This window comes from Kitasatospora sp. NPDC127035 (genome assembly GCF_042726075.1).
GTDB lineage: Bacteria > Actinomycetota > Actinomycetes > Streptomycetales > Streptomycetaceae > Kitasatospora.
In genome coordinates this window covers 4214-61884 of sequence record NZ_JBHXDN010000032.1, presented here as the reverse complement: position 1 = coordinate 61884, position 57671 = coordinate 4214, and the positions used below count along the sequence as shown (strand labels likewise).

At 74.4% G+C, this 57671-nt stretch carries 46 protein-coding genes and 1 riboswitch (1 of these 47 cut by a window edge); of the genes, 22 read left to right on the top strand and 24 right to left on the bottom strand.

Annotated elements, in window-relative coordinates; genetic code table 11:
• From ACFWIC_RS22170 to ACFWIC_RS22160, 3 genes are all read right to left on the bottom strand, one after another.
• Positions 1–198: the 5' portion of a helix-turn-helix domain-containing protein gene (locus ACFWIC_RS22170; RefSeq protein WP_030059940.1), read on the bottom strand. It extends 36 nt beyond the left edge of the window; only the first 198 of its 234 coding nucleotides appear in the window; it begins with the start codon at positions 196–198; its stop codon lies off the left edge, out of view.
• A 391-nt stretch (positions 199–589) separates the two neighbouring features.
• Positions 590–2188 (bottom strand): ribosomal protection-like ABC-F family protein, encoded by a 1599-nt coding sequence (abc-f, locus tag ACFWIC_RS22165; RefSeq protein ID WP_380353836.1) that lies wholly within the window; start codon positions 2186–2188, stop codon positions 590–592.
• A 211-nt stretch (positions 2189–2399) separates the two neighbouring features.
• Positions 2400–3329: a hypothetical protein gene (locus tag ACFWIC_RS22160; protein ID WP_329883421.1), complete on the bottom strand. Its 930-nt coding sequence runs from the start codon at positions 3327–3329 to the stop codon at positions 2400–2402.
• 360 nt (positions 3330–3689) lie between these two features.
• Between ACFWIC_RS22160 and ACFWIC_RS22155 the strand changes: the two genes are divergently transcribed.
• Entirely contained in the window at positions 3690–4976 is a 1287-nt protein-coding gene (locus ACFWIC_RS22155) for a glycoside hydrolase family 26 protein (RefSeq protein WP_380519835.1), read from the top strand.
• A gap of 33 nt (positions 4977–5009) precedes the next feature.
• Here ACFWIC_RS22155 and ACFWIC_RS22150 read toward each other — a convergent pair whose 3' ends face one another.
• The 9 genes from ACFWIC_RS22150 to ACFWIC_RS22110 all read right to left on the bottom strand — a co-directional run bounded on the left by ACFWIC_RS22150 (position 5010) and on the right by ACFWIC_RS22110 (position 16179).
• The gene (locus tag ACFWIC_RS22150; protein ID WP_329949583.1) at positions 5010–6176 is read right to left on the bottom strand and encodes a GNAT family N-acetyltransferase; all 1167 of its coding nucleotides are present in this window, start codon (positions 6174–6176) and stop codon (positions 5010–5012) included.
• Positions 6173–6991 carry a hypothetical protein gene (locus tag ACFWIC_RS22145; RefSeq protein ID WP_380519834.1) on the bottom strand — a complete coding sequence of 273 codons (819 nt, stop codon included), beginning with the start codon at positions 6989–6991 and terminating at the stop codon, positions 6173–6175. Before ACFWIC_RS22145 ends, ACFWIC_RS22150 begins: the two co-directional genes overlap by 4 nt.
• Before the next feature lie 61 nt (positions 6992–7052).
• The gene (locus tag ACFWIC_RS22140) at positions 7053–8168 is read right to left on the bottom strand and encodes a glycosyltransferase (RefSeq protein ID WP_329883417.1); all 1116 of its coding nucleotides are present in this window, start codon (positions 8166–8168) and stop codon (positions 7053–7055) included.
• On the bottom strand, positions 8165–9364 hold the full coding sequence (locus ACFWIC_RS22135; protein ID WP_380519833.1) for a polysaccharide deacetylase family protein: 1200 nt from the start codon (positions 9362–9364) through the stop codon (positions 8165–8167). Before ACFWIC_RS22135 ends, ACFWIC_RS22140 begins: the two co-directional genes overlap by 4 nt.
• Entirely contained in the window at positions 9354–11087 is a 1734-nt protein-coding gene (gene murJ / locus ACFWIC_RS22130) for a lipid II flippase MurJ (protein WP_329883415.1), read from the bottom strand. Before murJ ends, ACFWIC_RS22135 begins: the two co-directional genes overlap by 11 nt.
• The gene (locus ACFWIC_RS22125) at positions 11084–12427 is read right to left on the bottom strand and encodes an O-antigen ligase family protein (RefSeq protein WP_380519832.1); all 1344 of its coding nucleotides are present in this window, start codon (positions 12425–12427) and stop codon (positions 11084–11086) included. The genes murJ and ACFWIC_RS22125 overlap by 4 nt, the downstream gene beginning before the upstream one ends.
• Before the next feature lie 63 nt (positions 12428–12490).
• Positions 12491–14014: a sugar transferase gene (locus ACFWIC_RS22120; RefSeq protein WP_329949578.1), complete on the bottom strand. Its 1524-nt coding sequence runs from the start codon at positions 14012–14014 to the stop codon at positions 12491–12493.
• A gap of 333 nt (positions 14015–14347) precedes the next feature.
• The gene (locus tag ACFWIC_RS22115) at positions 14348–15502 is read right to left on the bottom strand and encodes a glycosyltransferase (protein ID WP_380519831.1); all 1155 of its coding nucleotides are present in this window, start codon (positions 15500–15502) and stop codon (positions 14348–14350) included.
• Between the two features lie 236 nt (positions 15503–15738).
• On the bottom strand, positions 15739–16179 hold the full coding sequence (locus tag ACFWIC_RS22110) for an SRPBCC family protein (RefSeq protein WP_329883411.1): 441 nt from the start codon (positions 16177–16179) through the stop codon (positions 15739–15741).
• A 182-nt stretch (positions 16180–16361) separates the two neighbouring features.
• On the opposite strand from ACFWIC_RS22110, the gene ACFWIC_RS22105 reads away from it, so the two are divergent.
• Complete coding sequence (locus ACFWIC_RS22105) at positions 16362–17255, top strand: HipA family kinase (protein WP_380353856.1); 894 nt, start codon at positions 16362–16364, stop codon at positions 17253–17255.
• A 136-nt stretch (positions 17256–17391) separates the two neighbouring features.
• On the opposite strand, the gene ACFWIC_RS22100 is transcribed toward ACFWIC_RS22105, so the two are convergent.
• From ACFWIC_RS22100 to ACFWIC_RS22090, 3 genes are all read right to left on the bottom strand, one after another.
• Positions 17392–18879 (bottom strand): S8 family serine peptidase, encoded by a 1488-nt coding sequence (locus ACFWIC_RS22100; protein ID WP_329883409.1) that lies wholly within the window; start codon positions 18877–18879, stop codon positions 17392–17394.
• 405 nt (positions 18880–19284) lie between these two features.
• A complete protein-coding gene (locus ACFWIC_RS22095) occupies positions 19285–20403 on the bottom strand; it encodes an amidohydrolase family protein (protein WP_380519830.1) in 1119 nt (372 codons plus the stop codon).
• A 2-nt stretch (positions 20404–20405) separates the two neighbouring features.
• On the bottom strand, positions 20406–21869 hold the full coding sequence (locus ACFWIC_RS22090) for a glutamine synthetase (protein ID WP_380353863.1): 1464 nt from the start codon (positions 21867–21869) through the stop codon (positions 20406–20408).
• Between the two features lie 507 nt (positions 21870–22376).
• Between ACFWIC_RS22090 and ACFWIC_RS22085 the strand changes: the two genes are divergently transcribed.
• From ACFWIC_RS22085 to ACFWIC_RS22045, 9 genes are all read left to right on the top strand, one after another.
• Positions 22377–24152, top strand: coding sequence for a 3-hydroxyacyl-CoA dehydrogenase family protein (locus tag ACFWIC_RS22085; protein WP_380353866.1), 1776 nt, complete (start codon positions 22377–22379; stop codon positions 24150–24152).
• A gap of 185 nt (positions 24153–24337) precedes the next feature.
• Positions 24338–25246 (top strand): TetR family transcriptional regulator, encoded by a 909-nt coding sequence (locus tag ACFWIC_RS22080; protein ID WP_329949573.1) that lies wholly within the window; start codon positions 24338–24340, stop codon positions 25244–25246.
• A gap of 376 nt (positions 25247–25622) precedes the next feature.
• Positions 25623–26960 (top strand): crotonyl-CoA carboxylase/reductase, encoded by a 1338-nt coding sequence (ccrA, locus tag ACFWIC_RS22075; protein WP_329949572.1) that lies wholly within the window; start codon positions 25623–25625, stop codon positions 26958–26960.
• Positions 26960–29047 carry a protein meaA gene (locus ACFWIC_RS22070; protein ID WP_380519829.1) on the top strand — a complete coding sequence of 696 codons (2088 nt, stop codon included), beginning with the start codon at positions 26960–26962 and terminating at the stop codon, positions 29045–29047. The genes ccrA and ACFWIC_RS22070 overlap by 1 nt, the downstream gene beginning before the upstream one ends.
• 25 nt (positions 29048–29072) lie before the next feature.
• A complete protein-coding gene (locus ACFWIC_RS22065; protein WP_329949570.1) occupies positions 29073–30044 on the top strand; it encodes a CoA ester lyase in 972 nt (323 codons plus the stop codon).
• A 22-nt stretch (positions 30045–30066) separates the two neighbouring features.
• A complete protein-coding gene (locus tag ACFWIC_RS22060; RefSeq protein ID WP_329883401.1) occupies positions 30067–30570 on the top strand; it encodes a MaoC family dehydratase in 504 nt (167 codons plus the stop codon).
• Between the two features lie 146 nt (positions 30571–30716).
• Positions 30717–31919: an acyl-CoA dehydrogenase family protein gene (locus ACFWIC_RS22055; protein ID WP_329883400.1), complete on the top strand. Its 1203-nt coding sequence runs from the start codon at positions 30717–30719 to the stop codon at positions 31917–31919.
• A gap of 467 nt (positions 31920–32386) precedes the next feature.
• Positions 32387–33079: a phosphatidylserine decarboxylase gene (locus ACFWIC_RS22050; protein ID WP_329883399.1), complete on the top strand. Its 693-nt coding sequence runs from the start codon at positions 32387–32389 to the stop codon at positions 33077–33079.
• On the top strand, positions 33066–33944 hold the full coding sequence (locus ACFWIC_RS22045) for a CDP-alcohol phosphatidyltransferase family protein (protein ID WP_380353877.1): 879 nt from the start codon (positions 33066–33068) through the stop codon (positions 33942–33944). The genes ACFWIC_RS22050 and ACFWIC_RS22045 overlap by 14 nt, the downstream gene beginning before the upstream one ends.
• A 96-nt stretch (positions 33945–34040) precedes the next feature.
• On the opposite strand, the gene ACFWIC_RS22040 is transcribed toward ACFWIC_RS22045, so the two are convergent.
• Positions 34041–35366 carry a hypothetical protein gene (locus ACFWIC_RS22040; RefSeq protein WP_380519828.1) on the bottom strand — a complete coding sequence of 442 codons (1326 nt, stop codon included), beginning with the start codon at positions 35364–35366 and terminating at the stop codon, positions 34041–34043.
• A 424-nt stretch (positions 35367–35790) separates the two neighbouring features.
• Positions 35791–36906 (bottom strand): alpha/beta hydrolase, encoded by a 1116-nt coding sequence (locus ACFWIC_RS22035; protein WP_329949568.1) that lies wholly within the window; start codon positions 36904–36906, stop codon positions 35791–35793.
• Between the two features lie 264 nt (positions 36907–37170).
• A riboswitch (cobalamin riboswitch) is annotated at positions 37171–37302 on the top strand.
• Between the two features lie 98 nt (positions 37303–37400).
• On the opposite strand from ACFWIC_RS22035, the gene ACFWIC_RS22030 reads away from it, so the two are divergent.
• The 7 genes from ACFWIC_RS22030 to ACFWIC_RS22000 all read left to right on the top strand — a co-directional run bounded on the left by ACFWIC_RS22030 (position 37401) and on the right by ACFWIC_RS22000 (position 46616).
• Positions 37401–38369: a cobalamin biosynthesis protein gene (locus ACFWIC_RS22030; protein ID WP_329883396.1), complete on the top strand. Its 969-nt coding sequence runs from the start codon at positions 37401–37403 to the stop codon at positions 38367–38369.
• The gene (locus ACFWIC_RS22025; protein WP_329883395.1) at positions 38366–39880 is read left to right on the top strand and encodes a cobyric acid synthase; all 1515 of its coding nucleotides are present in this window, start codon (positions 38366–38368) and stop codon (positions 39878–39880) included. The genes ACFWIC_RS22030 and ACFWIC_RS22025 overlap by 4 nt, the downstream gene beginning before the upstream one ends.
• 9 nt (positions 39881–39889) lie before the next feature.
• A complete protein-coding gene (locus ACFWIC_RS22020) occupies positions 39890–42031 on the top strand; it encodes a putative cobaltochelatase (RefSeq protein ID WP_380519827.1) in 2142 nt (713 codons plus the stop codon).
• Between the two features lie 6 nt (positions 42032–42037).
• Positions 42038–42643, top strand: a complete 606-nt coding sequence (cobO, locus tag ACFWIC_RS22015) for a cob(I)yrinic acid a,c-diamide adenosyltransferase (RefSeq protein WP_329883393.1) — start codon at positions 42038–42040, stop codon at positions 42641–42643.
• A 16-nt stretch (positions 42644–42659) separates the two neighbouring features.
• Positions 42660–44075, top strand: a complete 1416-nt coding sequence (locus ACFWIC_RS22010) for a cobyrinate a,c-diamide synthase (RefSeq protein ID WP_380519826.1) — start codon at positions 42660–42662, stop codon at positions 44073–44075.
• Positions 44076–44279: 204 nt separating this feature from the next.
• Positions 44280–45758 carry a M6 family metalloprotease domain-containing protein gene (locus ACFWIC_RS22005; protein ID WP_380519825.1) on the top strand — a complete coding sequence of 493 codons (1479 nt, stop codon included), beginning with the start codon at positions 44280–44282 and terminating at the stop codon, positions 45756–45758.
• Positions 45759–46139: 381 nt separating this feature from the next.
• Positions 46140–46616: an OsmC family protein gene (locus ACFWIC_RS22000; RefSeq protein WP_380519824.1), complete on the top strand. Its 477-nt coding sequence runs from the start codon at positions 46140–46142 to the stop codon at positions 46614–46616.
• Between the two features lie 20 nt (positions 46617–46636).
• Here ACFWIC_RS22000 and ACFWIC_RS21995 read toward each other — a convergent pair whose 3' ends face one another.
• Positions 46637–47677, bottom strand: a complete 1041-nt coding sequence (locus tag ACFWIC_RS21995; RefSeq protein WP_380519823.1) for an oxidoreductase — start codon at positions 47675–47677, stop codon at positions 46637–46639.
• Positions 47678–47792: 115 nt separating this feature from the next.
• Between ACFWIC_RS21995 and ACFWIC_RS21990 the strand changes: the two genes are divergently transcribed.
• A complete protein-coding gene (locus ACFWIC_RS21990; protein WP_380353899.1) occupies positions 47793–48413 on the top strand; it encodes a TetR family transcriptional regulator in 621 nt (206 codons plus the stop codon).
• A gap of 85 nt (positions 48414–48498) precedes the next feature.
• Here ACFWIC_RS21990 and ACFWIC_RS21985 read toward each other — a convergent pair whose 3' ends face one another.
• From ACFWIC_RS21985 to ACFWIC_RS21960, 6 genes are all read right to left on the bottom strand, one after another.
• A complete protein-coding gene (locus ACFWIC_RS21985; protein WP_380519822.1) occupies positions 48499–49884 on the bottom strand; it encodes a hypothetical protein in 1386 nt (461 codons plus the stop codon).
• 473 nt (positions 49885–50357) lie between these two features.
• Entirely contained in the window at positions 50358–51632 is a 1275-nt protein-coding gene (locus ACFWIC_RS21980; protein ID WP_329949561.1) for a HAMP domain-containing sensor histidine kinase, read from the bottom strand.
• A complete protein-coding gene (locus ACFWIC_RS21975) occupies positions 51629–52363 on the bottom strand; it encodes a response regulator (protein WP_380519842.1) in 735 nt (244 codons plus the stop codon). Before ACFWIC_RS21975 ends, ACFWIC_RS21980 begins: the two co-directional genes overlap by 4 nt.
• Positions 52364–52434: 71 nt before the next feature.
• Complete coding sequence (locus ACFWIC_RS21970) at positions 52435–53361, bottom strand: hypothetical protein (RefSeq protein ID WP_329949560.1); 927 nt, start codon at positions 53359–53361, stop codon at positions 52435–52437.
• Positions 53362–53625: 264 nt separating this feature from the next.
• Positions 53626–54306 (bottom strand): class F sortase, encoded by a 681-nt coding sequence (locus ACFWIC_RS21965; RefSeq protein WP_380519821.1) that lies wholly within the window; start codon positions 54304–54306, stop codon positions 53626–53628.
• 289 nt (positions 54307–54595) lie between these two features.
• Positions 54596–55078, bottom strand: coding sequence for a hypothetical protein (locus ACFWIC_RS21960; RefSeq protein WP_329947590.1), 483 nt, complete (start codon positions 55076–55078; stop codon positions 54596–54598).
• 284 nt (positions 55079–55362) lie between these two features.
• On the opposite strand from ACFWIC_RS21960, the gene ACFWIC_RS21955 reads away from it, so the two are divergent.
• The 3 genes from ACFWIC_RS21955 (at position 55363) to ACFWIC_RS21945 (ending at position 57560) form a co-directional block, all read left to right on the top strand.
• Complete coding sequence (locus ACFWIC_RS21955; RefSeq protein ID WP_380519820.1) at positions 55363–56190, top strand: arylamine N-acetyltransferase; 828 nt, start codon at positions 55363–55365, stop codon at positions 56188–56190.
• Positions 56191–56580: 390 nt separating this feature from the next.
• A complete protein-coding gene (locus tag ACFWIC_RS21950; protein WP_380519819.1) occupies positions 56581–56955 on the top strand; it encodes a hypothetical protein in 375 nt (124 codons plus the stop codon).
• A 65-nt stretch (positions 56956–57020) separates the two neighbouring features.
• Complete coding sequence (locus ACFWIC_RS21945) at positions 57021–57560, top strand: hypothetical protein (protein WP_380519818.1); 540 nt, start codon at positions 57021–57023, stop codon at positions 57558–57560.
• The last annotated feature ends 111 nt before the right edge of the window (positions 57561–57671 follow it).

Sequence of the window (57671 nt, the reverse complement as noted above, 5' to 3'; positions counted from 1 at the left end):
CCGCGTGGCACCGCCGCGGCCCCGGAGAATCACTCCGGACTCGCTCAGCATCCGGTGCACGAAGCCGTACGAGCGGCCGGTCTCCTCCGCGAGAGCGCGAATGCTCGCCCCGGAGTCGTACTTCTTCTTGAGATCGGCCGCGAGCTTCTCACGCGCGGCACCGGTTACCCGGCTGCCCTTTTTCAGAGTCTCGGCCACCCGTGCCTCCTCGTAGCGTTGCTCGGTCAGATTCCCATGATCACCCATCCACCGCGTCCTGGCCACCCATTCGACAAGGTCCATGTCGGGAATGCGCGGTCCTTCGGTAGTGATCCGAGCGCACAAGGGCGCTCACGCAGAGTGCACGCCCCCGGACGAATACCGCCGTCCGGCGAGAAAGGGCTGATCAGCAGCGTCGGCCCGGCCCCGATCGAGTGGCGGGCCGACGGAAGCTCCTTAAACGGAATGCGGGACCTCTTCATTCCCGGACACGCCGAAGGGACTAGTTTTTCTGGTCCAAAATGTGGAGGGAATGTCTAGTTCCGGCCAGACGGACAGCCGAATGCCCGGCCGTCCGTACGGGCGACCGGGCATCGGGAGGTCGGCGGGATCAGGCCAGCGTGACCAGGTCGTTGTAGGCGGGGCTCCAGAGGTCCTCCACGCCGTCCGGCAGCAGGATGATCCGCTCCGGCTGGAGCGCGTCGACCGCGCCCTCGTCGTGGGTGACCAGCACGACCGCGCCGCTGAACTCGCGCAGCGCGCCGAGGATCTCCTCGCGGCTGGCCGGGTCCAGGTTGTTGGTGGGCTCGTCGAGCAGCAGCACGTTGGCACTGGAGACCACCAGCGCGGCCAGCGCGAGACGGGTCTTCTCACCGCCGGAGAGCACCCCGGCCGGCTTGTCGACGTCGTCGCCGGAGAAGAGGAACGAGCCGAGGATCTTCCGGATCTGCACCAGGTCGGTGTCGGGCGCGGAGGAGCGCATGTTCTCCAGCACCGTCCGCTGCGGGTCCAGGGTCTCGTGCTCCTGGGCGTAGTAACCGACCTTCAGGCCGTGGCCCGGGATCACCTCGCCGGTGTCCGGCTTCTCCACCCCGGCCAGCATCCGCAGCAGCGTGGTCTTGCCCGCACCGTTGAGCCCGAGCACCACGACGCGCGAACCGCGGTCGATGGCCAGGTCCACGCCGGCGAAGATCTCCAGCGAGCCGTAGGACTTCGACAGGTCGCGCGCCGTCATCGGGGTCTTGCCGCAGGGCGCCGGGTCCGGGAACCGCAGCTTGGCGACCTTGTCGCTCTGCCGGACCTGGTCCAGGCCGGAGAGCAGCTTCTCGGCGCGGCGGGCCATGTTCTGCGCGGCCACCGTCTTGGTCGCCTTGGCGCGCATCTTGTCCGCCTGCGCGTTCAGCGTCGCGGCCTTCTTCTCGGCGTTGGTCCGCTCGCGCCTGCGGCGCTTCTCGTCATCCTCGCGCTGCTGCTGGTACTGCTTCCAGCCCATGTTGTAGACGTCGATCGCGGAGCGGTTGGCGTCCAGGTAGAAGACCTTGTTGACGACCGTCTCGACCAGCTCGACATCGTGCGAGATGACGATGAAGCCGCCCTTGTAGGTCTTCAGGAAGTCCCGCAGCCAGACGATCGAGTCCGCGTCGAGGTGGTTGGTGGGCTCGTCGAGCAGCAGCACGTCGGAGTCGGAGAACAGGATCCGGGCCAGCTCGACGCGGCGGCGCTGACCGCCGGAGAGCGTGTGCAGCTCCTGGTTGAGGATGCGGTCCGGCAGGCCCAGCGCGGCGGCGATGGTGGCGGCCTCGGCCTCGGCCGCGTACCCGCCCTTGGTCAGGAACTCCGTCTCCAGGCGCGCGTACTTCTTCATCGCGTTCTCCTGGGTGGCGCCCTTGCCGTTCGCCATCCGGTCCTCGTTCTCGCGCATCTTCTTCAGCACGGTGTCGAGGCCGCGGGCGGAGAGGATGCGGTCCTTGGCGAGGACGTCGAGGTCGCCGGTGCGGGGGTCCTGCGGCAGGTAGCCGACCTCGCCCGAGCGGGTCACCGTGCCGGAGGCGGGGATGCCCTCGCCGGCCAGCACCTTGGTGAGCGTGGTCTTGCCGGCGCCGTTGCGACCGACCAGGCCGATCCGGTCGCCGGGGGCGACCTTGAAGCTCGCCGACTCGATCAGGATCCGGGCACCGGCACGCAGCTCAAGGGCGTTGGCGGAAATCATGGCTGGGGACTACTCCTGGGGCGTGGGCGGGCGCCCGGACGGGGCACGGGCCGGGACGGCGGGTGAAGGGCGTCGGCGGAGGCTCGGCGGACCGCACGGCGCGGCGCCGCTCGCCCGCTAGTGCACGGAGAGAACAGCCATGACGGCAAGTCTACCGGGCCGCGCGAGCGAACCCCGAGGGATTACCGGCCGGGGGTACCCGGAGGGCCGGCTACCGCGGCTGCTGCCCGTCCGCCGGCGCCGCGCAGCTGCCCTCCGGGCGGACGGCGGCGAACGGCTCGGCCGGGCTGCCGCAGGCGGCCTCGGGCGCGGCCGCGCGGGTGTCGAAGACCTTGGGAGCGACGATCGGGCCGTCCGAGATCAGCACCCGGCGGCCGTCCAGCGCCTTCATCGAGACGCCCGGGCCGGCGTTGAGCTGCCAGCCGCTGCTGTCCAGCCGGTAGCCGGAGATCCCGCCGGAGACCGACTGGCCGCTGCTGTTGGAGCAGCTGCGCGGAACCAGCACCGCGAAGTCGCTGGCCACCGTACGGGTCGGGTCGTAGACGCAGTTGCCGGCCGGCTTGGAGTTGTAGCGCAGGTCCCCGTCGGCGTCGCGGAAGCCCATCGTCAGATTGGGTGTGACCACCGCCACCCAGGGCGCGGACTGCTGGACCGTCCGCAGCGAGGCCGCCGCCCGCTCGGTCGCGAGCTGCTTGCGCTGCTCCTCGGTGCGCTTGTCGGCGCCGGGCTCGCCGTCGGCGCGCAGCCAGTCGGCCAGGCCGGGCACCGCGCGGTGCCAGCGCACCTCGTGGTCGCCGGGCCGCACGGAGGTGACCAGGCCGTCGTCCCAGACCACCACGGCGTTCTCGCCCGCCATCGACAGGTAGAGCGCGGTGGCGCCCTCCCGCTGGTACGACCAGGCGTGCTCCCCGGTGGCCTTGTGGTACGCCTCCAGGCCCGGTCCGACCCTCAGGTCGAGGTCGGCCGCGTCCAGGGACTTCACGGCGTCCGGGCTCGCGTCCGAGGCCCCCGGTGCGGCCACCCGGTCACCGAACGGAACCGGCTTGTTGGCGTGCGCGGCCGCGCCCGCCACAAGGACCAGCAGCACCGCCAGGGCAGGCAGGATCGATCGGGGGCTGAGGGCGCGCGACTTCCAGGACACGGGCGGAGCGTACCTTTCACCGCCCGCGCGAGTCAGCCGGACCTCTCCGTACGGCCGGACGGCGGAACCTCGCCGGCCGGTTTCGCACGGGCCGGCCGACGCCGCCCACCGACCTGCGCCGTCGGGCCCGGCGGCGCCCCGGGCCCCGCCCGGGCCCGGGGCGCGGGTAGGGCTCCCCGGGCCTCCGGGACTGTTACAGAGGTGATACACGGCACACCGCCGGACGGCGTTCGAATAGCGCCCACTTTAGGGTGACATTCGGCTTTTCCTCCGCCCGGCGGGCCTACTGTCGGCAATCGGGGCGTCACGTTGCGTCGCCCTCCGCCCTGCCCCACCGAGGCCCCCGCCCGAGGAGAGACCATGCGATTCGGCCGCCTGGCGCTGGCCGCCGCCGCCCTGCTGCTGCTCACCACCGCCAGCGTCCCCGCCGGCACCCCGCTGAGCCAGACCGAACGGCACACGCTCTCCTCCGACGCCATCTCGCCGCGCGGCGCCGCACCGCGCCCTGTCGTCCAGCGGCCCAAGCACGAGCCCCCGTTCGGGGCGTTCGTCGGCTCCTGGGACCGGTACATCCCGCAGATCGGCCGCTACGCGCAGTGGCTCAACAACGCCAACCTCCAGGTCGGCCACACCTATCTGGCGGGCAACGGCTGGGCCGACGTCGAGGGCGAGGCGATGGTGCTCGGCATGTGGTCGCAGTGGCGCCAGGCGGACCCGTCCCGGACGCTCGTCCTCGGCGTGCCGATGCTCGTCCCCAACGAGGCGAACGTGCCGGACGGCGAGGTCGCGAAGCTGCTCGCCCAGGGCGCGCGGGGGGACTTCGACCGGCACTTCCTCAAGCTGGCCCGCCGGCTGGTGGCGCTCGGCGGCGCGGACACCGTCCTCACCCTCGGCTGGGAGATGAACGGGGTCACCTACACCCACCGCTGCAAGCCCGACCCCGCGGCCTGGAAGACGTACTGGCGACGGATCGTCACCGTGATGCGGTCGGTGCCCGGGCAGCGGTTCCGTTTCGACTTCACGCCCAACCGCGGGCTGGACGCGATCCCGTGGACCAAGTGCTACCCGGGCGACGACGTGGTGGACATCATCGGCATGGACAGCTACGACCAGCCGGCCGGCGCGACCTTCGACGACTACGTGCACGAGCCGTACGGGCTGCTGGACCAGGTGGAGTTCGCCGCCAAGCGCGGCAAGCCGGTCTCGTACCCGGAGTGGGGGCTGTTCCGGAACGGCGACAACCCGGAGTTCGTGCAGCGGATGGTGGAGTGGATCCGCACCCACGACACCGCCTACCAGACGGTCACCGACTACTGCCCGCACGGCTTCTGGCAGTGCGACCGCAACCCGCGGTCCAGCGCCCGGTTCCGGCAGCTGATGGGCGGCTCCCCGGGGGCACCGGCCGCGGCCGCGCCGACGGCGCCCCCGGCACCGGCGGCGCCCACGATGCCGTCCGCACCGCCGGCGCCGGCCGGCGCACCGACCGGTCCCCCGGCCTCGCCCACCACCCCGGCCCCGGCCTCGGCCTCGGCGGCGGCCTCCGCGCCGCCGTCCGCCACGGCGAGCCCGTCGGCCAGCCCCTCACCGAGCCCGTCGGCCGGTCCCTCGCCGAGCGCCTCGCCGACCGCCGCCCCCGCGCGGCGCTAGGACGTGTCCGGCAGACGCCCCCGGAGTGCCCGTTCAGCTCCGGCGGCGGGCGAGCAGGGACTCCTTCAGCTTCGGCAGCCGGCTGCTGAGCACGCGCACCGCGGCCTGCCGGGAGCGGACGGCGCCGCACCGGACCGCGGCGGCCGGGGCCGGGCCGCGCGGGCCGAACAGCAGCCGCTGGTTCGGCAGCCGGTCCGGCCGCCAGCGCTGCTTGTACGGCTCCTGGCCGCGCAGCAGGCCCAGCACCGGGATGCCCGCGCCGACCGTCTCGTCCAGCGCGGCGCCGAACAGCAGGCCCGCGATGTCCAGCCGCTCGCGCAGCCTCGGGTGCGCGCCGTACATGTAGAGGCCGCCGAAGGACGGGCAGAGCAGCAGCAGGTTGACCGCGACCAGCTCGCCGTCCAGCCAGTACTGGTGGACGGCGGCCCGGCCGGTGGCCACCAGGCCGGTGGTCGACTCGTCCAGGTGACGGGCGAACCGCTCGGTGCGGTGCTCCGGGGTGACCCCGCGGTCGGCCCACTGGAGGAAGTGCAGCCGCAGCAGCCCGGCCAGGGCCTCCGGCACCTCCGCCGGGGGCGTCGAGCGCACCTCCACGCCCGATTCGGCGATCTTGCGCAGCTTGACCCGGCTGCGCTGGGCGGTCTTGCCCGGCACCCGCTTGAGCAGCTGCTCCATCGGGACGGCCGGCAGGTACTGGCAGAGCGAGTCGGTGAACCGCCGGCGCCGGCCGCGCCAGTGCGCGAAGACCCGCTGGACGGCGGCCTCCGGGTGGACCTCGCGCAGGTCCAGACTGTGCCAGGGGCGGGTGAGCGGGAGCGCGGCGGCGAACTCGGCGGCGGCGCGGTCGGCGCAGGAGTCGTCGAGCAGGATGTCCGTGAAGTCGATCAGCCCGTCACCGAGGCCGGCCAGGCCGCCCAGCGGGCCGCCGCGGCGCTGGAACGCGCCCGCGCCGACCAGCCGGCCGTCACGGCGGACCAGGACCACCAGCAGGGCGCCGGGGCGTCCGTAGTTGCGCCACCAGGAACGCTGCCAGACGGCGGCCTGGAAGAAGGTGGCGGTCCGGCAGCGGGTGACGAGGTCGTCCCACTCCTCGGCGAGGGTGTCGAGCGCGTCGTCCTCGCGGCGCAGCTCGGTGGTCCAGCGCGGTGCGCACGCCTGGGCGGGGAGTCCCGTGGTCGGGGCGGCTGCCTCGGTGCTCATCGTCCGCTCCCGGCCACGGTCTTGGTCCTGTTCTCCGACTCGGCCGGAGCCGCGTCCGCGGCGGGCCCGGCCTTTCCGGCCCGGGCCGCCGTGTCGCCGGCCCCGGACGCGGCCGTGACCTCGGCCGTGACCTCGGTCCCGGCCGCGGGCCGGGGCTCCGGGCCGGGGTCGGCCACGGGTTCCGCCCCGGGCTCGGCGGTGCGCGGGCGCGGAGCGGTCGGGACGGGCGCCGCCCCGGCCGCGGGGCCGGCGGCGCTGTCGCTCCGGCGGCGGGTCATCATCACCAGCGCGCCGATCAGCACGCCCGCCGCACCGCCGACCGCCACGTCCAGCCGCCCGGAGGGGGTGGTGGGCCGCTCGGGCTCGGCGGCGGCCGCGAGCGGGACCAGCCGGACGCCGGTCTCCTTGGTGCTGCCGTTGGCGAAGGCGACCAGGGAGCGGGCCACCGCGTCGGCCGTCAGGACGGCCTCCTGCGGGTCCGCCCCGGTGCCGGTGATCTCGATCATCGGGGCGTCCGGCGAGGTGGTGCCGTGCACCAGGGCCTCCAGCTCGGACCGGCTGTGCCCGGTCTCCGCGGCGGCTGCCGCGAGCACCTGCGGCCGGCCGGCCAGCCGGCCGTACGCCTGGGCGAAGTTGACGGCCGTGGCGCTCTCCCCCGGGTTCTCCGACACCACGATCACGTAGGAGTCGGCGGCGTACGAGGGGTGGGCGACGACGGCGTACCCGGCGCCGGCGGCGGCACCCAGGGGCACCGCGAGGGCCAGCGGCCACCAGCGGCGGACCAGGAGACGGGCGCTTCGGCGCGGTTCGGTCATCGGGACTCCTTGGATACGGGGGCCGCCCGGCCGGCGGCCCGGCGACTGGGGAGCTGCCGGCTCAGGCGGGGACCAGGCGGTCGTAGAGGGCGCCGAGGTCGGCGGCCACCCGGACGATGTCGTAGTGGCCGACCGCGGGGGGCCGGGGCAGCGGGTCGGTGCTGTGGTCGTTGAGGTGGCGCAGCTCGCCCAGCGCGGTGGCGTACGCGGCGGCGTCCGACGGGATCCGGCGGGCCTGCGGGGCGGCGCTGGGCGGCAGTTCGTCCAGGGCCGGACAGGCGCTGTGGCGGACCGGGAGGCCGGCCGCCAGCCCCTCCAGGACGCCGAGTCCGAAGGTCTCCTCGGTGGAGGGCGCGGCGAGCACGTCCAGAGCGGTGAGCAGGTCGGGGACGTCGTCACGCTCGCCGGTGAGCACCAGCCGGTCGCGGACGCCGAGTTCGGCGGCCCGGCGCTCCAGCGCGGCGCGTTCCGGACCCTCGCCGACCAGCACCAGGCGGGCCGCGCCGTCGAGTTCGGCGAGCGCCTCCAGCAGCACCGGGAAGCGCTTGCCGGGGACCAGGCGGCCGACTCCGCCGACCACCCAACTCCCGGGCGGCAGGCCGAGTTCGGCGCGCAGCCGGGCGCGGGTGGCAGCCCGGTCCGCATCCTGCCGGCGGTAGCGGTCGGCGTCGATGCCGTTGGGGATCAGCTCCACCCGGCCCGGCGGGACGCCCCAGCCGTGCAGGGTCTGGGCGACCTGCCGGGAGACCGCGACGGTGGTGGTGCCGAGCCGTTCGGCGGCCAGGTAGAGGCCCTTGACGCCGCGGGTGACCGGCCGGCCCTCGATCACCCCGGCGTGCAGCGAGTGTTCGGTGGCCACCACGGCCCGGACCCCGGCCAGCCTGGCGGCCAGCCGGCCGTACAGTCCGGCCCGGTAGAGGTGGGTGTGCACCACGTCGTAGCGGCCGGCCCGGATCAGGCGGGCCAGCCGGGGCAGCGCGCCGACGTCCCGGTTGCCGCGCATGCCGAGGTGGTGCACGGTGACGCCCTCGGCGCGCAGGGCGGCGGCGACCGTGCCGGGGTTGGTCAGCGCCAGGACCTCGCAGTGCTGGTGCGCGGGCAGGTACCGGAGCACCAGCTGGAGCTGGCGTTCGGCGCCGCCCGAGGCGAGGCCGGTGACGATGTGCAGCACCTTCATCGGGCGGCCCTGCCGTGGCCCGCCCGCTCTCCGCCGGGGCGCTCGGACCCGCGGGCGGCACCGTCCGCGGATCCGGCGGGCGGGAGGTGCGTCCGGGCCCCGCCGGGTTCGCCGGACCGCCGGACGGGTGCGCCCGGGTCGTTCCCGGGCCGCTGGTCGCCCTCGGCGGCGCGGACCTTCGGCTCGGGGCGGTCCGCACGGTCCGTACGGTCGGCCCGGACCGGGCGCTCGGCCTGGTCCGGACGCTCGGGGCGCTCGGGGCGCTCGGGGCGGGTGCGGGCGGCGAGACGGGTACGGCGCAGTTCGGTGACGGTGTCGCGGAGGCGGTGCCGGCCGCGCTTGGCGCGCAGCCGCCAGGCGCCGTCGCGGTCGCCGACGTAGCAGCGCGGCAACGCGTACCTGCCGGTGAGCGGGGAGTGCGCGATCGCGCAGGCGTAGTCGTAGCCGGCGTCCCGGACGGCGTGGGTGGCGGCCAGGTCGACGGCGCCGTACGGGTAGCAGAAGCCGGTGACCGGACCGCCGACCATCTCCTCCAGGGCCCGGCGGCTCTCCCGGGTCTGGTCGGCGAGCACGTCGGCGGGCAGGCCGGACAGCGCCCGGTGGCCGAGGCCGTGCGAACCGATCTCCCAGCCGGCCGCGGCGAGGTCGGTGACCTCCTGGACGGTGAGCAGCTTCTTGCGCGGGCCCTCGGTGTCCCAGTCGTTGGCCCGGCCCAGCAGGTCGGCGACCACGTAGGCGGTGGCGGTGAAGCCGTAGGCCTGAAGGATCGGCACGGCGTAGCGGCCGAAGTCGGCGTAGCCGTCGTCGAAGGTGAGGCCGACCAGCTTGTCGTCCCGGCCGGCGGCCCTGGCCCGCATCAGCTCGCGGACCGAGACGCCGCGCCGGCCGCACCGGTGCAGCCAGGCGATCTGTTCGGCGAACCGTTCGGGGCTGACGGTCAGCTGGTAGGGGTCCTCGTCCTCGACGGCCACCGAGTGGTACATCAGGATCCACGGCGAGGAGGGCTCCGGTGCGGGCGCCTCGGCGATCGGGCGGCGGCTCCTCGGCAGCTGTGCCGGTGGTCGGCGGGTGCCCGGCCGTGGTGCGTCGGGGCGCGGCGCGTCGGTGTGCGGGCCGACCGCGGCCGGCGCACCGGGTGCGGCGGGGCGGCGGACGCCCGACAGGACCGGCCGGACGAATCCCCGTTCAGCGTCCATGGGGAGGCTTCCCTTCATCGGCGACAGGTGACGGGCCCAGGGCCCGGGCTGCGGCGCGGACCGGTCCGCGCACCTCGCGGGCGCCGAGGACGGTGCCCAGGGCGGCGAAGACCAGCGCCACGGTGAGGCCCCCGCACAGGGTCGAGAGCAGGGGGTCGGCGGTGAGGCCGGCGACGGGGGTGCCGAGCGCGACGGCGCCGGCGGCGGAGGCCAGCAGCCGGGCGTGGCCGCCGAGGACGAGGCGCAGGCGCAGCGGGATGCCGCGCAGGACCAGGCCGTGCAGCAGGAGCGCCGCGGTGGCGGTGATGCCGACCGCGTTCCCGGCCGCCAGGCCCGGGGCACCGAACCGGGGGGTGGCGAGCAGACCGCCGACGACGGTGACGACCAGGCCGAACGCCATCGCGGCGGCCGGGTACCAGTCGAGCAGCCGGCGTCCGCCGTCGTCGGGGCTGGGGTCGCCGGCCCGGCGGACCACCGGGCGGAGCGAGAAGTAGGGGCGGATCATCACGCCGATCAGCGCCTGCGCGGGCAGGCCGAAGCTGTAGACGCGGATGACGGCGGCGGTGGCGGAGGTGTCCCGGGGGCCGAAGGCGCCGCGTTCGAAGAGCAGCGCGACCACCGACGGCGCGCAGGCGAGCAGGAAGGCGGTGCCGAGCAGGACGACGGCGGCGGCCTGGCCCAGGTCCTTCTCGACGCGGTCGCGGGCGGCGGTGAGGTCGCCGGCGGCGAGCGCCCGGGCGACCAGGGGGAAGGTGACGGTGCAGATCAGGATGCCGGCGGTCATGGCGAGCTGGGAGACCTTGGCGGCGTAGTTGAGGTGCGAGATAGTGCCGGCCGGCAGCTCGGAGCCGAGGAACCGCTCGATGAAGACCTGGGACTGGCGGGTCAGGGTGAAGGCGGCGACCGGCAGCAGGGCGAGCGGGATCAGCACGAGGGCCTTGCTGCGGGGGCGGCGGCCGCGGGCGGGGCGGGCGCCCGGTCCGGTGCGCAGCCCGTACAGGAAGGGGACGATCAGCAGGCCCGCCATCAGCAGGCTGCCGAGGGCTACGCCGAGGGCGGCGGAGCGGACGCCCCAGATCGCGTGGCAGCTGAGCAGGACGCCGAGGATGCCGACGTTGTAGGCGACGTAGATCCCGGCCGGGGCGGTGAAGCGGTGGTGGGCGCGCAGGGCCGCGGCGAGGTAGCCGGCCACGCCGAAGGGCAGCACGGTGATCGCGGTGATCCGGGTGCAGGTGACGGCGAGTCCGGGGTTGGCCAGGCCCGGGGCCAGCACGTCGACGAACCAGGGGGCGCCGAGGGCCGCGCCGAGGGAGAGCGTGGAGAGCGCGAGCAGCAGCCAGGGCAGGGTGGCGCGGACCAGTTGGCGGACCGGGTCGGGGCCGTCGGGGTTCTCCTCGCGGAGCACCAGCGCGAGGGCGAAGGCGGGCACCATGAGGAAGGACATGGCGTCCTCGATCAGCAGCGGTGCGGCGGTCTCGGGGACGGTCCAGGCGACCAGGAAGGCGTCGGTGCCCTGGTTGGCGCCGAAGTAGCGGGCCAGCAGGAGGTCGCGGAGCAGGCCGAGGGCGGAACCGGCGGCGCTGAGGACGGCGGTGACGCCGAAGGCCTTGGCGAGGAAGCCGCGCCGGGGGGCGGCTGCGGGGTCGGCGACGGCGGGGTCGGCGGGCGCGGACCGGGGGGCCGGCAGGGCCGGGGTGAGCGCGGTGGGCTGGTCGGTGCTCATCGGGCCGCCGCCTCCGGGCCCGCGCCGCGGGGGCCTCCGGCGACTCTGGCGGCTCGGGGGGCTCCGGCGCCGCGGGGGGCTCTGGCGGCTCGGGGGGCTCTGGCGGCTCGGGCGGCGAGGCCGAGGACCACGGAGGTCAGCACGGTGGTGGTGCCGCCGATGTCGGCGTAGAGGAAGTCGACCAGGACCCAGGTGAGCAGGGCGAGCGCCGCCAGACCCGGGCCGCGGGCGTGCCGGAGGCAGCCGAGGAGCAGGCCGAGGAAGAGCACGCCGTAGGCGACGATGCCGGTCAGCCCCTGCTCGCTGAGCACCAGGAAGTACATGTTGTGCGGGGAGAGCAGCGGTTCGCGCTGGAACCCGATGGTGGCGTCCGCGGCGTCGCTGCCGGAGGAGAGCCGCAACGGGGCGTGGCTGTCGCGCAGTTGCTGGAAGGCCTTGGGTCCGGCGCCGGAGAACGGGTGGTCCTGCCAGATCCGCCCTGCGGTGGCCCACAGGTCGTAGCGGTCGGAGACCGACTGGTCGGGGGCCTCGGAGACGGAGCCGATCGAGCTGATCCGGGCGGTGACACCGGAGCCGCCGAGGCCGAGGCCGCCGACCAGGACGACGGCGGCGGCCAGGCCGAGGACGGCGCTGCGCACGGCGAGCCGGGCGTCGGCGCGCAGCAGCAGGACGGCGGCGGCCGCGGCGGTGGCGATCCAGCTGCCGCGGCTGAAGGAGACGGCGAGCGGGAAGGTCAGGAAGGCGGCGGCCGTGAACAGCGCCCGCCGGAGCCGGGGGTCGCCGGCCGGGCCGCGTTCACCCAGGGCGAGGGCGAGGGCGGCGAGCAGGCCGTAGGCGACCACGGTGGACATCGCCATGATGTCCAGCGCCCCGAAGGTGCCGACGGCGCGGATCGGCCGGCCCGTGTAGGAGGCGCCCGTCCCGGTGAGGAACTGGTGGACGCCGACGACGCCCTGGACCAGCGCGGCGACCACGAAGGAGCCGAGGACGAGGCGCTGGTCGGTGCGGTCGCGCAGGGAGCAGAGCACGGCGGCGGGGACGAGCACGAAGACCTGGGTGAGCCGGACGAAGCCGGTGAGGCTGGTGGCCGGGTCGATCGAGCCCACGGTGGCGACGGCCGCGGCGGCGACCACGGCGCCGAACCGGACGGCGTCGGCGCGGCCGATCGCGGGCGTCCGGCCGCGCAGCAGGTTGACGGCGGTGAGGGCGACCAGTGCGAGCGAGGCGAGGTCCGCGGCGGTGACGTGGACGGCGGCGGCCACGTCCTTCTCCCCGGTGGGGACGCAGACCAGCAGCACGGTGGCGGCGGCGAGCAGGGCGGGGCGGTCCTGGAGGAGCACCCCCGCACGCCGTAAGAGGTGTGCGGGGCGGGGAGGTGTGGCAAGGGTCAGGGCCACGCTGGGTCAGCTCCCGTCCGGGTGGAGCATCAGGACCGCGGTGCGGCACAGGATCTTGACGTCCTGCCAGAGGCTCCAGCTCTCGATGTAGCGGTTGTCGAAGCGGGCCCGGTCCTCGATCGAGGTGTCCCCGCGCAGGCCGTTGACCTGGGCGAGGCCGGTGAGGCCGACCGGGACGCGGTGGCGGTCCGCGTACTCGGGGTAGGCCTGGCTGAACCGCATGACGAAGTAGGGGCGCTCGGGGCGCGGGCCGACCAGGCTCATGTCGCCGCGCAGGACGTTCCAGAGCTGCGGGAGCTCGTCCAGGGAGCTGCGGCGCATCAGGCGGCCGACGGCGCCCATCCGGTGGTCCTGGGAGATGTTCCAGCGGGTGGCGGACTCGTGCTCGTTGCTGGGCCGCAGGGTGCGGAACTTGAGGACGGTGAAGACCCGTCCGTCGAGGCCGGTGCGCTGCTGGCGGAAGAGCACGCCGGGGCCGGTGTCGAAGCGGACCGCGAGCGCGCAGAGGACGAGGACGGGGGCGAGCAGCAGCAGGCCGAGCCCGGCGGCGGTGACGTCCAGGGTGCGCTTGGCGGTCCAGCCGGGGCGGCGCATCGCCGCGCGCCCGACGCGCAGACAGGGGAAGCCCCAGAGGTGGTCGGCGCCGGCGAGCCGTCCGGCGCCGAGCGATCCGTACTCGCGCAGGGCGGGGACCAGCCAGACCTGGCAGCCGAGCCGGGCGGCGTCGCGCAGGGCGGCGGCGGTCTCGGCCTCGTCGGCGGCGCCGGCGGTGGCGACCACGTGGTGGACGCGGTGGCGCCGGATCTCGCGCTCCAGGACCTCACGACCGCCGAGGACGGGCAGGTCGGTGTCGCCGGCGAGCAGCGCCGGGTCGGCGTCGAGGAAGCCGACCGGGCGCATCCCGTACTCGCCGCGCTCGCTGAGGGCGGCGGCGACCCGCCGGCCGAGCCGGCCGGCGCCGAGCACCAGCACGGGGCTGGGGCGGCTGCGGCGGATCCGGCGGACCAGGTGGTAGAGCACCGCGCGGACGCAGACGGCGAGCAGCAGTTGGGTACCCAGCAGGACGGTCAGCCGGGCCGGGGTGGCGGGACCGGAGTCGGGCCAGTGGCCTTCGAGGCAGCCGGCCAGGGTGACGGCGAAGGCGGTGGCGACGACGGCCCGGACGGTCAGCGCGGGCAGCTCGTCGAGGACGGAGAGGGTGAGCCGGCTGCGGTACAGGCCGCCGGCCAGGTTGAGGAGCAGCAGCAGCGGCAGCAGGGCGGCCACGCCGAGCAGCGGCGCGACCCGGACGGCGGGGTCGAGGGCGCGGTTGGCGATCCCGGTGGCGGTGCACAGGGCGAAGGCGTCGACGACGACCAGGGCGACGGGCAGGGCGATCCGGGAGCGGACCGGGCGGCGGCGGCGCCTGGCCGCCGGGGCGCTGCGGGTCTGGGCGGTCCCTGCCGGGCGGTCGAGCAGCCCGGTGGCGGGCCTGCGCTGGCCGGACAGGGGCCGGCCGGGCCGTGGCACGCTGTCGTGGTCAATGGTCATCAGCGCACGAACTCCCCTGCTGTGTGCCCGGGGTGACGGCGGTCCGGCACCGGTTGGCCCGGGGCGGCCGTCCCGACCCGGTGGGCGCGGTCCTGACTGCACCTGCCACCGCTGGCGGCTTTCGGATTTCTCGCGAATTCCCGGCGTGAAATCGAAATGAAGCAGGCAAAATCAGACAATACCGAACGCCGACCGGAATGCTGGAAGTCGACTTGCCATTTCATTCCAGCCGCCCATTAATAGGTATTTCTGATTTCACGCCTCACCCACAACCGGCTGAGGGTGCGAATACGACAGCGCCGGACCGGCGGGCATTCACGGCATGTGAAACGATCAGATCCGCTGCGGGACACGGGCGCGGCGGCGCCCGGCCGCAGGACCGGCCCCCAGGAGATCCCGGTAGAGCGCGTCCACCTGTTCGACCACCGAGCGAACATCATGGCGAGCCGCCGCGTGCTCACGCAGGCGTGCGCCGCGTCGCTCGCACTCGATCGGATCGGACAATGCTTCGGCCATTCGGGTGGCGAGCGCGGCGGCGTCCTCCGGCGGTACCACGGCGGACTTCCGTTCGACCGGCGGCAGGCATTCACGGGCCCCCGGAACGTCGGTCAGCAGCACCGCACGGCCGGAGGCCATCGCCTCCAGCGGGGCGAGCGCCATGCCCTCCCAGCGCGAGGGCAGCACCACCAGGTCGGCCGCGGCGAGCCACGGCCGCGGATCCGCGACGTCCCCGACCAGCCGGACCCGGGCCGGCTCGGCCGACTCCCGGACGACCGCGGCCAGCCGGGCCTCCTCCGGCCCGCCGCCGACCAGCGCCAGCCGGGCCGACGGCACCCGGCGCTGCACCTCCGGCCAGGCGTCGAGCAGCACGTCCTGCCCCTTCTGGCGACAGAGCCGGCCCACGCAGACCGCGAGCGGGGCGTCCAGCTCCAGGCCGAGCATGACCCGGGCGGCCCGGCGCTCGGCCGGTGCGTAGTGGCGGACGTCGACACCGTTCGGCACCACCGCCCAGTCGGCGTGCAGGCCCGCCGCGACACCGTCGGCCCGCTCCTGGACCGAGACGCAGAGCAGCCGGTGCGCCCAGCGGGTCGCGTACCGCTCCCAGCGCAGGGTCGCGGCGGCCAGCGCGCCGTCCACGGCGGCGAACGACCAGGCGTGCGGCTGGAAGACGGTCGGCGCGGCGCCCCGGACCGCGAGCCGGCCGGCCAGCCCGGCCTTGGCGCTGTGCAGGTGGACCATGTCGGGCGCGGCCGCCCGGACGATCCGGCGCAGCCGCCACGCCTCGGCGGCGACGGCCGGGCCGGGCGAGCGCCGGGCCGGCCAGTCCAGGACCAGCGCGCCGACCGCGCCGGCCTCCTCGGCCAGCCGGCCGCCGCGCGGACAGGCGACCAGCACCCGGTGACCGGCCTCGCGCTGGCCCCGGACGAGGTCGACGACGACGCGGGCGACCCCGCCGTCGACGGGCTGCGAAATGTGAAGGATCGTCATATGCACGGCGGCGAGCCTAGGGTGGGCGCACCGTGCCGCGGGGCCGCCGTCACCCGCACGTGGCGGGCGTCCACCCGTACGGCTTTCCGCTCGTACGGGTGGACGGACCGGTCGAAATCCCGAGCGAGCCGAAGGACGGTTTCAGCAGGCCCGGGCCGTCGCGCCCGGGGCCGTCACGGCCCGGGGCGGGTCGTGACGGGCCGGACCGGGACCGGTCGTGAGGGGTCGGGTCGGCGTCAGCGGACCTCGGCGGCCAGGTTGGCCAGCACCTGGTCGTGGATCCGGTTCAGGCCCTTCGGGGCGAAGGTCCGCTCGAAGAAGCCGCCGATGCCGGTCGCGCCCCGCCAGGACGCCGTGACGGTGACCTTCGACCGGCCCTCGCCGACCGCCGAGACGGTCCAGGTGATCACCATGGTGGAGTTCGCGTCCCGCTCCACCAGCTGGTCCGGCTGCGGCGCCGAGACGGTGAACAGGCAGTCGCGGATCCGCTTCTCGGTGGCCTGCAGCTTCCAGTGCACCTGGGTGCCCGCGCCCGTGCCGCCGACCCGGACCTCGTACTCGCTGTACTGCTCGGGCAGCAGCTTGGGGCGGGTCACCTGGTAGTCGGCCAGCGCCTCGTACACCCGCTCGGGGGCCGCGTCGTAGACCCGCTCGGTGGTGGCCTGCACCTGTCCCATGGTCGTGCTCTCCTCGTCAGGTCGTCCGGTGTGGTGGAGTCGCCCGGCACGTGCCGCGGCCGTCCGGTCCGTGTGGTTCCCGGTGGCGCGCGATCGTCCGGGCCACCCGCAAGCCAATCACAGGAGCCCCGCCGCACCGGCCGCCGCCCTGGTCTCCGGGGACGGGCATTAGGGTGGCAGGTGTGCTCGATCAGGTGACAGCAGTGCGCTATGTCGACCCCCTGCGGGCCGGCGGTTCCGTCCCCGGTGTCGTGGAGACCGACGACCTGGGCACCTACGTGGTCAAGTTCTCCGGGGCCGCGCAGGGCCGCAAGGCGCTGGTGGCCGAGGTGATCGTCGGCGAGCTGGCCCGACGGCTCGGCCTGCCGGTGCCCGAGCTGCGACTCGTCGACTTCGACCCGGCGGTCGCCGACGGCGAACCGGACGCCGAGATCCAGGACATCCTGCGATCCAGTCGCGGGATCAACCTCGGCATGGACCTGCTGCCCGGCGCCCGCGACTTCAGGCCCGGCACGATCGACGTCGACCCGGTCCTGGCCGGGCGGGTCGTCTGGCTGGACGCGCTGACCGGCAACGTCGACCGGACCGTGCACAACCCCAACCTGATGGTCTGGCACGGCGCCCTCTGGTTGATCGACAACGGCGCCGCGCTGATCTTCCACCACCGCTGGTCCGCCGCCGCGTCCGCCGTCGGCAAGCGGTACGACCTGAGCGCGCACGCCCTCGGCGGGTACCGGCCGGACGTCCGGCTCGCCGACGAGGAGCTCGGGCCGCTGGTCACCGCCGGACTGCTGGCGGAGGTGCTGGCGCTCGTCCCGGACGAGTGGCTGGCCGGCGAGCCCGGCTTCGACTCGGTGGCGGAGCTGCGCGGCGCCTACGTCGCGCACCTGGCCGCCCGGGCCGCGCGCTCCGCGCAGTGGCTGCCGGAGGGGTTCGCCACGCCCGACCAGCTGCGCGAGACCGAGCAGCGGCGGGCCGCCCGGACCAGGGCCGGCCGGCCCGCCTGGCTCCAGGACGTCCCGGACCTGCACGGCAAGCCCTCGGTGGAGACCGCCTGGGAGCAGCACGTCGAGTGAGCGGCCCGTTGGCGCGCCGGGCCGGACGGCTCGGCACGCCGCCCGGGGGCGGAACGGGGGCGGACACGCGGAACGGGGGCGGGACTGGTGTCCCGCCCCCGTCGGGGGTTCAGCGGCCGATCAGCGGGTCAGCTGCTCAGCGCCACCACTGGACCGCCTTCTCGGCGTTGATGATGCCGGCGCCGTAGAAGCCGTTGTCGTCCACGCCGCCCTCACAGGTGGCGGCCCAGACGCCGGTGCCGCCCGGGTTGTACGGGCCCGACGGGCAGGCGTGCGACTCGGCCTGGTTGGTGATCAGCTCGGTGAGCTCCTCCGGGCTGGCCCACGGGAAGGTGCTCGCCAGCAGGGCGAGCACACCGGCGGCGTGCGGCGAGGCCATCGAGGTGCCCTGCATGTAGCCGTAGCCGCCACCCGGGATGGTGGACAGCACGCGGCCGTTCTTGTCCGGGGTGTCCGGGATCTGGTAGATCCGGTCGCCACCGGGGGCGGCGACGGTGACCTTGTTCTTGCCGTAGCTGGAGTAGTACGACTTGTCGCCCTTGACGCCCACCGAGGAGACCGTCACGACGCCGTCCAGCTCGGTCGGCAGGTTGAGGCAGTTCTGGTTGATCGGGCGCTCGGCCGGCGTGGTGTCGTCCGGGCTCGCGACGTCCTTGGTCTTGTGGGCGAGGTCGATGTTCTCGTTGCCCGCCGCGGCGACGTTGAGGACGCCCTTGCGCTGCGAGAACTCGACGGCGCGGCGGACGGCGGTGGTGATCGCCGCCTGGTCCGCGTCCTCCTGGCAGTTGAACATCCACGGGTCGACGAAGTAGCTGTTGTTCGTGACCTCGAACTTGTGCTCACCGGCCCAGACGAAGCCGCAGATGGCGTACTCCGGGTAGATGAAGCCGCCGTCGTCGACGACCTTGACCGCGGCCAGCTTGACGTTCGGGGCGATGCCCTCGATGCCCTTGCCGTTCTTGGCGGCGGCGATGGTGCCGGCCACGTGGGTGCCGTGGGCGCCGTCCACGCCGGGCTGCCAGGCGTCCCAGGCGGTGTTCGGCTTGCCGCCGTCGATGCAGGAGACCGACTTCGAGGCGTCGACGTTCGCGGCGAGGTCCTCGTGGGTGCCGTCGATGCCGGAGTCCAGGACGCCGACGGTGACGTTGCGGCTGCCCAGGGACAGCTTGTGGGCCTTGTCGACACCGATCTGACGCATGTCCCACTGGTTGGCCCAGTAGGGCTCCTCGCCGGCGGCGGGAGCGGCGGTCGGCGCGGCGGCGACCTCCGCGGTCCGGTCCTCGGAGGCCGTGATGCCCTTGGTGCGGCTGGCACCGACCGACTCGACGCCCTTGGCCTTGCGCAGCTTCGCGGCGAACTGGGTGTCGGTCGAGCGGGCGATCACCACGCCGATCTGCTCGTAGGAGTACACGACGGAGCCGCCGAGGGTCTTGACCGCGGTCTCGACCTTCTGCACCTGGCCGTGGTTGGCCTTGGTGTTGACGACGTAGCTGAGCAGCGGACCGGTCGTCGACTCCGCACCGGCGGCGAAGGCGGTGCCGGCCGGCAGCGCGAGGGCGCCGGCGGTGGCGAGGACGACGCCCACCGCCGCGAACCGGGTCCGGCTGATCCGAGGAACACTCATAGGGGTTGGCCCTCCCGAGTCGTCATGCAACTGCGGTTGGCAGGTGCACTGGAATGATCGGGACGCTAGTGAACATGTGTCGTAATCCGCAAGGGGTAGTCATCTAATCGACACCGTTCGGTCACTTGCGAAGGTTGCGGCTCCGGGGCGAGCGACACCTCGTCAATCCATACGGTGAATAACCGGCCTTCGTGCCCGCACCGGATCCGTGTGACGAAGGATTCTGTTCGAACAACCGTCACGGGCCGCCGCGGACTGGCATGATCCATCGGGTCCTGATCGACACCACGGGAGGGCTCGGCACAGCCATGTCCGTCGACCCCCCGGGCGGCGGGCGCGGTCACCCCTGCCCCGGGCTCCGCCCGTCCGGGACCGGCGCGACGGACCTCACGCCCCGCCGGCCGTTCAGAGCGCGTACAGCCGTCGGGCGTTGCCGGCGGCCACCCGGCGGGTGAGGCGCTCGGCGTCGGCCGCGGTGCAGGCGCCGTCGGCCCGCCAGCCGTCCAGCAGGGTGCCCAGGCCGTGCCGGAACTGGGCCGCGCCGACCAGGTACAGCTCCGGCAGGCCGTAGGCGTCGGTGGAGAACAGCAGCTTGCCGAACGGCGCCAGCTCCAGCATCTCCCCGAGCACCGTCGCCACCCGGGGGCCGACGTAGGAGGCGGTCAGCCCGAGGTCGGTGTGGACGAGCGGGAAGACGTGCGCCAGCCACGCGGCCTGCCGGTGGTACGGGTAGCCGTGCAGCAGGACCAGCGGGACACCCGTCGGCTCGGCGGCCCGGACGAAGCCCGCCAGCAGCGACGGGTCGGCCCGGTGCAGGGTGAGGTCCGGATCACCGAAGCCGGTGTGGAGCTGGAGCGGCAGGCCGAGGTCGGCGCAGACGTCCACCGCCGTCCAGAGCAGGTGGTGCAGCAGCACCCGGTCGGTCAGCCGGCCGCCCCCGGCCCGCAGCCACTCCCCCGCGGCCGCCGCCACCTCGGCCGAACCGGGGCGTTCGGCGGGCACCTCCAGGCCGGTCCGGTAGGCCAGCACGGACTTCACGGCGACCGCGCCGGACGCCGCCGCGGCCAGCGCCTCGCGCACCGCCCGCGCCCAGCCACCCGCCGGGCCCGCGACGGCCTCGGCGATCCGCTCCAGCCGGACCACCTCACGGACCCGGACGCCGGCCGCCTCGGCGAACGCGTCGAGCGGCAGCAGGGAACGGCCTGCGGCGGCGGTCAGCCCGGTGTCGACCAGGCAGGTCTCCAGCCCGGCCGCCGCCAGCAGCCGGCGTGTCGCCTCCGGCGCGCCCAGCTCCCGCCGGCGGGCCAGGTACTCCTCGGCCGGGGCGTGCGCGGGCAGCCCGAGCGCGGGCGGACACCAGCGGCGGACGGCGAGGCCGAGCGCGCTGTCGAACGGCGAGGTGCCGGGCGCGGGCGGGCGGTCGGACTCGGTGAGCAGCCCCGCCAAGTCCTCGTCGGCGAGCTCGGCCGTCAGCACGCTGTGGCAGTGGTGGTCGACCAGCGCGGGGACGTCCGGCGGGGGCACCGTCAGTACCGCCAGCGGGTCGCCGCCACCAGCTGCTCGGGGGTGGCGCCCGCGTACTGCTCGCTCTCGGCCAGACGGACCGCCAGCACCGCCTCGTACAGCGGCTCGCCGAGAGCCTCCCGGAGCACCGCCGACCGCCGGTAGGCGGCGAGCGCCTCGGCCGGTCCGGCGGGGAGCCTGGGGACCGTGCCGGGCTCGGCCTGCGCCGGGTCACCGGTGACCTCCGGCGGCAGCGTGAGCCCCCGGTCGAGGCCGGCGAGGCCCGCGGCGAGCACCCCGCCGAGCGCCAGGTAGGGGTTGGCGGTGGCGTCGAAGCACTTGATCTCGGCGTTGGCCGCGGTGGAGCGCTCGCCGGTGGAACCGGTCACCAGCCGGAGCGCCGCCTCCCGGTTCTCCAGGCCCCAGCACCGGTAGGCACCGGCCCAGTGCGAGGGGACCAGCCGCAGGTAGCCGGCCGGGCTGGAGGAGCCGAGCACCAGCAGCTCGGGCAGCGCGCCGAGCACCCCGGCGAGGAAGCCCTCGGCCTCGGCGGTCAGCCCGTGCGGGCCGGACCCGCCGCGGGCGAGGTTGCGGCCGTCCCGCCAGAGGCTGAGGTGGAGGTGGCCGCCGTTGCCGACCGAGCCGGCCTCGACCACCGGGGCGAAGGAGACCCGCAGTCCGTGCCGGGCCGAGACGGCGCGGACGGTCTGCCGGACCAGGACCGAGGTGTCGGCGGCCTCGACCGGGCCCTCGGGGGCGACCGAGACCTCGAACTGGCCGGCCGCGTACTCGGGGTGGATCTGGAGCACGGTCAGCCCCTGCTCGGCGAGGGCGCGGAGCAGCTCGCGCAGGTACCCGGAGAGGTCGGTGAGCCGCTGCAGGCCGTACGCGGCGCCGGCCGTCGGGTACCGGGGCTCCTCCTCCGGCGGGCCGGCCAGCGCGACGACCCACTCGATCTCGATCCCGGCCTTCAGGCCCAGGCCGCGCTCGGCCGCCGCCGCGACCGCCCGGCGGGCGAAGAGCCGCTGACAGCCGGGGTGCGGGGCGCCGCCCTGGGTGTACCGGTCACCCGGTGCCCAGGCCCAGCCGGGCTGGGCGGCGAGCGGGACGAGCCGGTCGACGTCGGGGTAGAGCCGCAGGTCACCGGTGGGGCCGCCGGTCAGCGGGCTGGAGACGATGGTGTCGTCGGCCAGGAAGACGTCGAAGCAGGGCGCCGTGCCGACGCCCCACTGCGCGGCGTGCACCAGGCCGGTCAACGGCACGGCCTTGACCCGCGCGATGCCGGCGTTGTCCACCCAGGTGACGGCCACCGCGTCGACCTCGGCGGCCCGCAGCCGCTCGACCGCGGCCCGGGCGCGCTCCCCGCGCTCCGCCCGGTCGGCCCTCGGCGGCAGCGCGACGCCGGCCGGCCGGCCGGCGTCCTCGGCGGCGGGCTCCTGCTCGGCGGCGGGCTCGCCACGACCCGCGGTCACGGTTCCGGTGCTCATGCCCCCATGCTGCCCGGCCGCACCACCTCGCGTAATTCCCCTATCGGGTGGTCCGAACGGACGTCCGTCCCCTCCGTCACCCGTTCCGGCGACGCGGTCCCGGCGGCGAAATACCGGCTCCCACCCCCTTCCTACCGGCGAGTAGCTCGGCTACAGTGTCGGCACGCATCACCGCCGGGCTTCGGGAGCCGCACCGGCGGGGGCGTCGACCGGCGCGCGGGACCGCGCGGACCGGACGGCACCGGAACGGTGTGTTCACCCACCGGCCGTTTTCGCGGATCGCGGACGAAGGCCGGGGTTTCCCTCCTTTTCTCTTCTCTGCTTCAGAGTCGCTTCCTTCACGCCGAGCGCCTGAGTACCACGGCACACCCGCAGCACCGCCGGAGCGGACCGGCGGCTGCGCGGTGGCCGCAACCGTCATCTCCCCAGCCCCCGCGCGCGGACCCCCCTCCGTCGGCGCGTCCGCCGGAGCGCGCGCGGGCTTCCCATGACAAGGAGTCAGGACAGATGGAGCGTCCCTTTCCCACGGTCGCCGTGGTCGGCCTCGGCACGATGGGTGCCGGCGTCGCGGTCGCCGTCGCCAGGAGCGGCCGCCGGGTGATCGGCATCGAAGCCGACGAGGAGCAGGCCGCCCGGGCACTGGCCCGGATCCAGGAGGCCACGGCGTACGCGGTGACCCGCGAGCGGCTCACCCCCGAGGAGCGCACCGCGCTGCTCGACCTGATCTCGGTGGGCCACGCGCTGGAGGCCGCCGCCGACGCCGACCTGGTCGTCGAGGAGGTGCCCGAGCAACTGGAGCTGAAGCGGGAGCTCTTCGCCGAGCTGGACCGGATCTGCCCGCCGGGGACGGTGCTGGCCACCGGGACCACCGCGCTCTCGGTGACCCGGATCGCCGCCGCCACGGCCCGCCCGGAGCGGGTGCTCGGCCTGCACTTCTTCAACCCGGTGCACACCATGAAGCTGGTCGAGGTGGTCCGCACCGTGCTCACCTCCCCGCAGGTGGCCGAGGACGCCGCCGGGTTCGCCCGGGACCTCGGCAAGGAGCCGGTGGCCGCCGGCGACCGGGCCGGCTTCGTGGTCAACGGCCTGCTCTTCGCGTACCTGAACCAGGCCGCCGCGATGTACGAGTCCAAGTACGCCACCCGGGAGGACATCGACGCCGCGATGCGGCTCGGCTGCGGCCTGCCGATGGGCCCGCTGGCGCTGCTCGACCTGATCGGCGTGGACACCGCCCGGACCGTCCTGGAGGCCATGTACGAGCAGTCCCGGGACCGGCTGCACGCCCCCGCGCCGATCCTCGGCCAGCTGGTCTCGGCGGGCCTGCTGGGCCGCAAGAGCGGCCGCGGCTTCTACACCTACGCGGCGCCCGGCTCCTCCAGGCCGGTCGACGCGGCCGACGGTCCGGCGCTGCCGAAGGTGCCGGGCCGGACGGTCCGCACGGTCGGCGTCTGCGGTTCGGGGACGATGGCCACCGGCATCGCCGAGGTGTTCGCCAAGGCGGGCCGCCCGGTGCTGCTGGCCGCCCGCAGCCAGGAGAAGGCGGACCAGGCCAAGGCGCAGCTGGCGCGGTCGCTGGAGCGTTCGGTGACCCGGGGCCGGCTGAGCGCCGAGCAGCGGGACGCGGCGCTCGCGCTGGTCACGCCGGTCGGGCAGTACGGCGAGCTGGCCGAGGTGGACCTGGTGGTCGAGGCGGTGGCCGAGGACCTGGCGGTCAAGCGCGAGCTGTTCGCCACCCTGGACAAGATCGTCAAGCCGGGTGCGGTGCTCGCCACCACCACCTCCTCGCTGCCGGTGATCAGCTGCGCCTCGGCCACCTCCCGGCCGCAGGACGTGATCGGGATGCACTTCTTCAACCCGGCGCCGGCCATGAAGCTGGTCGAGGTGGTGTCCACGGTGCTGACCGCGCCGGACGTCACCGCGACCGTGCTGGAGCTGTGCGCCGAGGTGCGCAAGCACCCGGTGGAGTGCGGGGACCGGGCCGGGTTCATCGTGAACGCGCTGCTCTTCCCCTACCTGAACGACGCGGTGCGGATGCTGCAGGAGCACTACGCGACGGTGGACGACATCGACACCGCGATGAAGCTGGGCTGCGGCTACCCGATGGGCCCGTTCGAGCTGCTGGACGTGGTCGGCCTGGACGTCTCGCTGACCATCGAGCAGGTCCTGCACCAGGAGTTCCGCGAGCCGGGCCTGGCGGCGGCTCCGCTGCTGGAGCACCTGGTGGCGGCCGGCTGTCTGGGCCGCAAGACCGGCCGCGGCTTCCGCGACCACGCACGCCGGTGACCGCACAACCGTCCTACGGGCAGCCCGGACAGCCCGGGCACCCGCCGCCCGGACCGGACCGGTCCGCCTGGGGGCAGGGGGCCGTCTCCGGCCGCTGGCCCAGACCGGCCGTGACCGGCCCGGTCGCCCCCGTGCGCCGGGGAAGGCCCCCTGCCCCGGCCCCCGGGACGTGTAGCGTTCCGGCCATGGATCGGGTTCAGGCAGTCTCCCCGCAGCAGTCCGTCCTCCCGCGCGACGCCCGGGCGGCCGGCCCGGTGGGGCAGGAAGGGGGCCCGGGCAGCCGCCGGGCGGCGGCGCAGCGGCAGCAGATGCGCCAGGACCTGGCCACCGCCGCCATGGAGCTGTTCGCCTCGCAGGGCTACGAGGAGACCACCGTCGACCAGATCGCGGCGGCGGCCGGGGTGGCCCGGCGGACCTTCTTCCGCTACTTCCGGTCCAAGGAGGAGGCGATCTTCCCGGACCACGACGACACCCTGGTCCGGGTGGCCGACCTGCTGGCCAGCGCCGAGCCCGAGGAGCACCCGCTGGACGTGGTCTGCCGGGGCATCAAGGAGGTGCTGCGGATGTACGCCTCCACCCCCGCGGTCTCGGTGGCCCGGTACCAGTTGATCCGTCAGGTGCCCGCGCTGCGCGAGCGGGAGATCGCGGTGGTGGCGCGGTACGAGCGGCTGTTCACCCGGTACCTGCTGGGTCGGTTCGACCCCGGCGAGGAGATCCCGGCGGGCTGGCAGCGCGGCGGCGAGGACGACTCGATGCTGGCCGAGGTGTCGGCGGCGGCCGTCGTCGCGGCCCACAACCACGTGTTGCGGCGCTGGCTGAGGGCCGGCGGCCGGGGCGACGTGGAGGCGCAGCTGGACCACTCGTTCGAGGTGACCCGGCGGACCTTCTGGGCATCCAACGCGCCGGGCGCGCGCCGGCGCGGGGCCCTGGTGGCACCCGGTGCCAGCGGGGTGGGGTCGGAGGCGGCCGTCGCCAGCGCACTGAGTGCCAGCCCCGGCGGTGAGGTCCTCATCACAGTGGCCCGCACCGACGCCCCGCTGGAGGTGGTGGTGGACTCGATCAGAGCCGCCCTGGAAGGCGCCCGGCGGGCCTGAGGCCGATAGTTTTCGCAGGTCAACGAGGTAATTGAGGGCCCGTACCGACATGTCGGTACGGGCCCTCCCCCATGCCCGCCGAGTGACACGTGAACGCCGGTGCGGCGCGCCGGAAATTCGTGACACCCGGTGTCTTTACGCGTGGCACAGGGTGCCACTACCTTGTTACCAACCAGTCGCGGCGCCGCGGCTCCCCACCTCGGCGCGCCGTCGTACCGGCGTTCCCACACCCCGGGAACGACGCCCTGAAGGCCAGGCCCGCAGGCCGGCCCGCCAGCCACGTTCCACCCACCACCCAACCCAGCGAAGCCGGTGTCCGCGCCCGGCTCCCCCAGACGCCCTGTGCCCTCACACAGGTACGCCTTCGGAGGCAGCCATGAAGGAAATCCTCGACGCGATCCTCAGCCCCGACAGCACCCCGGCGGACTTCGCCGCCCTGGCGCTGCCGGAGTCCTACCGAGCGGTGACGCTCCACAAGGACGAGGAGCAGATGTTCGCGGGCCTCGACAGCCGCGACAAGGACCCTCGCACGTCACTCCACCTCGACGACGTCGCGCTGCCCGAGCTGGGCCCGGGCGAGGCCCTGGTCGCCGTCATGGCGAGCGCCGTGAACTACAACACGGTGTGGAGCTCGATCTTCGAGCCGGTCTCCACCTTCGGCTTCCTGGAGCGCTACGGCCGGCTCTCGCCGCTCACCAAGCGCCACGACCTGCCGTACCACGTGCTCGGTTCGGACCTCGCCGGGGTGGTGCTGCGCACCGGTGCCGGGGTCAACGCCTGGAAGCCCGGCGACGAGGTCGTCGCGCACTGCCTCTCGGTCGAGCTGGAGTCCTCCGACGGCCACAACGACACGATGATGGACCCGGAGCAGCGGATCTGGGGCTTCGAGACCAACTTCGGCGGCCTGGCCCAGCTGGCGCTGGTGAAGACCAACCAGCTGATGCCCAAGCCGGCCCACCTGACCTGGGAGGAGGCCGCCTCCCCCGGCCTGGTCAACTCCACCGCCTACCGCCAGCTGGTCTCGCGGAACGGCGCGGGCATGAAGCAGGGCGACAACGTGCTGATCTGGGGCGCCAGCGGCGGCCTCGGCTCGTACGCCACCCAGTACGCCCTGGCCGGCGGCGCCACCCCGATCTGCGTGGTCTCCAGCGACCAGAAGGCCGAGATCTGCCGGGCGATGGGCGCCGAGGCGATCATCGACCGCTCCGCCGAGGGCTACCGGTTCTGGAAGGACGAGCAGACCCAGGACCCGCGCGAGTGGAAGCGCCTGGGCGGGCGGATCCGCGAGCTGACCGGCGGCGAGGACGTCGACATCGTCTTCGAGCACCCGGGCCGCGAGACCTTCGGCGCCTCGGTGTACGTCACCCGCAAGGGCGGCACCATCGTCACCTGCGCCTCCACCTCCGGCTTCATGCACCAGTACGACAACCGCTACCTGTGGATGTCGCTCAAGCGGATCGTCGGCTCGCACTTCGCCAACTACCGGGAGGCCTGGGAGGCCAACCGCCTGGTGGCCAAGGGCAAGATCCACCCGACGGTCTCCAAGGTGTACTCGCTCGACCAGACCGGCCAGGCCGCGCTGGACGTCCACCAGAACAAGCACCAGGGCAAGGTCGGCGTGCTCTGCCTGGCCCCGCAGGAGGGCCTGGGCGTGCGCGACGCCGAACTGCGCGAGAAGCACCTGCCGGCCATCAACCGCTTCAGGAACGTCTGATGACTGCCCGGGCGGGCGGGCCAGCGGGCGGGCCGGAGGGCGCGCCGACGGCGGCGGCGGGCGGGCGCGTGCCGCGCGACCGGCCGTGGCTGATGCGCACGTACGCCGGCCACTCGACCGCGAGCGACTCCAACGCGCTCTACCGGAAGAACCTCGCCAAGGGGCAGACCGGCCTCTCCGTCGCCTTCGACCTGCCGACCCAGACCGGCTACGACTCCGACCACATCCTCGCCCGCGGCGAGGTCGGCCGGGTCGGCGTGCCGGTGGGTCACGTCGGCGACATGCGGGCCCTGTTCGACGGGATCCCGCTCGAACAGACCAACACCTCGATGACGATCAACGCCACCGCGATGTGGCTGTTGGCGCTCTACCAGGTGGTCGCCGAGGAGCAGGGCGCCGACATCGCCAAGCTCACCGGCACCACCCAGAACGACATCGTCAAGGAGTACCTGTCGCGCGGGACGCACGTCTTCCCGCCCGGGCCGTCGGTGCGCCTGATCACCGACATGATCGCCTACACCGTCGGGAACATCCCGAAGTGGAACCCGATCAACATCTGCAGCTACCACCTCCAGGAGGCCGGGGCCACCCCCGTCCAGGAGATCGCCTACGCGATGTGCACGGCGATCGAGGTGCTGGACGCCGTCCGCGACTCCGGCCAGGTGCCGGCCGAGCGGATGGGCGAGGTGGTCGCCCGGATCTCCTTCTTCGTGAACGCCGGCGTGCGGTTCGTCGAGGAGATGTGCAAGATGCGCGCCTTCGGCCGGCTCTGGGAGAAGGTCACCCGGGAGCGGTACGGCATCGAGGACGCCAAGCAGCGTCGGTTCCGCTACGGCGTCCAGGTCAACTCGCTCGGCCTGACCGAGGCCCAGCCGGAGAACAACGTCCAGCGGATCGTGCTGGAGATGCTCGCCGTCACGCTCTCCAAGGACGCCCGCGCCCGCGCCGTCCAGCTGCCCGCCTGGAACGAGGCGCTCGGCCTGCCCCGCCCCTGGGACCAGCAGTGGTCGCTGCGGATCCAGCAGGTGCTCGCCTACGAGTCCGACCTGCTGGAGTACGGGGACATCTTCAACGGCTCCGAGGTGATCGAGGCCAAGACCGCCGACCTGCTGGCCGGCGCCGAGGCCGAGATCGCCAAGGTGCTGGAGATGGGCGGGGTCATCCCGGCCGTCGAGTCCGGCTACCTCAAGTCCAACCTGGTCGCCTCGCACGCCGCCCGCCGGGCCCGGATCGAGTCCGGCGAGGACCGGATCATCGGGGTGAACTGCTTCGACACGACCGAGGAGAGCCCGCTCACGGCCGACCTCGACACCGCGATCATGGTCGTCGACCCGGCCTCCGAGCAGTCCGTGCTCAACGCCCTGGAGGCCTGGCGCGGGCAGCGCGACGAGCCCGCGGCACTGCGGGCCCTGGAGGACCTCAAGACCGTCGCCGCCACCGGCGACAACCTGATGCCGGCCACCCTGGTCTGTGCCCGCGCCGGGGTCACCACCGGCGAGTGGGCGTTCGCCCTGCGCGAGGTCTTCGGCGAGTACCGCGCCCCCACCGGCGTCGGCGGCGCGCCGGTCGCGGTGACCGCCGAACCCGGCGGCGAACTGGCCGCGGTCCGGGAGGCGGTCGCCGCGACCGCCGCCGAGCTGGGCGCCGGAAAGCTGCGCCTGCTGGTCGGCAAGCCCGGCCTGGACGGGCACTCCAACGGCGCCGAGCAGATCGCCGTCCGGGCCCGCGACGCCGGGTTCGAGGTGGTCTACCAGGGCATCCGGCTCACCCCGGAGCAGATCGTCTCGGCGGCCGTCGCCGAGGACGTGCACTGCGTGGGCCTGTCGATCCTCTCCGGTGCCCATTCCGAGCTGGTGCCCGACGTCCTGCACCGGCTCCGCCGGGCCGGGGTGGAGGATGTCCCGGTGATCGTGGGTGGCATCATCCCGGCAGCGGACGGCGAGGCCCTCAAGGCCGCCGGCATCGCCGCCGTGTTCACCCCGAAGGACTTCGGCATCACGACCATCATCGGCCGGATCGTGGACGAGATCCGGCTGGCCAACAGGCTCCAGCCCTGGACGTCCTGCACCGCCGCGTCCAGCAGCTGACCCCGGAAGGAACCGACCACCCCTCATGAGCACTCCCGCCGCCCCCCACCGTCTGCGCCCCCGCCGCTCCTGCCTGGCCGTGCCCGGCTCCAACCCGCGGTTCCTGGAGAAGGCCCAGGGCCTCGACGCCGACCAGGTCTTCCTCGACCTGGAGGACGCCTGCGCCCCGCTGGTCAAGGAGAGCGCCCGGCACACCATCGTCGACGCCCTGAACAACGGCGACTGGGGCACGAAGACCAAGGTCGTCCGGGTCAACGACTGGACCACCCACTGGACCTACCGCGACGTGATCACCGTGGTCGAGGGCGCCGGCCCCAACCTCGACTGCATCATGCTGCCGAAGGTCCAGGACGCCGAGCAGGTCAGGGCGCTCGACCTGCTGCTCACCCAGATCGAGAAGACCATGGGCTTCGAGGTCGGCAGGATCGGCATCGAGGCGCAGATCGAGAACGCCAAGGGCCTGATCAACGTCGACGCGATCGCCGAGTCCTCGCCCCGGCTGGAGACCATCATCTTCGGCCCGGCCGACTTCATGGCCTCGATCAACATGAAGTCCCTGGTGGTCGGCGAGCAGCCGCCCGGCTACCCGGCCGACGCCTACCACTACATCCTGATGCGCATCCTGATGGCCGCACGCGCCAACGACCTCCAGGCGATCGACGGCCCGTACCTCCAGATCCGCAACCAGGAGGGCTACCGCGAGGTGGCCGGCCGCGCCGCCGCCCTCGGCTTCGACGGCAAGTGGGTGCTCCACCCGGACCAGGTCGCCGCCGCCAACGAGCTCTTCTCGCCCTCCCAGGAGGACTACGACCACGCCGAGCTGATCCTCGACGCCTACGACTGGTGCACCTCCGAGGCGGGCGGCGCCAAGGGTTCGGCGATGCTCGGCGACGAGATGATCGACGAGGCCAGCCGCAAGATGGCGCTGGTCATCGCCGGCAAGGGCCGGGCCGCGGGCTTCCGCCGCACCTCCAAGTTCGAGCCCCCGCAGGCCTGAGACCGGTAAGGAACCATCGATCATGCAGTTCGGACGCACCTACGAGGAGTTCGAGGTCGGCGCGGTCTACAAGCACTGGCCCGGCAAGACGGTCACCGAGTACGACGACCACCTCTTCTGCCTCCTCACCATGAACCACCACCCGCTCCACCTGGACGCCCACTACGCCGAGCACACCACCGACTTCGGCCGGAACGTCGTGGTGGGCAACTACGTCTACTCGCTGCTGCTCGGCATGTCCGTCCCGGACGTCTCCGGCAAGGCGATCGCCAACCTGGAGATCGAGTCGCTGCGGCACGTCGCGCCGACCTTCCACGGCGACACGATCTACGGCGAGACCACCGTGCTCGACAAGTGGCCGTCCAAGTCCAAGGACGACCGCGGCATCGTGTACGTCGAGACCAAGGGCTACAAGCAGGACGGCACGGTCGTCTGCCTCTTCCGCCGCAAGGTGATGGTCCCGACCGCGACCTACACCACCGCGCGCGGCGGGGAGCAGCCCGGCCGCCCCACCCCGTCGGCCTGAGCACGGCCCGCCCAAGGACCCCGGACGGGCCGGCCGCCGTCATCGGCCGTGGCCCCACCCGGTACACGGGGGCTCCGCGGAAGTCACGCCCGCGGAGCCCCCGTACCCCCACCCTCTTCTTCTTCAGGCATGACAGGAGCCGCACGATGGGACGCCTCGCACAGACCGACGGCCTCACCGAGATCCAGCGGGACATCCTCGCCACCGTGCGCGAGTTCGTCGACAAGGAGATCATCCCGGTCGCGACCGAGCTGGAGCACAAGGACGAGTACCCGACCGCGATCGTCGAGGGCATGAAGCAGCTCGGGCTCTTCGGCCTGACCATCCCCGAGGAGTACGGCGGCCTCGGGGAGTCGCTGCTCACCTACGCCCTGGTGGTCGAGGAGATCGCCCGCGGCTGGATGTCGGTGTCCGGCATCGTCAACACGCACTTCATCGTGGCGCACATGATCAACGCGCACGGCACCCAGGAGCAGAAGGACTACTTCCTGCCGAAGATGGCGGCCGGCGAGATCCGCGGCGCCTTCTCGATGTCCGAGCCGGGCCTCGGCTCCGACGTCGCCGCGATCTCCACCAAGGGCGTCCGGGACGGCGACTTCTACGTCCTCAACGGCCAGAAGATGTGGCTGACCAACGGCGGCACGTCCACCCTGGTCGCGGTGCTCTGCAAGACCGACGAGGGCGGCTCCACCCCGTACCGGAACATGACCACCTTCCTGATCGAGAAGACGGCGGGATTCGGCCCGAACCCGACCGTCCCCGGCCTCACGGTGCCCGGGAAGATCGAGAAGATGGGCTACAAGGGCGTCGACACCACCGAGCTGGTCCTCCAGGACGTCCGGATCCCGGCCGACCGGGTCCTCGGCGGCGTCCCGGGCAAGGGCTTCTACCAGATGATGGACGGCGTCGAGGTCGGCCGGGTCAACGTGGCCGCGCGCGGCTGCGGCGTCGCGCGGCGCGCCTTCGAGCTGGGCATCGCCTACGCCCAGCAGCGGAGCACCTTCGGCAAGAAGATCGCCGAGCACCAGGCGATCCAGTTCAAGCTCGCCGAGATGGCCACCAAGGTCGAGGCCGCGCACCAGATGATGGTGATGGCCGCCCGCAAGAAGGACGGCGGCGAGCGGAACGACCTGGAGGCCGGCATGGCCAAGTACCTCGCCTCCGAGTACTGCAAGGAGGTCGTCGAGGACTCCTTCCGCATCCACGGCGGCTACGGCTTCTCCAAGGAGTACGAGATCGAGCGGCTCTACCGGGAGGCCCCGATGCTGCTGATCGGTGAAGGTACTGCGGAGATCCAGAAGATGATCGTCGGGCGCCGGCTGCTGGAGGAGTACCGCATCGCGGAGTGAACCCGACCCGTTCCGTCGTACCCGACCCGTGCCGCGTGACCTGCGGCACGCCGGGCGGACGGTCCGAGGACGGCCGGTCGACGGGCGTGCGGGCCCGTCCCGGCACCGGGCCGTGCACCGGTCCCGCGCCTGGTCCGCCCGGGCCCGGCACGGCCCTCGGAGCGGCCCCGGGGCGTACGACTGCCGTCACGCGCCCCGGGGCCGCTCCGGCATGCCCTGCCGGACACTCTGCTGAGACAAGTGTCACCAGCTCTGCCCGGTCCCTTGGGAACCGGACGGGGGCGAGCTACGGTCGTATACACAGAGGCGCACCGGCGCCTCCAGCAGGACACATGAACGAGCAGGCGGGTTGCCCACCCACCGTGTGCTCCCGATAGCATCCACCGGGACAGCAGACGTCCCTCTATTACCCGATCCCGCGGTGGCCCCCGTCCAGCGGCCATGATCCCCCGCGACAAAGGTTTTCGATGCCCATCAGCCCGTCCCCTCACACCTCCGTCACGGACCGCGATGCCCTCGCAGCTCCGGCGGCCGGTCGGCGACCCCGCGTGACCATCGCGCGCGGAGCCACCCCCTGGTTCGTCCCCACCCTCGCCACGGCCGCCGTGACCACCGCCCTCACCCGGCGCAACGGCACGTGGGCCCTGGCGGCGGTGCCCGCCTGCGCGCTCGGCGCCGGCATGCTGTGGTTCTTCCGCGACCCCGAGCGTGAGATCGGCACGGGCAGAGTGATCTCCCCCGCCGACGGCGTGGTTCAGAGCATCGACGCGTGGCCGGACGGCCGCACCCGCGTCGCGATCTTCATGAGCCCGCTCAACGTCCACGTCAACCGCGCACCGCTGCCCGGCACGGTGACCTCCGTGGAGCACGTGCCCGGCGGCTTCGTCCCCGCCTTCAACAAGGACAGCGACCAGAACGAGCGGGTCGTCTGGCACTTCGACACCGAGCTCGGCGACATCGAGATGGTGCAGATCGCGGGGGCCGTGGCCCGTCGCATCGTGCCGTACGTCGACGCCGGTACCAAGGTCGAGCAGGGCGAGCGGATCGGTCTGATCCGCTTCGGCTCCCGGGTCGACACCTACCTGCCGGCCGGCGTCGAGGTCGGCGTCGAGGTCGGCCAGAAGACCACAGCCGGGGTGACGCGCCTTGACCGTGACTGATCCTGAAACGATCGTCGGCCTGGACGACGAGGAGACGGCGCTGCGCCGCCGCCGCTGGGCACGCGACCGCGAGCTGCGTGCTCCGCGTTCGCCGCAGCACCTCTCCACCGCCGACTTCCTGACCCTGGGGAACGCCGTCTGCGGCTTCCTGGCGATCTACTCGATCACCACCGGGGTGCTCGTCCCGCACATCACCAACCCGGGCGCCGCGCCGGACAAGCACAGTGCCGCCACCGCGGTGACGCTGCTGCTGATCGGCTCGATGTGCGACCTCTTCGACGGGCTGGTGGCGCGCAAGCTGCGCTCCTCCGCCCTCGGGGCGGAACTCGACAACCTGGCCGACCTGATCAGCTTCGGCATCGCGCCGGCCTACTTCGTCGCCGTCTGGGGCATGGTCTCGCCGGGCTCCAACAGCCGGCTCTCGGCGCTGATCGCGCTGACCGTGCTGCTCGCGGTGGTGCTGCGGCTCGCCCGCTTCTCCGCCGTGAAGATGCGACCCGGGGTGTTCCAGGGCATGCCCTGCCCGATGGGTGCGATGACGGTGATCGCCATCGTGCTGCTCGACCCGCCGTTCCTGCCCGGTCTGCTCGCCATCTTCGGCGTGGCGTACCTGATGGTCAGCCGGATCGAGTACCCGAAGCCGCAGGGGCTGCTGGCCACCGCGACGCTCTGCTGGATCGTGCTCTCCATCGGCTGCCTGGCGGCTTGGGCGACCGGCCTGAAGGGCGGCGACTACCTGCTGCACATCGGCGCGTTCGGCCAGATCGCGCTGGCCGCGATGGCCCCGCTGCTGGTCATCCGCCGCAAGGTGGGCCAGAAGGTCGGGGACGTGCGGGCACGCCGCGCGGAGTCCCGGATCGGCTGACGACCGACGAGACGCATGACGAAGGGCCCGGATCCCCCAGGGATCCGGGCCCTTCGTCATGTCGTGCGCCGCGCCGGGGGATCCCGGGCGGACCGCTCAGGCGCCGCCGCGGTGGACGCTGAAGGCCGAACGGCGCGCCGCGCGGGCCACCGCCGGGTCCGGGTGGACGCCGGAGACGGCGGTCAGCACCGAGGCCGCCCGCGGGTGTCCGGACTGCCGGGCCCGGGCGAACAGTCGCACCGGGTCACCGGCCGAAGCGCCCTCGACGTGGCCGACCAGCAGCTCCGTCTCCCCGTGGTCCAGCACGGCGGCGGCGGTGTCCACCCAGAGCCAGGCGGCGTCCTCCGCCCCCAGCACGTCGGCCGGCGAGACCCCCTCGTCCGAGCGCTCGGCGAGCCAGAGGAGCGCGTACGGGCGCAGCACCGGCTCGTCGACGGCGGCCCGGACGGCCTGCTCGGCGGTGGAGCCGGCGACCCGGAGCGCCTCGAAGGCCAGGCCGCGGACCAGCGCGTCCTCGCCCTGCGCCGCCTCCAGCAGCTCGGCCACCGCCCGGTCGGCCGGGCGGGCCGCCAGCCAGGCGCGGTACTCGGCGCGGGCCGGGCCCGGCGAGTAGTCGGCGCAGGCGCTCAGCAGTTCCGGCGCGCTCTGCTCGATGTGGCCGGCGGCGGTCTGCGCGACGGTGCAGATCTCCTCCAGCTTGGCCCGCACCGCCCAGTGTCCGAGCGGCGACAGGTCGGCGGCGTTGTCCCGGCGGACCAGTGCGCCGACGGCGGCGAGGCCGTCCAGCATCCAGTCGAGGACGGCCGCCACGTCGGCGGGCGAGGCCGGGGTGTCGATCTGCGGCTCGCGGCAGGTGCCGCGGACCGCGGAGATCGCCGAGGCCGCGTGCGGGACGGGCGAGAGGCCGAAGGTGCTCTCGCCACCGCCGACCCGGCGCTCGTCCAGACCGCGCCGGAGCAGCTCCAGCAGCTCCATGTCGGCGACCGGGCCGTCCACCAGGTGCAGGAAGGAGAGCAGTTGCGGGGCCTGGTCGACGGCCTGCCCGGCGAGCACCGCGAAGACGCCGCGCAGGGCGGCGGGCGGGACCGGGGCGAGCAGGGTCCAGGCGTCGAACAGTGCCGACCAGCCGCGGACCACCGCCTCGTCGTCGTGCTCCCAGGCGTGCAGGCGCCAGCCGGGGACGGCGCCGCCGTCCCTGGCCTCGACCAGGCCGACCAGCAGCGCCTGGCCCCAGGCCTTGGCCGCGGCGCCCACCGTCATGGCGAGGGCGCGGCCGGCGGCCCGGGCGTCGTCGGGGAGCAGCTCGCCGCGCTTGTCGACCTCGTCGAGGTCGCCGGCCCAACGGGCGATCCGGACGGCGTCGACCAGCATGCGGCGGGCCAGCGGGGCGAGTTCGGCGGGTGCGGGGAAGCCCTCCGGCACGGGGACCCGGCCGCGGCCGGGTGCGGGGGCCGGGCCTCGTCGGCGGGGTACGCCGGAGGTCCCCGGCCTGGCGCCGGCGGGGCGGTGGGCAGTTCCGGGGAGACGGGTCACCGTCGCACCGGTACCGATCGTCGGCGGGAGCGGGGCATCACGGTCGCGCGGGTTCCGAGACGTCACGTCGAGCAGTCTTCCCCTTGTACCGGCCATCTGTCACATCCGGTTGCACGCGCGGGCCGGGCGGCGGGCGCGGGGCCTCCACAAGATCGGGCAACAGAGGCCAAACCGACTGGCTTGATCTTAGTGGCGGGTCCATGCCACTCGTGACCGGGGAGGGAGGGAAGGGAAAGCGGGGAGGAAAGGGAGAGGGGAAGCGGCCGCGGCGACCGGGGAGCCGCCGCGGCCGGGTGGACCGGGCCGGGCGCGCTCAGAGGAAGGGCGTGAGCCAACGGCGGAGGGTCTCCTCGTAGCGCTCCGGGTCGGTGTTCCAGAGTGCGGCGTGGTCACCGCCGGGAAAGGCCTGGAGGTTGACCACGTCCGGGCGCCTCCCGGCGAGGCGCTCGGCCGCGCGGAACGGGGCCACCGGGTCGTCCGGGCCGTGCAGCACCAGGGTGGGGACCCGCAGGTCGGTGCCGTCGGCGAGGCGCGCGAAGTCGGCCAGATCCAGGCCGGTGCGTCCCTCGGCGGCGAGCGCGCCCAGTTCGGCGGCCACGCCCCGGTAGCCGGCCCGGGCCGCACCGCGCCGCGCGCCGGCCGGCCAGTCCAGCACCGGCGAGTCCAGGATCAGGCTGCTGATCGAGCCTGCCCAGCCGGAGCGGGCGGCGGCCTGCAGGGCCGTGGTGGCGCCGAGCGACCAGCCGTAGAGGACGACCTTGCCGGCGCCGCTGTCCAGCGCGCGCCGGATCGCCGCCTCGACGTCGCGCCACTCGGTCTCGCCGAAGTGGCCGAGGCCGTCCGGGGAGGCCGGCGCACCCGCGTCGCCCCGGTAGCTGACGGCGAGCACCGGCAGGGCCAGCCGCCGGAGCAGCGGGAGCACCGGGAGAGCCTGGGAGCGGTCGGCGCCGGGGCCGTGCACCAGGATCACCCAGGTGCCCCGCGCGCCGTCCAGCCGCCAGGCGGGCAGCGCACCCAGCTCGCCCTCGACGGCGGTCTCGGTGAACGGGATCCCGAGCGCGGTCGTCGGGTCCCCGAGATGGACCCGGGGGGTGAAGCGGACCTCGGTACCGGGCGTGAGGGTGCCCCGGTCCGCCCGGAGCAGGCGGCGGGTGACGCCCTTCCCGTCGCTGTGCAGGACCTCGCCGACGACCGCGTGCCCGTCCTCTCCCCACTCCACGGCCCAGCGGCCGGGGCGTTCGCTCTCCGGGCCGCGGGTGAAGCCGACCCGCCCCGCGCCGAGGGTCAGGACCTGCACCGGGCCGGACCTCGCCCGGGCCGCGACGGCCGGGTGGACCATCCGCTCGGACGCCCGCCGGCCGATCACCAGCACGGCCGCCCCCGTACCGACGGCGGCGGCGGCCACGGTGGCCGCGATTCCCCAACGCATACTCGCTCCCCGCAGTTAAGTCCCGGTGCCGGAGGGTGTTCTGGCCCCAGTCCACTAGCGGCGGCGGCCGGTGGCCAGTAGGACACGGCCGTCCGTGTCAGATCGGGAGCAACGTCACACCGGGGCGAGAGCCTCCGGGGCGGGCCCGCGCGGGGCCGGCGCGGGGGCCGCGCGAGGACCGGCGGTGTGACCGAACGCTCCGTGACCTCGGTTGACTCCCGGTTCGGGGGCGTGATGGGATCCTTCAGCCATACGGAGGCAAGCAGAGGAAGCCGGTGCGAGTCCGGCGCGGTCCCGCCACTGTCACCGGGGAGCACGTCCGGACAATGCCACGGCGAGCCGTCAGAAGCCGCTGGAAGGCCCGGGCGTGCGTCCGACCCGGAAGCCAGGAGACTCTCGCCCCCGGTACGTCGATCCAGGGCGCGGACCCTGAGTGAGGACACCCACGCGATGCAGCCTGCCCCGGCCGCGACGACCCGCCACCGCACCCCGCCGTGCGTCCGCTGACCCGCGCCGCCGCGTTCGCCGCGGGCGCAGTCGCCGGATACCTCGCCGACACCCGGCTCGGCGATCCTCGCCGCGGCCACCCGGTCGCCGTCTTCGGCACCGCCGCGAACCGGCTGGAACGGCGGATCTGGCGCGACGACCGCGCCACCGGCACCGCCTACACCGCGCTCTGCGTGGGCACCGTCGCGGCCGGCGCCGTGGCCGCCGACCGGCTGCTCGGCCGCCGGCCGCTCGGGCGGGCCGCCCTGGCCGCCGCCGCGACCTGGACCGTGCTCGGCGGCACCTCGCTGACCCGGGAGGCCCGGACCATCGGCCGCTCGCTCGCCGCGGGCGACCTGACGGCGGCCCGGGAGCGGCTGCCGCACCTGTGCGGCCGCGACCCGAGCACCCTGGACGAGGCCCAGCTGGCCCGCGCGGTGGTCGAGTCGGTCGCCGAGAACACCGCCGACGCCGTGGTCAACGCGCTGGTCTGGGGCGGGCTCGCGGGCACACCGGGCCTGCTGGCGTTCCGCGCCGTCAACACCCTGGACGCGATGGTCGGCCACCGCTCGCCCCGGTACGCCCGGTTCGGCTGGGCCTCCGCGCGGCTGGACGACGTGGCCGGCTGGCCGGGCGCCCGGCTGACCGCGCTGCTGACCGTCGCCGCCGCGCCCGAACCGCGCACCGCCTGGCGGGTCTGGCGGCGGGACGGCTCCGCACACCCCAGCCCGAACGCGGGCCAGGCCGAATCGGCCTTCGCCGGTGCGGTCGGCGTCCGCCTGGGCGGGACGCTCCGGTACGGCGACCGCGTCGAGCACCGGCCGGTGCTCGGCGAGGGGCTCCGGCCGGTCGGGGTGGACGACATCGAGCGGGCCTGCGTGCTCTCCCGACGGGTGGGCGCGCTGGCGCTGGGTACGACGGTCGCCGGGCATCTGCTGCTCCGGGCGGCCCTGAGCAGGAGAAGGGGTGGGGCATGAGCAACGCACTGCTGGTCGCCGGGACGACCTCGGACGCCGGGAAGAGCGTGGTCACCGCCGGCATCTGCCGCTGGCTGGCCCGTCAGGGCGTCCGCGTCGCGCCGTTCAAGGCGCAGAACATGTCGCTGAACTCCTTCGTCACCGCGGACGGCGCCGAGATCGGCCGCGCGCAGGCGATGCAGGCGCAGGCCGCCCGGGTGGAGCCCGAGGCGGCCATGAACCCGGTGCTGCTCAAGCCCGGCGCGAACGGCCGCAGCCAGGTCGTGCTGCTCGGCCGGGCGGTCGCCGAGGTCGGCGCGCTGGACTACCGCGACCGCAAGCCGGTGCTGCTGGAGCGGGCCCTGGAGTGCCTCGCGGACCTGCGCCGCCGGTACGACGTGGTGATCTGCGAGGGCGCCGGCTCGCCCGCCGAGATCAACCTGCGGGACCGGGACATCGCCAACATGGGCCTGGCCACCGCCGCCGGGCTGCCGGTCGTCGTGGTCGGGGACATCGACCGGGGCGGGGTGTTCGCGGCGATGTACGGGACGCTGGCGCTGCTCTCGGCCGAGGACCAGCGGCACGTGGCCGGCTGGTTCGTCAACAAGTTCCGCGGCGACGCGCGGCTGCTCGCCCCCGGGCTGGAGATGCTCCGCGAGCTGACCGGCCGCCCGGTGCTGGGCACCCTGCCGATGCTGCCCGACCTCTGGCTGGACGCCGAGGACTCGCTCGACCTGTCCACCGTGGTCGACCGCACGGCCGGCCGCGGGCCGCTCGGCGCGGACGTGCTGCGGGTGACCGTGGTGCGCTTCCCCCGGCTGTCGAACTTCACCGACCTGGACGCGCTGGCCCAGGAGCCCGGGGTGCTGGTCCGCTGGGCCACCCGGCCCGAGGAGCTGGCCGACGCCGACCTCGTCGTGCTCCCCGGCACCCGGGCCACCGTCGCGGACCTCGCCTGGCTGCGCGAGCGCGGCCTGGAGACGGCGCTGAAGGCGCGGGCGGCGCAGGGCCGTCCCGTCCTCGGCGTCTGCGGCGGCTACCAGATGCTGGCGCGGACCGTCGTGGACGAGGTCGAGTCGAAGGCCGGCGCCGTGGAGGGGCTCGGCCTGCTGCCGACGCACGTCCGGTTCGGCGTCGAGAAGGTGCTGGGCCGGCCGGTCGGCGAGGCGTACGGGCAGCGGGTCGAGGGCTACGAGATCCACCACGGCGTGGTCACCGTCGAGGGCGGCACCCCCTTCCTGGACGGCTGCCGGGTGGGCTCCGTCTGGGGGACGACCTGGCACGGCGCGCTGGAGAACGACGGTTTCCGGCGCGAACTGCTGCGCGACGTCGCCGCATCGGCCGGCCGGGCGTTCGTCCCCGCGCCGGACACCTCGTTCGCGGCGGCGCGCGAGGCCCGGCTGGACCGACTGGGGGAGCTGATCGAGGAACACGCGGACACCGACGCACTGTGGAAGCTGATCGAAGGCGGGGTGCCGGCGGCCGGATCGCTGCCGTTCCTGCCGCCCGGGGCCCCTTGGGGAGAATCGTGAGCGAGAATCATGAGTGACGTCCGCTACCCGTTCACCGCGATCGTCGGCATGGCCGACCTACGGCTCGGGCTGCTGCTCAACGCGGTCTCGCCGGCGGTCGGCGGGGTGCTCGTCCGCGGCGAGAAGGGCACCGCCAAGTCGACCATGGTGCGCGCGCTGGCCGGCCTGCTGCCGTCCATCGCCACCGTCGACGGCTGCCGCTTCGCCTGCGACCCGGCCGCGCCCGACCCGCAGTGCCCGGACGGCGCGCACGCCGGCGCCGGGGCGTCCTCGCGCCCGGCCCGGCTGGTCGAGCTGCCGGTCGGCGTCTCCGAGGACCGGATCGTCGGCTCGCTGGACCTGGAGCGGGCGCTCGCCGAGGGCGTCAAGGCGTACGAGCCGGGCCTGCTGGCGCAGGCGCACCGCGGCGTGCTCTACATCGACGAGGTCAACCTGCTCCAGGACCACGTGGTGGACCTGCTGCTGGACGCCGCCGCGATGGGCCGCTCGTACGTCGAGCGCGAGGGCGTCTCGGTGCGGCACGCGGCCCGGTTCCTGCTGGTCGGCACGATGAACCCGGAGGAGGGCGAGCTGCGGCCGCAGCTGCTCGACCGGTTCGGCCTGACCGTCGAGATCGCCGCCACCCGGGAGCCGGTGGAGCGGGCCGAGGTCGTGCGCCGCCGCCTCGCCTACGACGCCGACCCGGCGGGCTTCGCCGACCGGTTCGAGGAGGACGAGCGGGCGCTCGCCCTGCGGATCACCACCGCCCGGGAGCTGCTGCCGAAGGTGGAGCTGACCGACGCGGCACTCCGCCGGATCACCGCCGTCTGCGCCGCGTTCGAGGTGGACGGGCTGCGCGCGGACATCGTGATGGCGCGCACCGCCGTCGCGCTGGCCGCCTGGTCCGGGCGCACCGAGGTGCTGGAGGAGGACGTCCGCAAGGCCGCGCAGCTGGCGCTGCCGCACCGGCGCCGGCGCAACCCCTTCGACGCGCCCGGGCTGGACGAGGAGCTGCTGGACCGGACGCTGGAGGAGCAGGCCCGGCAGGAGCAGGAGGAGGCCCGCGAGGAGCAGGCCCGGCAGGACGAGGAGGAGGCCCTCGCGGAGGGGCGGGCCGAGGCCCGGGAGTCGGACGAGGACCCCGACCCGGACCCCGGGGACGGCCCGGACGGCCCCGAGGGCGACGGACCCGGCCCCGACGGCGGTGGCGGCGCCCCCGAGCCGACCGGCCCGGACGGCCCGCCCGCCGGCGCCGACGCCACCTCCCCCGACGAGGACCCGGCACTCCCGCAGCCCGTCCCGGCCCAGCACCCCTCCCCCGCCCGGGAGTCGGCGCCCGTCGCGGCCGGCGACCCGTACCGGACCCGGCTGTTCGCCGTCGACGGCACCGGGCGCGGCGCACAGGGCCGCCGCTCCCCCGCCGAGACCGACGGCGGCCACACCATCAGGTCCCGCCGCCCGCAGGGCCGGCTGGCCCGGCTGCACCTGAGCGCCACCCTGCGGGCCGCCGCACCGCACCAGGTGGCGCGCGGCCGGGCGTCCCGCGCCCTGGTGCTGCACAAGGACGACTTCCGCGAACAGGTCCGCCAGGGACGGGAGTCCAACCTGGTGCTGTTCGTGGTCGACGCCTCCGGCTCGATGGCGGCCCGGCAGCGGATGACCGCCGTCAAGGGCGCGGTGCTGTCCCTGCTGATGGACGCCTACCAGCGCCGGGACAAGATCGGCATGATCACCTTCCGGGGCGGGTCCGCCGAACTGGCGCTGCCGCCCACCTCCTCGGTCGAGGTCGGCGCGGCCCGGCTGGAGACCCTGCCCACCGGCGGCCGGACCCCCCTGGCCGCCGGGCTGCTCCGCGCCCACGAGGTGCTGCGGGTCGAGCGGCTGCGCGACCCCGACCGCCGCCCGCTGCTGGTCGTGGTCACCGACGGCCGGGCCACCGGCGCCCGCGACGCCGTCGCGCAGTCGCACCGGGCGGCCGGGCTGCTGGCCGGGCAGGGCGTGGCGAGCGTGGTGCTGGACTGCGAGTCCGGACCGGTCCGGCTCGGCCTGGCCCGCACGCTGGCCGCACGGCTCCGCGCCACCGCCGTGACCCTGGACGAGCTGCGGGCCGAGGGCGTGGCCTCCCTCGTCCGCGACAACCGCCCCACCACCACTACGCGAAAGGCGGCCTGAGCCGACATGCCCAAGGGTGTTCCCGAGAGTGTCCCCGACGACGGCCTGACGACCCGCCAGCGCCGTACGATGCCGATCACCGCCGTCCACACCGGCCCCGGCAAGGGCAAGTCCACCGCGGCCTTCGGCATGGCGCTGCGCGCCTGGAACCAGGGCTGGTCGGTCGGGGTGTTCCAGTTCGTGAAGTCCGCCAAGTGGAAGGTCGGCGAGGAGAACGCGTTGCGCGTGCTCGGCGCCTCCGGCGAGGGCGGCACGGTCGACTGGCACAAGATGGGCTCCGGCTGGTCCTGGATCCAGCGCTCCTCCGAGATGGAGATGGACAGCGAGGCGGCGGCCAAGGAGGGCTGGGAGCAGGTCAAGCGCGACCTCGCCGCCGAGACCTACCGCTTCTACGTGCTGGACGAGTTCACCTACCCGATGCACTGGGGCTGGGTGGACCCGGAGGAGGTGGTGGCCGTCCTGAAGGACCGCCCGGGCAGCCAGCACGTCGTCGTCACCGGCCGGTACGCGCCCGAGGCGCTCACCGGCTTCGCCGACCTGGTCACCGAGATGACCAAGGTCAAGCACCCCATGGACGCCGGCCGCAAGGGCCAGCGCGGTATCGAGTGGTAGACCGGAAACCCTGAACGTGAACATCCCCCGTCTCGTCGTCGCGGCGCCGTCCTCCGGCGCCGGCAAGACCACCGTCGCCACCGGCCTGATCGCGGCACTCGCCGCGCGCGGGCTGGCCGTCTCCCCCCACAAGGTCGGCCCGGACTACATCGACCCGGGCTACCACGGGCTGGCGGCCGGGCGGCCGGGCCGCAACCTGGACGCGTTCATGTGCGGGCCGGAACGGATCGCGCCGCTCTTCCTGCACGGCGCGGCCGGTGCGGACGTGGCGGTGGTCGAGGGCGTGATGGGCCTGTACGACGGCGCCTCGGGGCGCGGCGAGCTGGCGTCCACCGCGCACGTCGCCAAGCTGCTGCGGGCACCGGTGGTGCTGGTGGTGGACGCCTCGTCGCAGTCCCGGTCGGTGGCCGCGCTGGTGCACGGCTTCGCGTCCTGGGACCCGGAGGTCCGACTGGCCGGGGTGATCCTCAACCGGGTCGCCTCCGACCGGCACGAGCAGCTGCTGCGCGAGGCCCTGGAGGAGGGCTCGGGCGTGCCGGTGCTGGGCTCGGTCCGGCGCTCGGCGGCGGTCGCCACGCCGTCCCGCCACCTCGGCCTGATCCCGGCCGTGGAGCGCTCGGCGGAGGCGCTCCGGGCGGTCGCCGACATGGGCGAGCTGGTCGCCGCCTCGGTGGACCTGGACGCGGTGCTGGCGCTGGCGCGGACCGCGCCGCCGCTGGACGCCGAGCCGTGGGACCCCGCCGCGGAGATGGCCGAGCTCGTGGCGGCGGGCTTTCCGGTGGCCGGGGCGCCGCGGGCGGGGGCGCCGCGGGCGGGGGCGCCGCGGATCGCGGTGGCCGGCGGCGCCGCGTTCTCCTTCTCGTACGCGGAGAACACCGAGCTGCTGACCGCCGCCGGCGCCGAGGTGGTCCCGTTCGACCCGCTGCACGCCGACGGGCTGCCGGAGGGCACGGCGGGCCTGGTGATCGGCGGCGGGTTCCCCGAACTGTACGTCCGGGAACTCAGCGCGAACGGGCAACTCCGTTCCGCGATCGCCGCGTTCGCCGCCTCGGGCGGGCCGGTCGCCGCCGAGTGCGCCGGACTGCTCTACCTCGGCCGCGAGTTGGACGGCCTGCCGATGTGCGGCGTGCTGGACACCTCGGCCCGGATGACCGAGCGGCTGACCCTCGGGTACCGGGAGGCGGTGGCGCTGCACGACTCGCCGCTGGCACCGACCGGCACCCGGGTGCGCGGGCACGAGTTCCACCGGACCGTCTGCGAGCCGGGGGCCGGCGAACGGGCCGCCTGGGGCTGGCGGTTGCCGACCGGCCCGCGCACGGAGGGGTTCGCGGCCGGAAACGTTCACGCTTCGTATCTGCATCTGCACTGGGCGGGATCTCCGCAGCTCGCCGCCTCGTTCGCGGCCGCCGCGGCGGCCCACCGGGCGAACTGAGGGGAACCGACCCCCCTTCGACCCTGGTGCTTTCACCGCCCGGGGCGTCAAAATAGGGACTGATAACCGCATATCGCCCCATTCGCGACCGGTACCGGCCAGACCCGACCCACTCGGCGAGCCGACCGATTGCCGGCGACCGCCCACTCGGCGGGGCGCCGAACACGCCCCCGCGGGGTGAACAGGCTCTAAGGAGCCGTCACTATGCGTCACACCTTAACCCCGCTGCATCACCGCCCCCACCATTCCCTCGACGACCACCACCCCTGCCCGGTGCCGATGTCACCCGACGCCCTCGCCGCCCTCCGTGCCCACTACCGGGAGCTGATCAGGACCCGCCGGCTGCCGCAGGACATCACCTTCGAGCAGTACTACTACGTCTGGCGCTCCCAGCGCCGCGGCGAGAACCTCATCGGCCTCGACGACGGGGCCGTCCGCCCCGGTCCCAGCACCGGGGCCCAGTTGATCACCCGTCCGTCCAGGAAGCTCAAGGGCGAGATCCGCACCCTCGTCCTCCTGGTCGACTTCCCCGACCGGCCGCACGACCCCGCCCACACCGTCGAACACTTCGAGCAGCTGCTCTTCGGCGCGGGCACCTTCGCCACCGGCTCGATGCGCGACTACTACCGGCGGATCAGCGGCTTCGACCCCGCCCGCCCGACCGCGCACGGCATCGACGTCCAGGGCGAGGTGCACGGCTGGTTCCGCCTGCCGCACCCGCTCTCCTTCTACGCCGACAACCGGTCCGGCATGGGCGACCCGCCCGCCAACGCCCAGGGCATGGCCGCGGACACCCTCGACATCGCGCTCCGGGAGGGCATCGACTTCACCGGCGGCTTCGACGCCCTCGACGAGGGCCTCGTCACCGCGCTGTTCATCGTCCACGCGGGCCGCGGGGCCGAGGAGCTCCGGGAGTCCGACCAGCCGGGCAACCTGTGGAGCCTCAAGTGGAACCCGCCCGGCGAGAACGGGGTGAAGGTCGCACCGAACCTGCGGGTGCAGACGTTCCTGACCGTCCCCGAGGACTGCAAGGTCGGCGTCTGCGCCCACGAATGGGGCCACCTGGCCGCCCGCTGGGCCGACTTCTACGACACCGGACGCGTCACCACCACCGTCTCCAACGGTCTCGGGAACTACTGCCTGATGGCGGGCGGCTCCTGGGGCAACAAGGGCACCACCCCGGTCTACCCGAACAGCATGCTCCGGATGTTCCACGGCTGGGCCACCCCGCAGGAGATCGACGGCACCACCGCGGGCATCTCCCTGCGGCCCGTCGCCGAAGGCGGCGACTCGCTGTTCGTCCGCAACCCGAACCCGGGGCGGATGCGGGAGAGCCAGTACATCGTCGTCGAGTACCGCCGCCAGAGCGGCCAGGACGAGTTCCTGCCCGACGAGGGCATCGCGGCCTACGTCGTCGACGAGGCCATCGACAACGTCAACGACGAGCGCCGGCTCGCCATCGAGCTCCTCCAGGCCGACGGCCGGCGTGACCTGGCGAAGATCTTCGGCGCGGACGAACGCGGCGACGCGGACGACCTCTACCCGTCGCTCGACAACTCCAGCATCGGGGAGAACACCAAGCCGCCGCTGGACCTGCCCGACGGGACCTGGAGCGGCGTCACCCTCGCCGTCTCCGGCACACCCGGGGCGGACCGGATGGAGGTGGACGTCACCGTCGAGTGAGGCCGTGGCCGCGCGCCTCCGCGCGCACCCGTCCGCAGGACGTTCAGGAGGACCGTTCAGGAGGACCGTTCAGGAGGACCACTGCCGCACCAAGTGATCGCCGCCCCCGCCCGACGCGCCGCCCGTGCGGCTCCGACGGTGGCTCCGGCGGAGCCGCGCCCGGCGCGAGAGGTGAGGCCGGACCGGGCAGCGGCGGCGATCACGGCCGGGGTCCGGCGCACACGGCCGGCCGGACCCCACCCGGGGACCGCGCGTCCGGGCCGGGCGACGGGCGACGGGTCACCGGCCCGCGGTCGCGGGTCCCTGCCGAACGGGACCGCCGGGGGCTGTTGTTGACTGGGTGCCGGAATCCCCACCGACCTCCGCTCGGAGAGGCACCCGATGGCCAAGCTGCACACCTACACCGCCGAGATCACCTGGACCGGCAACCAGGGCACCGGCACCAGCGACTACCGCTCCTACCGCCGGGACCACGAGGTCGCGGCGGACGGGCGCCCGCCCATCCCCGGCTCCTCCGACCCCGCCTTCCGGGGCGACCCGACCCGGTGGAACCCCGAGCAGCTGCTCCTCGCCTCGATCTCCCAGTGCCACCTGCTCTGGTACCTGCACCTGTGCGCGGTGAACGGCGTCGTGGTCACCGCGTACACCGACCGCCCGACCGGCACGATGGCCGAGACCGCCGAAGGAGGCCACTTCACCGAGGCGGTGCTGCACCCCCGGGTCGAGGTCGCCGAGAAGGGGATGACGGAGAAGGCACTCGCCCTGCACACCGACGCGCACCGGGCCTGTTACATCGCCAACTCGGTGAACTTCCCGGTCCGGCACGAGCCGGCGGTGACGGTGGCGCAGCCCGCCTGACGGACCGGGCGGCGGCGCGGTCAGGCCGGAAGCCCGTACCGCACCCCGGTCAGTTCCTCCGACAGCGCCCAGAGGCGGCGGCCGGTCCCGGGATCGGCCGCCGCCGGGGCCAACGGGACGCGGACCGGGGCGCCGCGCAGCTCGCCGCGCCCGTCCGGGCCGAGGAACTCACCACCCCGCACGTCCGGGGCGGTCGCCGCGTACAGCTGCGGCAGTGCGCCGTCGGCCGCCGTCTGGGCGAGCGGCCGGAGGATCCGGCCGAAGAGCAGCCGGACGAGGCCGGTCGGCGCGCCGGTCTGGAGACCGGTGGCGGCGTAGCCGGGGTGGGCCAGCAGGCTGCGGACCGGGCTGCCTGCGGCGACCAGCCTCCGGTGCAGTTCCCGGGCGTGCACCGCGTTGGCGAACTTCGACTGGTCGTAGAACGCCATCGGCGCGTAGGCGCGGGCACCGTCGAGGTCGTCGAAGCGGATGCGCCCCTTGCGGTGGTTGACCGAGCTGACGGTGACCACGCGGGGGTCGGGCGCTGCCGCCAGCGCGCCGAGCAGCAGCCCGGTGAGCGCGAAGTGGCCGAGGTGGTTGGCGGCGAACTGCAGCTCGTGGCCCTGGGCACTGAGCGTCCGGGGCGGGGCCATCACGCCCGCGTTGTTGACGAGCACGTCCAGCCTCGGACGGTCGGCGCGCAGCCCCCGGGCGAAGGCCCGGACGGCGTCGAGGTCGGCCAGGTCGAGGCGGCGGACTTCGAGCCGGGCCTCCAGTGCCCGGGTGTCGGTGACGTCCCAGGCCGTGTCGGGGGTGTCCGCGCTCTCGGCGAGCAGGCCGGCGACGACCGCGTCCGCCGCCCTGCGTCCCTTCTCCTCGTCCCGCACGGCGAGGACGACGTGCCCTCCCCTGCGGACCAGTGCCCTGGTGGTCGCCAGCCCGAGACCGCCGCTGGCTCCGGTGACCACGAAGACCCGGCCGGTCTGGTCCGGGATGTCCACGGCGCCCCACCGCCCTTGCTGCTGCTGCGGCCTCGGCCGCTCCGACACCGACTCCGGACGTCCTTCCGGTTCCCCTGTCATGTGACACATGCTGGCTCCGGTGTCACCGAGTGTCAAGGCGCGCCCTGGTGTTATTACGTCACTTGGTAACGGATCGCGCCTTGGTGCCGCCGGTGACATGCCGTACCATCACGGCATGACCTCCCGCCCCGCCGTCAGCCTGGCCCAGCGCAAGCGGCAGCTCGTCGTGGACGAGCTCACCGAGGCCGCGTTCCAGCTGCTGACGGCCCGGGGGTTCGACGCCGTCACCGTGGACGACATCGCGACCGACGCCGGCGTGTCCAAACGGACGTTCTTCCGGTACTTCGCGTCCAAGGAGGACGTGGTCGTCCGGTTCCTGGCCGATCTGGGCACCGGCATCCGCGAGGGCCTGGCGGCCCGACCGGCCGACGAGCGCCCCTCGGCGGCGCTGCGCGCGGCGGTCGGCGCCCCGCTCGCCCACTGCGGCGACCGCGGGGACCGGGCGCTGCGGGTCGTCCAGCTGATCCTGCGCACGCCGGCCCTGCTCGCCCGGCTCCTGGAACACCAGGACCACTGGCGCGACGAGTTGACGGAGGAGCTGGCGGCACGGCTCGGACTCGACGCCCGCACCGACCTCTACCCGCGCCTCGCCGCGGGGATGGCGCTCACCGCCTTCGGCGCGGTACTGGAACGCTGGAGCGAGAGCGACGGCACCGCGGATCCGACCGCCCTGACCGACCGGGCCTTCGCCGTCCTCGCACCGTCACTCGACGCACCGTCACTCGACACGGTCTGACGCCCCGCCTCCGCCGCTCCCCCGGCCGCGCAAGAGCCCGTGCCCGCCCCGTCGGTGACGGGGCGGGCACGGGTCGGCCGGCGGCTCAGGCCTGGCGGCGCAGGCGGCGGGCGAGGAGCAGCGCACCGGCGCCGAGCGCGGCGAGCGCCGTGGCGGCGGCAGCCGGGACCAGGGTGGACCCGGAGCCGGTGGCGGCGAGTTCACCGTCGACCGGCGCGGTCGGGGCGGCGGTCCCCGGCGCGGCGGCAGCCGCGGTGGGGGACGCGGAGGCGGTCGGTGCCGGGCTCTTCACCGAGACGTCCATGCCCGGGGCTTCCTTGCCCGGGGCTTCCTTGCCCGGGGCTTCCTTGCCCGGGGCCGGGGTGACGGGCTTGGCGGGCGCCGCCTTGGTCGGAGCCGGGGTGGCCGACTTGGCAGGCGCCTTGGTCGGGGACTTGGTCGGGGACTTGGTCGGCGCCGGGGTGGAGGTGCCCGCGCCGGAGGTGCCCGTGCCCGGGGCGACGACCTTGACGGTGGCCGCCTTGCCGCACCGGGCGGTTCCGCGGAACGGGGAGCCCGCATTGACGAAGAGGCACGGGTTGAGCGTCGCGCCCCCCGGCGGCGTGCTCCTGTCGTACGAGACGCGCACCTTGGTCACCGTGGACTTCCCGGCGCCGACGGTGGCATCGCGACCCTGGAGGTAGACGCCGGGCGGGTCCCCCGGGAGTCCGCCGGACACCTTCGTCGGCGTGGTCCACGTCCCGTCCGCCCTGCGCACCTGCACGGTGGCGTGGTCACCGACGAAGAGCGCGCTGCCGAGACCGACGTAGGAGGACGGCGTGGAGTTGGACAGGACCGCGTCGAACTCGATCGGCGCGCCGCCGGCCACCGCCGTGGCGGGCACGTGGGCCAGCGAAGAGGTGGGGGTGGCGACCTTGATCGTGCTGAAGTTCTCGGCCAGCAGGACCCCCGACTGCCCCCAGCCCACGGCGGAGCGCAGCTTGAGGGACTGGAAGCCGGCGTTGCTCCCGCCGCCGTTCGGCCGGTCCACGGGGGCGCCGATGCGCAGGTCGACCTTGACCGTCTTGCCGACGGCCACGGTGATGCCGCTGACCGTTCCGTCGTAGGAGGTGCCGTTCTCCCCGTGGTGGTACGCCATCTCGACCGGCTTCCACGCACCGCTCGCCGGGTCCTTGTAGTCGATCGTGAGGGAGTGCTGCGGCGCGCCCACCGCAGCGGTCACCAGCAGATTGAGCTTGAAGTTGGTGGCCCTCTCGCCGGTGTTGGTGACGCTCTCGGTGAACCTCACCGGCTGCCCGCCGAATCCGATGACGGCCGGCGCCCGGACGGACAGCTTCGCGCCCTTGACGTAGTCGGGGCTGTCGGCGAAGGCGGCCTGCGCAGGAAGCATGAGCGAGCCGGCCAGGGCGGCGACCGCCGCGGCGACGGCGAGGGTACGGCGTGAGCGTCGGACCGGGATGGTGCTGGACATGGTTCCCCCCTGGAACACGTGGTCTGCGGGCATGCCGAGGACAGCGTCGGCGCCGCAGCGACTGGATGCGTTGAGTGGCTCGACCGGCTCACGCGGACTGATTCGCCCACGAGCGGCCCTCACCCCGCCTGGGGGGAGTGGCTCTTCCGGCCTCACATCACCTAAGACGTGTGGGGCGCGAAGTGGTTGCAGTGGGTGCGAAGAATTCTTCCGAGCCCTGCCGGAGCCCCTCCCGGAGCTGTCCCGAGCCCCTCCCGAGCCTCACCGTGCCGGGCTCCCCCCGGCTCCGCCCGGCTCCCCCTGGCTCCGCCGGCTCAGTGGCGGGGGGAGCCGAGCGCGGGGCCGTAGAGGTCGGTGCCGTTCTCCATGACGGATCAGCTAGCGGGTCCCGGTGCGGCCGAGCCGGAAGGCGCACTCCAGCGAGCCTCCGGGGCCGCCCCGTCGGGGTGATGGTGGCCGCCGACCCGGCGGGTTCAGGCCCCCTGCCGCTGCCCTGCCGACCCGGGCTCGGGCTCCCCGTCCCGGTCGGGTGCGGTCGCCGGCGGCAGGACCAGGGTCGCCACCGCCCCGCCGTCGGGGTGGTTGGCGAACGTCAGCTCCGCGCCGATCACGCGGGCGTGGCCCCGGGCGATCGTCAGGCCGAGACCGTGCCCCTTCCCCCGCTCGCGCACGCTGGTGCGGAAGCGCTGCGGCCCGTCCCTGAGCAGTTCGTCCGGGAAGCCCGGTCCGTGGTCCCGGACGGTGATCCGCGAACCGTCGACGTGCAGCCGGACCGTGCCGCCGCCGTGCCGGTCGGCGTTCACCAGCAGGTTGCCCAGGATGCGGTCCAGCCGGCGCAGGTCGGTGCGCACCGACGCGCCGGCCGCCGTGTCCGTCAACTCGACCGCCACGTCCAGGCCCGTGAGCGTGACGGTGCGGCGCACCGCCCGTTCCAGCGGCACGGCCGACAGGTCCGGCGTCTCGGCGTCCGCGTCCAGCCGGGACACCTCCAGCAGGTCCTCCACCAGCGAGCGCAGTGCCTGGACCCGGTTCCGGACGAGCTGGGTGGGGCGGCCGGGCGGCAGCAGTTCGGCCGCGGTGACCAGCCCGGTCAGCGGGGTCCGCAGCTCGTGGGCGACGTCTGCGGTGAACCGCTGCTCGTCCTCCAGCCGGCGGTGCAGGGCCCGCGACATCAGGTCGACGGCCGCCGCCAGGTCGGCGACCTCGTCGCGTCCGTCGACCAGCTCCCCGATCCGGGTGTCCGTGCGCCCGGCGGCGATGCCCCGGGCAGCGGTCGCCGCCGTCCGCAGCCGCCGGCTGATCCGGTCCGCGACCAGCACCCCGACCAGCACCGTCGTGAAGACCGAGGCGACGACGGTGATCAGGATGATCCGGTCCAGGTCGGCGATCGCCCGCCGGTCCTGCGTGAAGTCGACCCGGACGGAGAGCACCCCGCCGTGGACGCCTCCCGCCGCCCACATCGACTCGCCGCCCTGCGGTCCGGCCGCCAGCTGCGAGCCGTGCCGGCCGGCCGCCGCGAGGGCGCGCAGCCGGTCCGGCGTCGCCGGGTCGTCCAGCGCGGTGCCGCCGCCGACCGGCTCGCCGCGCTTGTAGGACGCGAGGGCCGAGTCGAGCGCGGTGAGCGCCGAACGGCGGGCCTGGTCGACGTGCTGACGGACCATCGCCTGGTGGACCAGCAGCCCGACCGCCACCGCGACCAGGACGGAGATGGCGGCGACGGCGGTCGCGATCTGTCGGCGCAGCGTCATTCGGGACGCCGGAACTTGTAGCCGAAGCCGCGGACCGTCTCGATCCGCCCGCCGCCGATCTTGGCGCGCAGCCGCTGCACGTGGACGTCGACGACGCGGGTGTCGGCGCCCCACTCGTAGTCCCACACCCGCTCCAGCAGGCTCGACCGCTCCAGCACGATGCCGGGCGCGGCGGTGAACTCCAGCAGCAGCCGCAGTTCGGTCGGGGTCAGCGGGACCAGCCGGCCGTTGACCCGGACCTCCATGGAGTCGGTGTCCACCTCCATGCCGTCGAAGCTGCGGACGGCAGCCCTCGGCGCCGGGGCGGCGGCTGCGGCGGCCGGCGCGGCGGCGGGTGCTGCCGGTACGGCGGGTGCGGCTACGGACGCGTCGGGGCCGGTGACGGACGCGGCTGGGGCCGCCGGGGCCTCCGTGGCCGGGACGACCCGGATCCGGCGCAGCACGGTACGGATCCGCGCCACCAGCACGGCGCTCTCGAACGGCTTGACCACGTAGTCGTCCGCACCCGCCTCCAGGCCGGACACCACGTCCACCGGGTCGGTGCGCGCCGACATCATCAGGATCGGCAGCTGGCTCTCCTCCCGGATCCGCCGGCAGAGGCCGACGCCGTCGAGCAGCGGCAGCATCACGTCCAGCAGCAGCAGGTCGGGGCGGACGGCGTGGAACACCTCCAGCCCCTCCAGGCCGTCCGCGGCCGTGGAGACGGGGAAGCCGTAGCGTTCCAGGGCCATCCGGGTCGCCTCCCGGATCACCTCGTCGTCCTCGACGATCAGGATGTGCGGGTGGGTGGGCGCTGCGCGGTTCAAGGCTTGGCCTCCGGGGGAGCCGCGGGGGTCGTCGGACGGACGGGCTGGGCGGGTACCGGCACGGGCGGAGTGGCACCGGCACGCGGGGAGGCCGGCGCCGCACCGGAATCCGCCGTGGGCCGCGCGGTCGGGGTGAGCGCGGAGGGGGCCGGCCCCGGGGCGGAGGGCGTCACGGGAGGTTTGACGACCGGTCCCACCGTCGGTTGCACCTGCCGCTCCGGGGTGGGCTGCCTGGACGGCGTGGGCACGGGACCGAGGTCCTGGCTCGTCTGCTCCACCAGGACGAGGCGCACGCCGTCCCAGCGGTAGTGACTGGTGGTCCGGACCCACACGCTGGTCGACTCGTGCAGCCGCAGGTCCGTACCGACGGTCTCCGCGCTGAACCTCGCCAGCGCCTGCACCCGCAGGACGGGCACGAGGCCCTCGCCGGTCAGGGTGTAGACGTGCAGGACCACCGGCCCGGCGGTGCCCGCCGTGCCGACGGCGAGGATCAGCTCGGGGCGCCCGTCACCGGTGAGGTCGCGGTACTCGGGGCTGCGGAGCTCGCAGGCCGGACAGGCGCTGAGGGCCCGCTGCTCGTCCTGGCTCACCCCGGGATCCTTCGCGAGCAGGCCGTGGACGTCGACGGACATGATGTCCCGCCCGGCGGCGGTGACGTCCGGGACGGGCTGGGGCGGCGGCTCCGGGGCCTGGCCCGTGCCGGCCGCGGGCGCGGTCGGCGGCGGCACCGTGGCCAGACCGGGCCAGAGCGGCTGCGGCACCGGGGGCGGCGTCACCGGCTGGGCCGCGCCGTGGTCGCGCAGGCCGCCGGGGGCGGCGCAGCCGACCGGCAGGGTGAGCGCGAGGACGGCGAGGAGGGCGGCCAGGGCGGCCCGTGGTGCGGCGCCGAACCGGCTGCGGCGAGGTGGAGGCGGTGCTGCCACGGTCGGTTCTCTTCTCCTGGTCTGGCCCGGTCCGGCGCGGTCCGGTCCGGCGCGGTCTGCGGCGATGCGCCGGTTCGTCCCCGGTGGTAGGTCGCCGGTGGTAGGTCGCCGGGGCGGCGGTCGGCGGTTCCGCCCGGCGGCGTGCGGGCCGCCGGGCGGGATGCGACGGCAACGGCCGCCGCCGGCACGCGGGCCGTCGAAGCGCGGCGGCCCGCGTGCCGGTCCGTCGTGGTGATCATTGTCCCGGTGCGCCGGACGGCGCCGTCAGCCGGCCGGACCCGCCGGGTCGGCCAGGTCCGCCACGACGATGATGTTGTCCGTCCAGTGGCCGTCCGCGCCGATCCGGCCGCCGCAGGTGATCAGTCGCAGCTCGGGTGCTGCCGTGTCGCCGTAGACCGCCTCGGTCGGGAACCGGTCCTTGGCCGCCTGGAGCAGCGAACGGACCCGGAAGTCCACCGTGCTGCCGTCCTCCCGCCGCACCTGGATCAGGTCTCCGGGCCGCAGCTTCGGCAGTTTGTGGAAGACCGCCGGGCCGTTCGCGGTGTCGTAGTGCCCGATCAGGACGGCGGGTCCGTTCTCCCCCGGCGTCGGGCCGTTGCGGTACCAGCCGGCCTCGTCGGCCCGCGCCACGGTCGGCACCTCGACCGTCCCGTCCGCGTTCAGGCCGAGGCCGGGCACCGGGGCGTCGACGCCCGCCGCCGGGACGAGGAGGCGGGTCGGCGCGGACGCCGCGAAGGGCTTCCGGGGTGCGGCGGACGTGGGGGCGCCCGGGGCGGCGGTCGGGGAGGTGGCCGGGGAGGTGGCCGCCGCCCCGGTGGCGGTCCCGGTCCCGGTCCCGGTTCCGGGACCGGTCCCGGCGCTCCCGGCGGTGGCCGCCGGGCCGGTGGCCTCGCGGGCCGAGGTCTCCACCCGCACCACCGGGGTGCGGGTGCTGTTGAACGCCATCGAGGTACCGAGGACCACGCAGATCAGGCCCGCCGCACCGAAGGCGGTGCGGCGCAGCCCTGCCGCACCGGGTCCGTCGGAACGGGGGCGCCGGTGCCCCCCGTTGCTCCGGCCGCGGCCGCCGTCGCGGGCGGCGGCCGGACCGGCGGCCCGGCCGGCATGCCGGCCGCCGCCGGCCGCTTCGTCGACCCCGGGCCCGCCGCTCGGCGACGGGGTCCCGTCGTCCCGGCTGCGGACGGTCGTGTCCGGAGCCGGGACGACGGGACGCCCTGAGGGCCCGGGGCCGTTGTCAGCCGCGCGCACCGGAACGGCGGCGCAGGAGGGCGAAGCCCAGCGCGGCGGCGCCGACGGCCGCGACGGTGCCGCCGCCGGCCAGCATGAGGCCGGAGGAGCCGGTCGAGCCGGATCCGTCACCGGCCTGGGCGGCGCCCTTGGGCACCTCACGGACCTGCGGCGGGCCGCCGACCGCCCCGGTCGTGGGCGGGTGGGTCGGGGTGACCCGGGGGACGGCCGGACCGTCGGAGCCGGCCTTCGCCGAGGGGACCGCGGTGGGCGTGGTACCCGGGGCCGGAGCCCCCGGGGGGACGACGGTGGGCGTGACCGGGGCGTGCGGGGCCGCCGGGGCGGCTGCGGTGGGCGTGGCCGGGGCGGGCGCGGGGGAACCGTCGGCCCACGCCTGCCCGCCGGTGAAGGTGGTCAGGAGGGCGGCCCCGGTCAGGGCGCAGACGGCGAGCACGCGGCGGGCGGGGGCACGACGGGTACGGCTGGTCATACGGTTCGCTCCTTCATCGGGACGCTGGTTCCGGCCGGTGCGGCCGGTGCGTCGTGAGTGACGTTAGGAGCGCCGTGTCGCGGTCCCCGGCCGGTCGTGTCACGGCCGCCCATCGTCTGTGTAACGGCCCTCGGGCGCCGGTCGGGTGACGGGATCCGGGCCCGGTGCGGCACGCCAGGACGGGCCCCGGAGGGGTGGATCCCGGAGGTCCTAGGTCGCGCGGTCCACCAAGATCGCAACCAGAGGCGGAAGCCGGGGCCCGGCCCGGTCCGTACCGTGGCCGTATGACCGTTGATCTGGAGAAGTACTTCGCACGTATCGGATGGGACGGCGAGCGGGCGCCCACCCTCGTGACCCTCCGGTCCCTGCACCACGCGCACGTCCTCGGCATCCCGTTCGAGAACATCGACGTGGTCGTCGGCTCGGTCCCCTCGCTGGACCTCGCCGACCTCCAGGCCAAACTCGTCGAAGGCTCCCGCGGCGGCTACTGCTTCGAGCACAACACCCTGTTCGCCGCCGTGCTGGAACAGGTGGGCTTCGAGGTCACCCGGTTGACCGGCCGGGTCCGGCTCGGCGCCCGCCCCGGCGAGGTCCGCCCCCGGACCCACATGGTGCTGGCGGTCCGGGTGCCGGGCGAGGGCGGCCGACACCTGGTCGACGTCGGATTCGGCTCCGCCCGTTCCCTGTTGGAGCCACTGCCGATGATTCCCGGCCTGGTCCGGGAGGGGCTGGGGCGGTTCAACCGCCTGGTCGTCGAGGAGGAGGACGGCCCCGCACCGGTCTGGGTCCTCCAGGCCAGGACACGCACGGCGGCCGACGCGGCGGCCAGGTGGGAGGAGTTGGTCTCCTTCACCCTCGACCACGCTCCCGCCACCGACATCGGGGTCGCCAACTGGCACGTGGCGACCCACCCGCGCTCGCCGTTCCGCCGCCTGTTCGTCCAGCGCACCCACGCCACGGGCCACCTGAGCCTCGACGCGACCACCCTCACCCGCACACGGCCCGACGGGACGACCACCGTGGAGGAGGTCGACGGACCCGACGGGATCAGGGAGTTGCTGGCGTCCGAGTTCGGTATCGCCGCACCGTCCGACATCCGCCCCCAGCGCTGAGAGGGTCGCCACCGGCCGCAGGACCGGCATGAGAAGTCGGCCGGTCCGACTTCTCATGCGGGGTGGGCGGTGCGAAATCCGGTGGGCTTGAGGGGCCGGACCTGCCACGATCGCCGGATGGGTGCGTTGGATGCAGTGGCCGGCCGGGTGGCCGGTGGAGCAACCGTCTCGTTCCGTCCGAGCGGATCATCGATGGTCCCGCTGATCCGCAGTCGGAGAAGGTCCGCACGGCCGGCTCCCCCGGCGGCCCCTGACCCCGGCCGGGCCTCCGCCCGGACCTCCCCGTCGGCCCACCGGCAGCCGAACCGCCTTTCACCGGAGCGACGTTGAACTGCTGAACCGGGGTGAGATGCTCGTTCCGGCAGTGGCGCCGACGGGACGGGGGAACACGTGGGGATCGCCGAACACCCGGGGGCGCGTGAGGAGCGGGCGTGGCGGCACGCCGACCGCGCGCGCCGCTGGAGCCTGTACGCGCTGGGGCTCCCGGCGGCGGCCGGGTGGCTGTGGGCGCTCGGCCTCGCCTTCCTGCCCGCCTCGGTGGACCACCGCACCGGGTCGATGCACTGCGGTTCGCCCGTGTTCTTCGACGCCGCCGCCCGTCACTACCGGGACGACGACTGCGTCCCCCTGGTGGACCGGCGCATCCACCAGGCGGTCGGGGTGGCGCTGGTGACGCTACCGGTCTTCGGCGCCTGGCGCGCCGTCGGCCACCGGGCCCGGCGGATCGCGGCGGAGGGGGCGGAGGGGGCCGGGCGGCGGCGCTGAGTCACCGCCCACCATCTCGGTAACTTTGGTTTACGATTCCGGGGTTCGTAAACTATGGTTACCGCATGGCGATGCCCGAGATCACCCCCGAAGAGCAGGCGGAACTCGACAAGGCCCTCTACGAGGCGCTGAATCCCCTGGCCACGGCCATCCGCTCCCGGGAGAGCGGCCTCCCCCCGGAACGCATGTGGGCCTCGGAGCCCGTGGAGATCACGCTCTCCGTCCTCGCCGCGTGGAAGGTGGTGGACGCCGAGGTCAAGCGCCTGACCGCCCACGCGGCGGCCACCGCCGGTTCCTACGGTGCGAGTTACGAGCAACTGGGCGCCGTGTGGGGAATCACCCGGCAGGGCGCCCGCAAGAAGTGGCCCGAGGCCGTCAGCCGCCCGGAGACCCCGAAGGCGGAGCCCCGAGCACTCGAACTCTTCGGTGGAACAGCCCGGTTGACACCGCTCCCGGACGGCGGCTGGCGGTGGACCGGAACGGGTGCGGACGGCACGCCGGGCACCGCCGGCGACGGCACCCGGTACGCGACCACCGAGGAAGCCGCGGCCCACGCGGGAGCCTTCCTCAAGGACCACGCCCTCGGCACCACCGACCGACCCTGACCCTGAAGCCGTCGGGCCCCCCCCCACCACACCCTGGGGGCCCCCCCCCCCACCCCGGGGTACCACGCTGCGGTCAAACCCACACACCGCCACCACCCACAACCCCCAAAC

Bases quoted from the DNA above. Each gene is read 5' to 3' on its own strand.
- ACFWIC_RS22155 (WP_380519835.1), top strand. From the start codon at position 3,690: ATGCGATTCGGCCGCCTGGCGCTGGCCGCCGCCGCCCTGCTGCTGCTC.
- ACFWIC_RS22085 (WP_380353866.1), top strand. From the start codon at position 22,377: ATGGAGCGTCCCTTTCCCACGGTCGCCGTGGTCGGCCTCGGCACGATG.
- ACFWIC_RS22005 (WP_380519825.1), top strand. From the start codon at position 44,280: ATGCGTCACACCTTAACCCCGCTGCATCACCGCCCCCACCATTCCCTC.
- ACFWIC_RS22080 (WP_329949573.1), top strand. From the start codon at position 24,338: ATGGATCGGGTTCAGGCAGTCTCCCCGCAGCAGTCCGTCCTCCCGCGC.
- ACFWIC_RS21955 (WP_380519820.1), top strand. From the start codon at position 55,363: ATGACCGTTGATCTGGAGAAGTACTTCGCACGTATCGGATGGGACGGC.
- ACFWIC_RS22100 (WP_329883409.1), bottom strand. From the start codon at position 18,879: ATGAGTGTTCCTCGGATCAGCCGGACCCGGTTCGCGGCGGTGGGCGTC.
- ccrA (WP_329949572.1), top strand. From the start codon at position 25,623: ATGAAGGAAATCCTCGACGCGATCCTCAGCCCCGACAGCACCCCGGCG.
- ACFWIC_RS21985 (WP_380519822.1), bottom strand. From the start codon at position 49,884: ATGTCCAGCACCATCCCGGTCCGACGCTCACGCCGTACCCTCGCCGTC.
- ACFWIC_RS22050 (WP_329883399.1), top strand. From the start codon at position 32,387: ATGCCCATCAGCCCGTCCCCTCACACCTCCGTCACGGACCGCGATGCC.
- ACFWIC_RS22135 (WP_380519833.1), bottom strand. From the start codon at position 9,364: ATGGACGCTGAACGGGGATTCGTCCGGCCGGTCCTGTCGGGCGTCCGC.
- ACFWIC_RS22055 (WP_329883400.1), top strand. From the start codon at position 30,717: ATGGGACGCCTCGCACAGACCGACGGCCTCACCGAGATCCAGCGGGAC.
- ACFWIC_RS22150 (WP_329949583.1), bottom strand. From the start codon at position 6,176: ATGAGCACCGAGGCAGCCGCCCCGACCACGGGACTCCCCGCCCAGGCG.
- abc-f (WP_380353836.1), bottom strand. From the start codon at position 2,188: ATGATTTCCGCCAACGCCCTTGAGCTGCGTGCCGGTGCCCGGATCCTG.
- ACFWIC_RS21965 (WP_380519821.1), bottom strand. From the start codon at position 54,306: ATGGCGTTCAACAGCACCCGCACCCCGGTGGTGCGGGTGGAGACCTCG.
- ACFWIC_RS21980 (WP_329949561.1), bottom strand. From the start codon at position 51,632: ATGACGCTGCGCCGACAGATCGCGACCGCCGTCGCCGCCATCTCCGTC.
- ACFWIC_RS21995 (WP_380519823.1), bottom strand. From the start codon at position 47,677: ATGACAGGGGAACCGGAAGGACGTCCGGAGTCGGTGTCGGAGCGGCCG.
- ACFWIC_RS22000 (WP_380519824.1), top strand. From the start codon at position 46,140: ATGGCCAAGCTGCACACCTACACCGCCGAGATCACCTGGACCGGCAAC.
- ACFWIC_RS22065 (WP_329949570.1), top strand. From the start codon at position 29,073: ATGAGCACTCCCGCCGCCCCCCACCGTCTGCGCCCCCGCCGCTCCTGC.
- ACFWIC_RS22115 (WP_380519831.1), bottom strand. From the start codon at position 15,502: ATGACGATCCTTCACATTTCGCAGCCCGTCGACGGCGGGGTCGCCCGC.
- ACFWIC_RS22110 (WP_329883411.1), bottom strand. From the start codon at position 16,179: ATGGGACAGGTGCAGGCCACCACCGAGCGGGTCTACGACGCGGCCCCC.
- ACFWIC_RS21975 (WP_380519842.1), bottom strand. From the start codon at position 52,363: ATGGCCCTGGAACGCTACGGCTTCCCCGTCTCCACGGCCGCGGACGGC.
- ACFWIC_RS22020 (WP_380519827.1), top strand. From the start codon at position 39,890: ATGAGTGACGTCCGCTACCCGTTCACCGCGATCGTCGGCATGGCCGAC.
- ACFWIC_RS22025 (WP_329883395.1), top strand. From the start codon at position 38,366: ATGAGCAACGCACTGCTGGTCGCCGGGACGACCTCGGACGCCGGGAAG.
- ACFWIC_RS22070 (WP_380519829.1), top strand. From the start codon at position 26,960: ATGACTGCCCGGGCGGGCGGGCCAGCGGGCGGGCCGGAGGGCGCGCCG.
- ACFWIC_RS22120 (WP_329949578.1), bottom strand. From the start codon at position 14,014: ATGACCATTGACCACGACAGCGTGCCACGGCCCGGCCGGCCCCTGTCC.
- murJ (WP_329883415.1), bottom strand. From the start codon at position 11,087: ATGAGCACCGACCAGCCCACCGCGCTCACCCCGGCCCTGCCGGCCCCC.
- ACFWIC_RS22060 (WP_329883401.1), top strand. From the start codon at position 30,067: ATGCAGTTCGGACGCACCTACGAGGAGTTCGAGGTCGGCGCGGTCTAC.
- ACFWIC_RS21960 (WP_329947590.1), bottom strand. From the start codon at position 55,078: ATGACCAGCCGTACCCGTCGTGCCCCCGCCCGCCGCGTGCTCGCCGTC.
- ACFWIC_RS21945 (WP_380519818.1), top strand. From the start codon at position 57,021: ATGGCGATGCCCGAGATCACCCCCGAAGAGCAGGCGGAACTCGACAAG.
- ACFWIC_RS22140 (WP_329883417.1), bottom strand. From the start codon at position 8,168: ATGAAGGTGCTGCACATCGTCACCGGCCTCGCCTCGGGCGGCGCCGAA.
- ACFWIC_RS22145 (WP_380519834.1), bottom strand. From the start codon at position 6,991: ATGACCGAACCGCGCCGAAGCGCCCGTCTCCTGGTCCGCCGCTGGTGG.
- ACFWIC_RS21990 (WP_380353899.1), top strand. From the start codon at position 47,793: ATGACCTCCCGCCCCGCCGTCAGCCTGGCCCAGCGCAAGCGGCAGCTC.
- cobO (WP_329883393.1), top strand. From the start codon at position 42,038: ATGCCCAAGGGTGTTCCCGAGAGTGTCCCCGACGACGGCCTGACGACC.
- ACFWIC_RS22035 (WP_329949568.1), bottom strand. From the start codon at position 36,906: ATGCGTTGGGGAATCGCGGCCACCGTGGCCGCCGCCGCCGTCGGTACG.
- ACFWIC_RS22090 (WP_380353863.1), bottom strand. From the start codon at position 21,869: ATGAGCACCGGAACCGTGACCGCGGGTCGTGGCGAGCCCGCCGCCGAG.